The organism is Actinoplanes sp. NPDC051411, assembly GCF_040682075.1.
Classification (GTDB): Bacteria; Actinomycetota; Actinomycetes; order Mycobacteriales; family Micromonosporaceae; genus Actinoplanes.
Window position 1 is genome coordinate 1 of record NZ_JBFBAD010000013.1, and the last position, 57,671, is coordinate 57,671.

Below are 57,671 nucleotides of genomic sequence, written 5' to 3' on the forward strand. Positions count from 1 at the left end.
CTGCCGGGGGGGGTTCCGCCACTCGGTGGGGGGGTTGTGGGTGGGGGTGGCCGCCCCCCCCGCCTTTTTCCGGGGCACCCCCCTCCCCACGCCGGGGCCCCCCCCCCCCCCCCCCGAACGCGTTATGGCCCTGACATAACACGTAACCATCAGCTATCGATTCAGATCGACCCGACCACGCATCGCTGTCTTTACATACGTTGAACCACAGCCTCGCAATCCGAGGCGTTCCGGCTGAGCAAGCGGAGGTAAACGTAGTGCGCAAGGTGGTCGTAGGACTGCTCGGCGCCGCGATGGTGACCAGTGTCGGGATCATGCTCCCGGCCGCGGCCACCGCGGCACCGCCCGCCGATCCGGCACCGGCGGCCAACGCCGGCAAGAAAGCCGCACCGATCGACGATCTGCCCAACCCCCTCGAGGACAAGCGCCGCGCCCTGCGGACGGCGGCAGTGTCCGATGTGGTCAGCGGCAAGGCCAAGCCGGTCACGAAGAACGGCAGCACGGTGGTCAAGCTCGGGCGGGACCGCTCGCACGGCAAAGGCAAGGACCAGTACGTCGAGGTCGCCCGCGAACGCACCGACCGGATCTTCGTGATCCTGGCCGAGTTCGGCGACCAGCGCGACCCGGCCTACCCCGACGTCGACAGCGACCCGGACACACCCGGCCCGACGACATTCGACGGCCCGCTGCACAACAAGATCCCCCAGCCGGACCGGTCGAAGGACAACTCCACGGTGTGGCAGGCTGACTACAACGCCGCCCACTACCGCGACCTCTACTTCGGCACCAAGGGCGAGTCGCTCAAGACGTACATGCAGACGGAGTCGTCCGGCCGGTACAGCGTCGACGGCGAGGTCACCGACTGGGTCAAGGTGCCGTACAACGAGGCCCGCTACGGCCGGAACCTCTGCGGCAGCAACGTCTGCAACAACACGTGGGCGCTGATTCGCGACGCGGCCAACCAGTGGGTGGCCGACCAGAAGGCGGCCGGGCGCACCGACGCCCAGATCTCGGCCGACCTGAAGTCGTTCGACCAGTACGACCGCTACGACTTCGACGGCGACGGCAACTTCAACGAGCCGGACGGGTACATCGACCACTTCCAGATCGTCCACGCCGGCGGTGACGAAGCGGACGGCGACCCGCAGCAGGGCGAGGACGCGATCTGGAGCCACCGGTGGTACGCGTACCCCACCGACCAGGGCGTGACCGGTCCGTCCGGCAACCTGCTCGGCGGCAGCCAGGTCGGCGACAGCGGCATCTGGATCGGCGACTACACGATCCAGCCGGAAAACGGCGGCCTGAGCGTCTTCACCCACGAGTACACCCACGACCTGGGTCTGCCCGACGACTACGACACCAGCGGCCTCGGCGACAACAACAGCGAATACTGGACGCTGATGGCGCAGAGCCGCCTGAACGCGGCCGGTGAGCCTCTGGGCACCCGCCCCGGCGACATGGGCGCGTGGAACAAGCTGCAGCTGGGCTGGCTCAACTACCAGTCGGTCAAGGCCGGCCAGTCGAAGATCGTCAACCTCGGTCCCGAGGAGTACAACACCGCGAAGAAACAGGCAGTGGTGGTGACGCTTCCGCCCAAGGAAGTCACAACCCAGCTCGGGGCGCCCTTCGCGGGCACGAAGCAGTTCTTCTCCGGCAACGCCGACGGTCTGGACAACTCGCTGTCCCACGACATCGACCTGACCGGAAAGACCAGCGCGAGCGTCACGCTCAAGGGCCGCTACAACATCGAGCAGGACTTCGACTACCTCTACTTCGAGGCGTCGACCGACGGCGGCACGAACTGGGACCGGCTCGGCGGCACGCTCAACGGCGCGACCATCCCGAACGACCCGAGCGGCAAGCCGGCGCTGACCGGTGACTCGGGCGGCAACTGGGCCGACATCGCGGTGCCGCTCACCGCGTACGCCGGTAAGGCGATCAAGTTCCGGCTGCACTACGTCACCGACGGTGGCGTCTCGGCCGGCGGCTTCTTCGGCGACGAGCTGACCATCACCGCCGACGGCGCGACCGTGCTGGCCGACGGGGCCGAGGGCGCGACGACCTGGGCGATGGACGGGTTCTCGATCGTCGGGGCGAGCACGACCGCCGACTTCGCCAACTACTACATCGCGGGCAACCGCAGCTACACCGGTTACGACCGCTACCTCGAGACCGGGCCGTACAACTTCGGCTTCACCCCGGCCAAGCCCGACTTCGTGGAGCACTACAACTACCAGACCGGCTTGCTGATCTCGTACTGGGACACCTCGCAGGCCGACAACAACACCAACGTGCACCCGGGCGTCGGGCGCAACCTCTACGTCGACGCGCACCCGAAGCCGTTCAACAACGTCAACGGCGTGCCGTGGCGTTCGCGGGTGCAGATCTACGACGCGCCGTTCGGCCTCCGGCCGACCGATGGCATGCTGCTGCACGTCGAGGGCAAGCCCTCGCCGGTGTACCCGCAGCTGCCTTCGCCGATCTTCAACGACAAGGGCAAGTACTTCTACAGCGAGCTGCCGAACCAGGGCGTCAAGCTCCCCGCGGTCGGCGTCAAGATCGCGGTGCTCAACCAGAACGGCACCTCGATGACGGTCGGGGTCTTCTGATCCGTCACCTCTTCGGCGCCCGGGAAGTTCGCTTCCCGGGCGCCGTTGTGCGGAACCGGGCCTCGCGCGCGGACGTCGGAGGCGATATGCGGACCTTTCTTGCGATCTTGCTGCTGGCCGGGCTGACCGGGCTGGCCGGATGCGCGCAGCCGGCTGCTTCCCCGGCGCCTGCGCCTGTACCGACCCGGTCCAGCGGGCCGCCGGACATGCCGACCGACCGGATCAAACCCCCGGGCTTTGTGGTGGGCACGGTGACTGCCGGGGGTTCCGGTCCGTGCTACGAGCTGTCGACCGACGACGGTACGCGGTATGCCCTGCACGCCTCCGACGGCACCAAGCTGGTCAAGGGCGCCCGGATGCGGGTCACGATCAAGCCGGCGGTCGCCCGGATCTGGTGCGGTCCCGGCAAACTGGTCGAGATGACCGCCGCCGAGCCGCTGCGCTGAGCTGCGGCTGAGCTTCGCGCGCCCGACACGGCCATGATCACCGTAAGCGCCTAGGCTGGAGCGCATGGACGACTCGGGCGTGCTGGTGGAAGGACCCTGGACACACCGTTTCGTCGGGGCCAACGGCAGCCGCTTCCACGTCGTCGAGGCCGGCACCGGCCCGCTGGTGCTGTTCCTGCACGGCTTCCCCGAATTCTGGTGGGCGTGGCACGACGTGATGACCCGGGTCGCCGACGCCGGCTTCCGAGCGGTCGCGATCGACCTCCGGGGCTACGGCGCCAGCGACAAGCCACCGCGCGGCTACGACGGCTACACCATGGCGGCTGACGTCACCGGGCTGATCCGGGCCCTCGGCGAGCGCTCGGCGATGATCGTCGGCGCGGGTGCGGGCGGCATGGTCGGCTGGGCCGCCGCCGCGTTCCACCCCAAGATGGTCAGCCGGCTGGTCGTGCTCGGCGCGGCCCATCCGCTGCGACTGCGGGCGGCCCTGTTCGCCGATCCACGCGGCCAGTTCACCGCCTCGGCCACCGTCCTGAAGTTCCAGGTGCCGCGCTACGAGCACGTGCTGACGCGCGACGACGCCGCCCTGGTCGGCGAGCTGATGGCCAAGTGGAGCAGCCCGCGGTGGCGGGCCACACCCGAGTTCGCCGACTATTCGGCCCGCTGCCGGGAGGCGATGCAGATCCCGCAGGCGGCGTTCTGCGCGCTCGAGGCCTACCGCTGGGTGTTCCGCAGCGCGATGCGTCTGCAGGGCTACCGGTTCGTCAAGCTCATGCAGGTGCCGCTGGTGACGCCCACCCTGCAACTGCACGGCGAGCTCGACACGGCGACGCTGCCGCGGACGGCGCAGGGCTCCGGGCGTTACGTGATCGCGCCGTACGAGTGGCGGCTCATCCCCGGCGCCGGCCACTTCCTCCACCAGGAGGCGACCGACGTCGTCACCGGCGAGATCCTGCGCTGGCTGAAGACGCCATAATTCGTCCATGGGACTCTTTACGCTCGACGAGGCCCGCAGCGAGCTGACTCGGCTGCGCCCGGTGCTCGACGAGATCGTGACGTTGCGGGCCGACATGGTCGAACTGTCGGCGGCACTCGCCGTGCCCGGTGAGCGAAGCCCGCTGGGTGGCCTGCCCGAACGCAAGGCGGTCGAGGCCCGGCTCAACGAGCTGATGACCGAGATCCAGGAGACCGGGGCGGAACTCAAGGGTGTGGCGCCGCTGCTGGTCGACTTCCCGGCCGATCTCGACGGCCTGGCGGTGTACCTGTGCTGGCTGGAGGGCGAGACCGACATCAACTGGTATCACCGCAAGGACCTCGGCTTCGGCGCCCGACGGCGCCTCTCCTAGGCGAACCTCTCGGTCGTCACCGGAATCAGGCCCCGGCCCCGAAGTGTGCCGGTGAGCTCGTCGAGAACCGGCCCGACCGCGTCGTCGGCGCCGCTCGCCAGCAGCACGGTCACGTCGAGACCCCAGCCGAGGCCGCCGCCGACCCGGCGCAGCGTCCAACTGAAATGGTCGCCGCCGACCGTCCGGCGGCCCGTGAACTCGCCGTCCCGCGGATCCTTGGCGAAGAGCACCCGATAGAGCCGGTGCTCCCGGAACCCGTCCGGCACCTCAGCCGGCCGCAACCGCAGCGGAGGCGCGGAGGCGAACGGCTCGTAGTCGAGGAAGTGCGCCCGAAGCTCCCCCTCGGCCGCCAGATCCCCGATCACCGCCTCGGCCCCGGCCCGGTCGGTCGGCATCACCCGGGCCAGCAGCGCGGGATCGGTACGCATAGCCCGGCTGAACGACGACGCGCCACGCCAGCGGGGTTCGGCGGCCGTCCAGACCGCCCCGCGAAGACCCCGCGCCGAATGGTCCCGGTCGCGCACGAACTCCTCGATCAGGACGCCGTCCGGCACCAGGTAATAGTCGATGCCCGTCCCTCAGATCCGCTGCTCGCCCAGGTCGGAGACCTCGTGAACCGGCGCCCAGCCCTGATAGACGCCGAAGTCGAACTCCTCCAGGCCGAGCTGGCGGGCGATCGGGGCGCGGCCACCGGTGTATTCGACCCGCAGCCACGAATCGGACTCACCGAGCACGATGAACGGGGCGCCGCGCCACGTGCAGGTGGTGCGGACGTAGACCAGCTCGTCGTAGTCGTCCGGCCCGAGGACCCGCGCGTACCGCCCCGGCTTGACCTCCTCGAAGCCGGAAGCCGGCTCGGGCGAATAGATCCGCACGTCGTCGCCGTCGGGGGCCGCGTCGTATTCGCGGCCCTGCCAGCTCACCACGTAACCGTCGCGCATCACTGCTCACCCACCCGGCGCCAGGTCGGACCGTCGTTGTCGAAGATGGCGACCATGCGCTCGTTGCCGTCGGCGTCGAGACGCCACAGCTGCGCGCCGTGCGGCAGCCGCACACTGTCCACCTTGAACTCGGCGACGACATCGCGTCCCTCACCCGGGGCGAAACCGTTGCCCCGGAACGGCGGCCGCTCGATCACCCAGCCGTCCATCGCCTTCAGCGCCTGCTCATTCTGCCCGCCGTAGGGAATGCGGTAGAGGCTCGGCCGATAGGCCGGCCAGCGCAGGACGTACGCCTCCTTGGCGTCCGACAGATGCGGCGACGAGTCGTAGGTGAGGCCGAGCGCGCCGAACAACTCGCCCGGTGTGCGCAGGTGCTCGACCTCGGTCGCCCGGTGCACGAAACCGGCCACCCGGTCGTAGCCACGCTCCAGGTAGTAGTCGACCTGATCGGGCGGGATCGTCTTCTGCATGACCGTGGCGTGCTGCGCCTCATCGTTGACCGGCGCCGGCGCGGGAACCGGGTCGACCTCGCCGGACGCCTCGGGCTCGGCACCGAGACCGGCCTCGGTCGCCCAGTTGGCGAGCGCGATGACCTGCGGACCCGGGTACTTCGCGCCGACCGGGGAGCCCGGGTTGACGGCGAACGACCAGGCCGGGTCGGGCCAGTTGCGGATCAGCTCGTAGAACCGGACGCCGACCGTACGGGTCGGCTCCTCGAAGTGCTCGGAGAGCCGGTCACGGCTGGTGAACACGATCAGGAACTGCTCGCCGTCCATCTGCTCGGTGCGGAACGCGAACCCGGACTCGCCCGGCGCGCTGCCCGGGCGGGAGTGGTGCGCGACCGGAACCAGGACGGTGGCCAGCAGCAGAGTGGAGAGGAACCGGTCGGTGTTGCCGGCCTCGGCGGCGTCGTGAAGCTCCCGCTCGACGTCGTTGGCCGGGACGAACGGCTCGCCCGAGGGCGGCGGGGGCGGCGGGGCCGCGGCCGGTTGCCGGCTCGGCAGGGCCGGGGCGGCGGGCGCGGGCACCGGGGTGGCGCCGCGGGTCTCGAGCGGCTTGGCCTCGGGGAACCGGGCCGGACGATCGCTGCCGGCCGCACCGGGAATCACCGGCGGCACGACGCCGGGACGAGCGGGCGGGGCGATCGCGGCGGCCGAGTTCATCGGGGCGCTGGCCGGGCGGGCGGCGCGCTCGGCCGCGGTCTGGAAGGCCGGGAAGCTCGTCATGTCGGTCGGAGACGCCGACGGTGAGCCGGCCTGGCGCCGCGGCAGCGGGCTGCCGAAGCCGGCGACGGGTGCGGCCGGGCTCTGAGGCTGCTGGGCCGCCGCGGGCTGGCCCATCCCAGGCTGACCCAATCCAGGCTGGCCCCCCGGCTGACCCATTCCGGGCTGGCCCCCGGGCTGGCCCATTCCGGGCTGGCCCCCGGGCTGGCCCATTCCGGGCTGGGCCGTTGCCGGTTGGGTGGCGCGTGCCGCGGCCGGGGAGGCCGGGCCCTGCGGGAAGCCGGCGCCGGTGGCCGGCTCGGCCGCGGGCGGGGTGACGTTGCGGCGGGGCAGGTCACCGAGGCTCGACCGGGTGGCGGCCGGGGCCGACGGCGCCGCTCCCCGACTGGACCACCGAGGTTCGAACGGGGTCTCGTCGGGGTTGTGCGGGGCGAAGTTGTCCGGCACCGGGGGTGTCTGGGCCATCGGCGTACGCACCGGAAGCGGACCGCTCGGGTTCTGCAGAGCGCCGCGGGGGTCGCTCTCGCCGTCCCAGCCGCGACCTGAGGGGGCGGCGGCCGGACCGGAGGGACTCCGCGTGGGCAGGCCGCTGGTCGGGTTGACCGCGCCCGGGGTACGAATGGGCAGGCCGCCCGGGCCGACCTCGGGCTTGGCCGGGGCCGACGGCGGAATCGGAGGCGCGTAAGCGGCCGGGGGCTGTGCTCCGCTGGTCGGCCGGGCGGTGGGCTGACCATAGGCCGGAGGCTGTGCGCTCGGGGGCTGTGCGCTTGAAGGCTGTGCGCTCGGGGGCTGTGCGCTCGGAGGCGCGAAGGCACCGCCGAGGCGGGCACCCGGGGTCTGGCCATAGGGCGGCGGGGCCGCGGCGGGCTGGCCATAGGCGGGCGGGGTTGCCGCGCCCGGGTGGCTCGTGGGCGCCTGGCTGTAGGGTCCACTGCCCGGGTGGCTGGTGGGGGCGTCGGCGGGCCGGCCATAACCGCCGCCCTGCCCATAGGGAGAGGGCGCGAGTGCACCGCCGGGATGGCTCGTGGCGGGCTGGCCATAGCCGCCGTCCTGCCCATATGGGGAGGCCGCGCTGCCCGGATCACTCGTCGGCGCGGAAGCACCCGGACCGAATCCGCCCGCCGGCCCGGCCGGCTGACGGTAGGGCGACGCTGCTGTGCCGCCGGGTTGACTCGAGGGCGCCGCGGCGGGCTGGGCGTAGGCGGCTGGGCTGCCGGCGGCTGGGCTGCCGGCGGCTGGGCTGCCGGCGGCTGACGCGGGCGAGCCATAGGCCGCGGGGCTGCCGGCCGCTGCGCCCGGCTGACCGTAGCCCGGCGGCACGCCCGGCTGACCGTAGCCGGCCGGAACGCCCGGCTGGCCATAGCCCGCGGGCGCGGCGGGGCTTCCCGCCGCCTGGCCGTAGCCGGAGGGGCCGGGACTGACGGACTGGCCGTAGCCGGAAGGGCCAGGACTGACGGACTGGCCGTAGGCGGAAGCGGCGGCCGGGCTGCCCGGCTGGGCGGCCGGCGGGTGGGACGCGCCGCCCTGGCCACCGAACGCGGCCGCGGTCTGGCCGAACGCGGCCGCGGCACCCTGCCCGGGCGTGCGCCCGAACGCGGCCGCCACGCCGCTGACCCCGGGCTGCTGTCCCGGCTGGCCGTAGCCCGCCGGCGCCGCACCCGAGACGGGCTGGTTGGGCAGGCCCGCCCGGTCGTAACCCGCGGCCGCGGCCGCAGTTCCGGGTGCCTGACCGTAGACAGCACCCTGCGCGGGCGCCTCACCGGTCGCGGCGGCATTGTGCGCGACGGCCGCCGCGTGCAGGTCTTGGATCTTCGGCGGCTCGCGGCCCGGGCCCCGGGTCGGCAGCCTCAGGTCGCCGCGGGACAGCTGGGCGACGAACCAGGCCGGAAGATAGCCCTCGACCGGCAACCCCGGGTTGACGGCGAGCCACCACTCCAGGTTTGGCCAGGTTTCGGCCAGCTCGGCATAGGGAACACGGCGGGCCGAACCGGAATAGTCGGACAGGCAGGACTGAAGCGCCTGACTCGACGTGAAGGCGAGCACGTGTGTGCGCCCGCCGGTGCTCCAGGTGCCCCAGCCCAGCGGCTCCTGGCCGGCCAAGGCGTCGGCTGACACCGGCAGCAGTAGGTCAACGCTGGAGAGAACACGAAAGTACGACTCTTGGTCGTCCGTGCGTAGCGCATCGCGCATCGCAACCTCGGCGTCCGTAGCCGGTTCCCACTCGGACACGTCCACCTCTCCCCACCGCGCGACGAGGCCATCTCAACGCGTACAACCTACAAGGTCAGGCGGCGATCACAATGGGCGGCAGTGCGCTGACTGAGAAGTCGGGTAAAAGGCACCCTCTGCGCGGCTCCGAAGCAACTGGCACGCCCGTTTCGGTCGCTGGAAGCGATCATTCAGCCACCGATAGTAGTCTTGCCGGCCCGCCAGGCCATTACAACGATCGGGGGACCTCAACCCCGAAAGAACGGACTAAACGGAAACGGCCGGGACAGTCGTGATGACTGGTCCGGCCGTCTCGCCGTGAGCGTCCTTCACTGGAAGCGCTGAGCCGCCGCCTTCTCAGTGTTGACGTAGTCCTCCGTCGACTGGTCGACGGCCCGCTTGATGTTCTGCAGGATGTGGTTGAGGTCGGCCGACGCGTTGCGCCACTTGCTCTGACGCTGCGCGTATGACTCCTGGGCGGCACCGTTCCAGGTCGCGATCAGCGGCTTGGCGGCGCTCTCCAGCTCGTCGAGCTGCGACTGCATGCTGGTGATCGCCTTTTGGATGTCAGCGCTGGCCTGTTGCATCGCGCCGAAGTTGACGAGAAGCATTCCGTCGTTCGCCATGTGTCTTTTCCTCCCCGTGGTCGGCTCAGAGCGGCAGCGAGACGCCGCCACCGCCGGAGCCCGAAAGCCGGCTGGCCGCATCGCTGTCGGTCGAGTGGTAGCCGACACCGGAGACCCGGATCGACTCGGCGGTATCGCCCAGCGCCTGGTTGAGGCTCTTCAGGTCGGCCTGGTATTGCTGCTTGACCTGCTCGAACGCGGCCGCGCCGAGGCCCTTCCACTGGCTGTTGAGCGTCGAGAGCTCGTTCATCAGTGTGCTGAGCATCTGCTGCAGCGACTGATTGACGTGATCGAATTTGGCGGCGGTCTGCGCCATCACTTCGTGATCAGACTGCGTCTGGGACACCCCGGACGTCACCCCGCTTTCTCTTTCGGTCTTCGCCGTGCGTCATGATCCAAATTGGACGGGCCGGAACCCTTGACGTATCGGCGTGGGACACCCACGGTAACCCCTGCCCTCAACAGCCAGGGGGCGTTCCGCGGCCGCCCTTTTCGTTGCCGACCGTAGCCGTTGGCGAGACAGCAGCGATACCCCACATCGGGATCTGTGGATAACTCAGTTGTCCACAGGCACCCCCCTCGCCGAGCCCGGGGCCATACGATGGGCCGCGCACAAGGTTGAATGCGCTCCGCGCGGCGGGAAGCGGCAGGAAAAGGCGGTTGGTGGTGACGGCAAGCGTGGCGGGGGGCCGGGATTACCGCGAGCTGAGCGGCCCGGCCAGGCCATTACCAAAGGTCAACACGCGAGCGGTCCGACATGGACGGTTGTTCGGCGTGCGGGCCAGCCAGCTCGTCGGCACCCAGGTCGCCGCGGTGGCCCTGCTGGTCGGCGCGGTCGGCGGGGCGATCGGTCTCGCCGCGGGCGCCGTCGTGGCCCTGCTGGTCCTCGCCCTCACCTGGCTGCGCTGGCGCGGCCGCTGGATCTTCGAGTGGCTCGGCGTGATGTTGCGGTTCAGTCGCCGGCCGCGCACGTCGGCCACCGGCGCCGGTTCGCTGCTCGGTTTCGTCGCGCCGACCGCCCGGATCGAGCAGACCGAGCTGGCCGGCGACCCGGCCGCGGTGATCGTCGACGGCCTCGGCCTGGTCTCCGTGCTCGAGCTGGGCGACCCGGCCGGCCTGCTCGCCGAGGACACCCCGATGCTCCCCTCCCCCGCGAGCCTGCTGCCGGCGTCCGGCCCCGACCAGCCGCCGGTGCTGATCCAGCTGCTGCTGGCCGGCGCGCCCTCGCCCGCCGTGCGAGCCGGCGCGGGCACCCCGGCCAACTCCTATCGCCAGCTCACCGAGGGCCGTCTGCTCGGGCACAGCCGGGCGCTGCTCGCGATCCGCGTGCTGCGCACCGAGGGCTGGTCCGAGGAAGAGCTGCTCCGAGCCCTCACCGGGCTGGCCCGCAAGCTGGTCCGCCGCCTCTCCGCCGTGCCCGCCCGCCCGCTCGGCGAGGCCGCCGCGGTCCGGGTGCTGAGCGAGATCGCGCACGACGACGGGGCTGCTCCGGCCCACGAGTTCTGGCCCGGCATCAAAGTCGGCGGCCTCGCCCAGGCCACCTATCGCCTGCACCGCTGGCCCGACATGCAGGTCGAGACCGCCCGGCGCCTGGTGACGCGGATGCTCTCGCTGCCCGCCGCGGCCACCACGGTCTCGGTCACCGCCGGGCCTCGGGCGGCCCACGGCCCGACGCCGGTCGATCTCACGGTGCGCCTCGCGGCGCCCGATCCGGGCGCGCTCGCCGCCGCAGCCCAGGCGTTGCGCAAGGTGCTTTCACCCGAGCACGCTTCCGTACGCCGTCTGGACGGCGAACACCTCCTCGGGCTGGCCGCGACGTTGCCGCTCGGCGGGGCGCCGGCCACCGTCCCGGGGGTGCCGCTCGACGGGGTGCACCCGGCCGAGCAGGCCGAGGGCATGCACCTGCCGGTGAGTTCGGGCGGGCTGATGCTGGGCAGCAACCGGCACGGCAAGCCGGTGGTGATCCGGCTGTTCCGCCCTGAGCAGACGCGGGCGCTGCTGGTGGGCGGCGTGCGCGCGGCCCAGCTGATCGCCCTGCGCGCGATGGCGCTCGGCGCCCGCGTCGTCGTGCAGACCGCCCGCCCGCAGGCGTGGGAGCCGTTCGTCCGCGGCGCGGCCGTGCCCGGCGAGTCGATCGCCGTGGTGCCGCCGGGCCGCGCCTTCGAGATCGCCCCCGGCTCGGTCCTGCACCCCCTCCTGGTCGTCGTCGACGTCGGCCCGGTCGGCGCCGACAACCGCCCCGGCACCGGCTGGCAGGCGACGCTGGTGGTCCGCGACGAGTTCGGCCCGGCCGACGTCGACGTGGCCTCCCGAGCCGACCTGCTGGTCCTCCAGCCCCTGCGCCCGGCCGAGGCCACCCTGGTCGGCACCGCCCTGGGCCTGGGCGAGGTCGCCCAGTGGATGACCAAGATCCGTCCCGACATGGTCGGCGTCGTCAACCGCCGCGCCGTCCGCTGGGCCGCCCTCGCCCAGACCCCCATCGAGTCCCAGCTGATCGGTCCGCCCACCCGCTGAGCCGGGCGGCAGCCTCCCTGAGCAGCCTGTGGCGCGCCGGGCGGCCGGGCCGGGAGTTCGCGCGGGCCGGCCGGGGGGCTCGGCTGGCCTCGCGAGCTCGCCGGGGAGGGCTCGGGCTGGCCTCACGGGCCGGCCGGGGGGGTTCGGGCTGGCCGGGGGGATTTCTGAGCGATAGGGCTCGATTTCCCGCTTCTGGGCGCTTCCAGGCAACGACATCGACAAGATCGGCGAGTGTTGCGGACCCGGATGGCGTCGGCATGGCACGATTCCGGGCCATGGGCATTCTCATCCGACTGGTGATCACCGCGGTCTCGCTGTGGATATCGACGCTGGTCATCGACGGGATCCACCTCAACGCGGCGACCACGCTCGGCAAGGTCGGCACGCTGCTCGCGGTGGCGGTCATCTTCGGCATCATCAACGCCGTGCTGCGGCCGATCGTCAAGACGATCGGTTGCGGGCTGTACGTGCTGACGCTGGGCCTCATCGCACTGATCGTCAACGGCCTGCTGTTCCTGCTGGTCAGCTGGATCGCCGGCCAGGCCAGCCTGCCGTTCCACGTGGACAACTTCTGGCCGAGTGCCGTCCTGGGCGCGCTGCTGGTCGGCGTCGTCAGCTGGCTGCTCAACATGCTCGTCCCCGACGGCGGCGACGACTGACAGAAATGGCGGGATATCCGGTGGCGCCCGCCCAAGATCGTCGGTTGACTCGCGGGCGTGCTGGAACTGCGCCGTGCTGACGGCTACGAACTGAGCTCCGACCGTGCCCGCATCGACCTCCCCACGGTGCACCGCTGGCTGTCGACCGACGCCTACTGGGCGATGGGCCGGTCGGAGGAGCGGATGCGGGCCGCGGTCGAGGGCTCCGAGCCGTACGGCATCTACCTCGGCGGCGAGCAGGTGGCGGTGGCCCGCGTGGTCACCGACAACACGATCTTCGCCTACCTCTGTGACGTCTACGTCGACCGCGGGCACCGGGGGAAGGGTCTCGGCGGCTGGCTGATCGAGTCACTGCGCGACCACCTGGCCGGACGCGGTCTGACCCGGTTCCTGCTCGTGACCCGGGACGCCCAGCCGCTCTATGCCCGGTACGGCTTCGCCGAGGTCGACCCGGGCCGCTGGATGATGTGCGACCTGAGTCACACGCAACGACCAGAAGGCGCATCGGGCCTTACCGTGCAGCCATGAGCGAAGAGCGTCGCGGATATGTGTACGGGCTGGTGGCGTACGCGATCTGGGGTTTCTTCCCGATCTATTTCAAGCTGCTGAAACCGGCCGGTGCACTGGAGATTCTCGCCCACCGGGTGATCTGGTCGGTCGTCTTCGTCGCGCTGATGCTCACCGCGCTCCGGAGCTGGCGCGGGATACGGCTGATCGTGCGCAGGCCGGGCATCGTGCTGGCCGCGCTGCTGATCGCGGTCAACTGGGGCACCTACATCTACGGCGTCAACTCCGACCGGGTCGTCGAGACCGCGCTCGGCTACTTCATCACGCCGCTCGTCGTCGTGCTGCTCGGTGTGACCGTCCAGCGGGAACGACTGAGGATCTGGCAGTGGGTCGCGATCGGCGTCGGCACGGTCGCCGTGGTCGTGCTGACCGTCGACTACGGCCGCCTGCCCTACATCGCCCTGCTCCTGGCCGGCAGCTTCGGGTCGTACAGCCTGGTGAAGAAGCGTCTCGCGCTGCCGCCGGCCGAGGGTCTGTTCGTCGAGTCGTCGGTGATCGCGATCCCCGCGCTCGCCTATCTGATCGTGATCAACGCCGATCACACGGCCGAGTTCGGTCATGTCTCGGCCGGGCACACCGCCCTGATGATCTTCTCCGGCGTGGCGACCGCGATTCCGCTGCTGCTCTTCGCGGGCGCGGCCAACCGGGTACCGATGGTCGGCATCGGCATCCTGCAGTACGTGGCGCCGATCATTCAGCTGGCCTGCGGTGTGTTCATCTACCACGAGCCGATGCCGGCGGCGCGGCTGGCCGGGTTCGGCCTGGTCTGGATCGCGCTGATCGTCTTCACCGTGGATGCGATCGGGAAGGCCCGGCAAAAGGTGGCCGATCCGACGGCCGCCACCGTCGAACCGGCCACCGCGGCCCCGTAACCCGGAGTCAAAAGGTCAGGGGACGTCGTAGGCGAGCAGTGCCTTGCCGTCGTACTGCACCAGCTCGAGCCGGGAGAGGCTGCCCGCGGCGAAGTGGGTGACGGCTTCCATCGGGAAGTCGGTGCCCGGCGCGGCCTGCCAGGAGCCGACCTGCTCCTTCTCGTCGTCCGGGCCGTACGCGATCAGGCGGAACGTGTACGGCTTGGTCGCGCTCTCGCTGTACGAGCAGGTGAGGTTGATCAGGGTGCCGCCGGCCTTGCTGGTCATCCGCAGGGTGGCGGTGAGCGGCGAGGCTCCCGCGACCGGCATCATCGCCACCGCGGGGCCGGGTGGCGTCGCGGCGGGAGCCGACGGTCCGCGGGTCAGCACGAGCACCCCGACCGCGACGAGCGCGATCAGGAGCAGGGCCGCAGCGCTGCTCAGGACGCGTACGGTCAAGTTTTTGGCGGTCTTCCGCCGGGTGACCAGACGCCGGATCGGGTGGTGCTCCTCGCCTGCCGACAGGCTCGGGTCGACGAGTTTGGCGAATTCCGTGGCGTCGAGCCGGGAGAGCAGATCGGGCAGGGTCGAGATGTCGCGCACCGCTTCGCGGCAGAAGGAGCAGGTGGCCAGATGCCTCTCGTAGGCCACTCGCTCGGCCGGGGACAAGGCTCCGAGGACGTAAGCGCCGTCGTCGTGTTCGTGTTCGCACCGCATCCCCGTCACCACCCTCCGCCGAACTTGCGCGTGCAATGTGTCTTACGCAGCGAGGCGGCGGGAGGTTCAACGGAGTCTTAGGGCCCCTTGTCAGGCAGTGGCGGACTCTCCGGCCGACAGGGCTTCGGCGACGTTGCGGGCGGCGGCGGTCAGTTTCGCCCGGACGACTCGGGCGGAAGTGAGCATTTCGGCGGCCGGCATCGAGCAGGCGAGCACGAGGCGGCGCTCGATGTCGCGATCGGCGATCACCACCACCGCGGCACAGGCGATGCCCTGCTTGAACTGGCCCATCTCGAGCTGCATGCCGCGCCGCTCCCCGGCGGCCAGGTCGGCCTCGATGGCCTCGGCCGTGGTCAGCGTCGCCGGGGTGAACGCGCGCATGCCGTAGTCGCGCAGGTAGCGCGCCCGCTGATCGGGCGTGAGCGTCGCGAGCAGCGCCTTGCCGAGCGCGGTCGCGTGGCTGCCCTCGTCGAAGCCGGGGGCGATGTCGTCGGCGAACGGCGACCGGGCGCCCTCGGCCGATGCGGTGACCGCGATGCGGCCGCCGACGAACCGGCCGAGATAGTGGCTGTAGCCGGTGTCGACCGCGGCCCGCCGCAGCGCCTCGCCGACCGTCGGCGGTCCGCGGAAGGCGGAGACCAGCTCGCGATAGCGATCGGCGATCTCCAGTCCGACGATGTACGTGCCGTCCTCGCGGCGAATCACGTAGCCCTCGTAGGCCAGGGTGCGCACGAGGTGGTACGTCGTCGCCACGGTCAGCTCGCACCGCCGAGCTATCTGCTTCACGGTGAGTCCGCGCGGAGCCCGGCCGACTGACTCGAGCACGCGCAGGGCGCGTGACACGCTCCGGATCAGATCCGACGGTTCCGCCAGGGGGTCGCGCACAGCTACCTCCGACGCCAGGGACTTACACCATATGAATAATCTTCCTCGGACGGAATGCCAAAAAGGATGTGGATCACGATCGATTTACACCGGCCGTGTGGTTGTCGGCACTCCGTGCGTCTGGATGCATCCTGCAGGGCATAGGCTTCGGGCGATGTCGGACGTCGTTGAAACCGTTGCCACCAGCAGAAATCCGGTTCGGGTCGCCGCCGGCGCGCTGACCACCACGGTCGCGGTCTCGGTGCCGGTGTTTCTCGTGGGCGGGCTGGCCGTCCAGATCAGCGACGAGCTTCGGCTTTCACCGGCCGGGCTGGGTCTGGCGGTCTCGGCGTACTTCGGGGCAAGCGCGCTTGCCTCGGTGCCCGCCGGGGCCCTGGTCGAACGGTTCGGGGCGGTCCGCGTCTCGCGCGCCGGCATCCTGCTCGCGGCGGCGTCGCTGGTGATGATCGCGGTCGCCGCGCGTGCACTGTGGAGTCTCGTCGCGATCCTGGTGCTCGGGGCGGCGGCCAACGCGATGGGCCAACTGTCGAGCAACGTCGCGCTCTCCCAGTACGTACCGGCCCGGCGGCAGGGGCTGTCGTTCGGCGTGAAGCAGGCGGCGATCCCGGTGTGCACGCTGCTGGCCGGCGTCGCGGTGCCGACCGTCGCGCTGACGCTGGGCTGGCGCTGGGCGTTCGTGCTGGCCGGAGTGCTCGCGGCCGGCGCCGTGCTGCTGGTGCCCGCGGGCGGCCGGAAAAGCCATCCGGAGAAGGGCCGCGCCACCGGCGCCCTCGTCGTCATCGCGATCGGCGCGACCCTGGCCGCCGGCTCGGCCAACGCGCTCGGCACGTTCCTGGTCGACTCGGCGGTAGCAAGGGGTATCGCGCCCGGAGCGGCCGGCCTGTCACTCACCCTCGGTAGCGCGGTCTGCGTCGCGGCTCGTGTTCTCACCGGGTGGCGGGCCGACAAGCACCCGGGCGGACAACTCGGCGTCGTCGCCGCGCTGCTCGCCTGCGGGGCGGCCGGGCTCCTCCTGCTCGCCACGCCCGGCCTGGTGCCACTGATCGTCGGCGTGGTGCTCGGCTTCGGGCTCGGCTGGAGCTGGGCCGGCCTGGTCAACTTCGCCGTGGTTCGGATGCATCCGCAGGCGCCGGCCGCCGCCACCTCGATCACCCAGACCGGAATCTATGCCGGCGGATGCGTCGGCCCGCTCGGCCTGGGCGCCCTGGCCACGGCCGCTGGCTATCCGGCGATGTGGATCGTCGCGGCGATGGCGATGCTGGGCGCGGCCGCTCTGATGCTCCTGGGAAGCCGGCTGCTCAGCTCGTCCGATCCGCTCAGCTCGTCCGATCCGCTCAGCTCGTCCGATCCGCGATGAAGTCGCAGAGCGCCTCCATCGCGCGCTTCGGCTCCCCGGCCGGCAGCGGCGCCAGCTGGGCCCGCGCCTCCTCGGCATAGGTGCGCACGGTCTCGCGCGCCCGCTTCATCGCCGCCGACTCACGCAGCAGCGTCAGCGCCTCGGCGTGCAGGCCGTCGTCGGTGATCGGCCCGGCCGCCAGCAGCTCCCGCAGCCGCACCGCCGAGGCGTCGGTGTCGTCGCCGGCCAGCGCATAGAGCACCGGCAGCGTCGGCACGCCCTCGCGCAGGTCGGTGCCCGGGGTCTTGCCCGACTGGACACTCTCCGACGCGATGTCGAGCAGGTCGTCGGAGAGCTGGAACGCGATGCCCATCGTCTCGCCATAGCCCGCGAGCGCCTCGACCACCTCGCGCGGCGCCCCCGAGAAAAGCCCGCCGAACCGCGCCGACGTCGCGATCAGCGATCCGGTCTTCTCGGTGATGACGTGCAGATAGTGCTCGATCGGGTCGGTGTCGCGCGGCCCGACGGTCTCGGCGATCTGCCCGTGCACGAGCCGCGCGAAGGTGCGCGCCTGCAGACGCACGGCCTCCGGGCCGAGCGATGCCGCGATGTCGGCCGCCCGGGCGAACAGGTAGTCGCCGACCAGGATCGCCACCGAGTTGCCCCAGCGCGAATTGGCGCTCGGCGCACCCCGCCGGACCGTCGCCTCATCCATGACGTCGTCGTGGTAGAGCGTCGCCAGGTGGGTCAGCTCGACGACGTTGGCGGCCGCGACGATCTCGGGCGCGGCCGGGTCACCGAACTGCGCCCCGAGGGCCACGAGCAGCGGCCGGAACCGTTTGCCGCCCGCATCGACGAGATGCCGCGCGGCCTCGGCCACCAACGGATCGGCGCTGGCCACATTTGCCCGCAGCGCCTCCTCCACGGCGGCCAGCGTCGCCGACACCGACGCGTCGACCGCGGGGTCGATGTCGAGGCCGAGCGACGAAAGCGTCATGTCACCGGTGCTCACCACGCTCTTCACGATGCCACATGGGCGGGACAGTTTTGGTACCAGGGCCCTCGGTAGCAAGATCAAAGTCAAATGCCGACAAACGTACGGGCGGGGCTTCGTCCCGTTTCGTCAGTGCGAGCCGGGTGCGGCGAGGGCCCTCTGCGCCCGTTCCGGGCGGGCCCGGTGGTACATGCCGGACATGTCCCGTGCGCTTGGTCTCTTCTGTTCCACGACCGCTACGCAGCGCCATCGACATAGAAAATGATCACTGTTCGTAGCGAAGTTCGTCTAACTCTCTGATCACATCCGGACACCCGGTTTCGGAAACGGAGAAGCCCCGGCCGCGAACGGCCGGGGCTTCTCGCGCAAGAGCTAGCGGACGAACGAAGCGGCGTTCTGAGTCAGGTCGAGCAGCGGGCCCGGGGCGACGCCCAGCCCCACGGTCACGATCACGCCGACGGTCAGGGCCGCCGTTGTGAGGAAGCCCGGGATCGACACGGTCGGGGTGGACTCGCCGGGCTCGGAGAGCCACAGCATCACGACGACCCGCAGGTACGGGAAGGCGATCAGCATGCTGGAGATCACACCGAAGATGACGAGCCAGGTCTGCCCGCCCTCCCAGGCCGCGCCGAAGACCGCGAACTTGCTGGTGAAGCCGCTGGTCAGTGGGATACCGGCGAAGGCCAGCAGGATGAACGTGAAGACCGCGGCGAACAGCGGGCTCTTCTTGCCCAGGCCGGCCCACCGCGAGAGGTGGGTGGCCTCGCCCTCGGCGTCGCGCACCAGCGTGACGATGGCGAACGCCGCGAGGACCGAGAAGCCGTACGCGACCAGGTAGAACATCGTGCTGCTCAGGCCCTCTTTGTTGAGCGCCAGCGCACCGACCAGCAGGTAGCCGGCGTTGGTGATCGAGGAGTAGGCGAGCAGGCGCTTCATGTCGGTCTGGGTGACCGCCAGGACGGCGCCGACCAGCATCGTCAACACCGCGATCACGCCCAGCACCGGCTGGAAGTCCCAGCGCACGCCGTCGAACGCGACGTACAGGATTCGGAGCAGGGCACCGAACGCGGCCGTCTTGGTGCAGGCCGCCATCAGAGCCGTGATCGGAGTCGGGGCACCCTGGTAGACGTCCGGGGTCCAGACGTGGAACGGGGCCAGCGCGCTCTTGAAGAGCAGGCCGATCGCGACCATGGCCAGACCGGCGTACAGCAGCACCTGGCTGCGCTGCGGGTCGGCGACCGCGGCGTGCACCTGGGAGAGCTGGACCCCGCCCGCGAAGCCGTAGATCAGGGCGGCGCCGAACAGGAAGAACGCCGACGCGTACGAGCCGAGCAGGAAGTATTTGAGTGCCGCCTCCTGGCTGAGCAGGCGACGCCGGCGGGCGAGCGCGCACAGCAGGTAGAGCGGCAGCGAGAAGACCTCGAGCGCGACGAACATGGTCAGCAGGTCGTTGGCCGCCACGAACAGCAGCATGCCGCCGAGCGCGAACATGGTCAGCGGGTAGACCTCGGTGCCACCCGGCTGGTCGCCGGCCTGCTGTAGGTCCTTCTGCGAGCCGACGGTCAGCGCGGCCTGCGCGACGAACGGGCCGCCGCGCTCGAGCTTGCGCTCGCCGATCAGCATGACCGAGACGGCGCCCAGCACGAGCAGGGCACCCTGCAGGAACAGCGTCGGGCCGTCCACCGCGACCGCGCCGCCGATCGTGAGCTTGTGCGTGTTGTGCTCGGCGATCACCACGACGAACGAGGCGGCGATCGCGAGCAGCGACAGGGTCAGCTGGAAGGCGTGGCGCATCCGGCGGGGCGTCAGGGCCTCCACGAGTACGCCGACGCACGCCACCCCGAAGAGGATCAACATGGGCGCGAGTGCGCCGTAGTCGATCGCGGGAAGGTGAAGGTCCTGCATGGCTAGCGAGCCACCTTTCCGTTCGCGACTGCCGACGGGCCCGGGTCGGTCGTGCCGACATCGTGCATGGTCGCCTGGACCGCCGGGTTGATCACATCAGTGACCGGCTTGGGATAGAAGCCGAGCAGCAGCAGCAGCAGGATCAGTGGCGCGACCACGACCTTCTCCCGCAGCGTGATGTCCCGGCTCATGGCCGGCACCTCGGCCAGGGCCGGGTTCGGCGTGCCCTGGGTGGTCCGCTGGACCATCCACAGCACGTACGCGGCGGCCAGGATGATGCCGGCGGTCGCGATGACGGCGTACACCGAGTGCACCGTGAACGTGCCGATCAGCACCAGGAACTCGCTGATGAACGGCGCCGTGCCGGGCAGCGCGAGCGACGCGAGACCGGCGAACAACAGCACGCCGGCCATGACCGGCATCGCCTTGCCGGCACCGCCGAAGTCGCTCACCAGGTTGGAGCCGCGGCGGGCCACCAGCATGCCGACCACGATGAACAGCAGGCCGGTCGCCAGGCCGTGGTTGACCATGTAGAGGACCGAGCCGGTGCCGCCCTGCGTGGTGAAGGCGAAGATGCCGATGCCGATGAAGCCGAAGTGCGCGATCGACGTGTACGACACCAGGCGCTTCAGGTCGTTCTGGCCGATCGCCAGCAGAGCCGCGTAGAGGATGCCGATCACCGCGAGCACCAGGGCGGCCGGCGCGAACCAGCGCGACGCCTCGGGGAACAGCGGCAGGCAGTACCGCAGGATGCCGAAGGTGCCGACCTTGTCCATCACGCCGACCAGCAGAGCCGCGGCCCCGGCGGGAGCGGCGCCACCGGCATCCGGCAGCCAGGTGTGGAACGGGAAGAACGGCGCCTTGATCGCGAACGCCACGAAGAAGCCGAGGAACAGCCAGCGAGCGGTGTTCTGGTCGATCTGCGAGGCCGAGGCGAGCAGGTGGTTGAAGTCGAACGTGTGGCCGCCGACCACCCACAGCCCGATCACGGCGGCCAGCATGAACAGGCCGCCGACCAGGCTGTAGAGGAAGAACTTCACCGCGGCGTACTGGCGGCGCTGGCCACCGAACGAACCGATGATGAAGTACATCGGGATGAGCATGACCTCGAAGAACACGTAGAACAGGAAGATGTCGGCGGCCGAGAAGACGCCGATCATCGTGAACTCGAAGGCCAGCAGCAGCGCGAAGTAGGTCGGGGCCGAACGGTTCGACTGGTCCACGTCGTGCCAGGACGCCAGGATGACGACCGGCATCAGGATCGCGATCAGCATCAGCATGACCAGCGCGATGCCGTCGGCGGCGAACGTGAACCGGGCGTCCCAGGTCGGGATCCAGGCGTACGACTCGCGGAACTGGAACCGGTCGCCACCGATCTTGAAGGCGATCCACATGACGATGCTCAACACCAGCACGGCCAGCGACCAGACGAGCGCGACCCGTTTGGCGAGCTCACCCTTGCTGCGTGGGATCGCCGCCACCACGATCGCGCCCACCAGCGGCAGGAGCGTCAGGATGGAAAGGAACGGAAAGTTGTTCACGCCAACCACCCAAGCTGGATCGCGAGGAAGGCGCCGACCACGAGCACGGCGCCGGTGAGCATCGAGAGGGCGTACGAGCGGACGAAGCCCGTCTGCAGACGGCGGATCCGGCCGGAGCTGCCTCCGACGCCGGCGGCGATGCCGTTGACCAGGCCGTCGATGCCCTTGTTGTCGAGGTAGACCAGCGCCCGGGTCAGGTAGATGCCGGGCCGCTCGAACACCGCCTCGTTGAACGCGTCGGTGTAGAGGTTGCGCCGGGCCGCGGTGACCGCGACGCCCGCCGGCTGCGGTTCGAGCGCCGTGCCCTTGCGGAACATGGCCCAGGCGATGAGCGCGCCGATGACTGCGAACGCGACCCCGAGGATGCTGATCACCGTGGTCGGCATGACCGCGTCGTGCTCGGCCGCGTCGCCGGTGACCGGCGTGAGCCAGTCCTGGAAGCCGCCGAAGTGGAGCAGGCCACCGGCCACGATCGAGCCGAGCGCCAGCAGCACCAGCGGGACCGTCATGATCGCCGGCGACTCGTGCGGGTGCTTGTTGTCCTCGGTGTAACGCTCCGGACCGTGGAAGGTCAGGACGAACAACCGGGTCATGTAGAAGGCGGTCAGCCCGGCACCGATCAGCGCGGCCCAGCCGAACAGCCAGGACGTCCAGTCGCCGCGCTCGAACGCCGCCTCGATGATCGGGTCCTTGGAGAAGAAGCCGGACAGCGGCGGGATACCGATGATCGCGAGCCAGCCCATCATGAAGGTGAGCCAGGTCCACCTCATGTATTTGCGCAGGCCGCCGAACCGCCGGATGTCGACCTGGTCGTTCATGGCGTGCATGACCGAACCGGCGCCGAGGAACATGTTGGCCTTGAAGAAGCCGTGCGCCAGCAGGTGGATGATCGCCAGCGCGTACGCCCCGCCGCCGAGCCCGACGCCGAGGAACATGTAGCCGATCTGGCTGACCGTCGACCAGGCCAGGACCCGCTTGATGTCGTCCTTGGCCGCGCCGATGATGCAGCCCATCAGCAGCGTGAGCGCGCCGACGCTGACCACGATCGTCTGCAGGCTGTGGTTGGCCGAGAAGATGTGGTTGGAGCGGGCGATCAGGTAGACGCCCGCGGTCACCATCGTCGCGGCGTGGATGAGGGCCGAGACCGGGGTCGGGCCCTCCATCGCGTCCGGCAGCCAGGCCTGCAGCGGGAACTGGCCGGACTTACCGGCCGCGCCGAGCAGCAGCAGGATGCCGAGGATCAGCACGGTCGCCGAGGAGAGCGAGCCGACCCCGTTGAAGACGTCCGAGTATTGCGTGCTGCCGAGCTTGGCGAACATCAGGAAGATGCCGATGGCCAGGCCGGCGTCGCCGACCCGGTTCATCAGGAACGCCTTCTTGCCGGCCGTCGCCGCCGACGGGCGGTAGACGTAGAAGGAGATCAGCAGGTACGACGCGAGACCCACGCCTTCCCAGCCGAAGTACAGCATCACGTAGTTGTTGCCGAGAACCAGCAGCAACATCGCCGCGACGAAGAGGTTGAAGTAGGCGAAGAACTTGCGGCGTCCCGGGTCGTGCGCCATGTAGCCGACGGCGTACAGGTGGATCAACGAGCCGACGCCCGTGATCAGCAGGACGAAGACGCCGGACAGCGGGTCGAACAGCATGCCGAAGTCGACATGCAGCCCACCGACCGCGATGAATTTCCACATGCTCAGTTCGGCCGAGCGGTGACTGGCGTCCAGTCCGCGCAGGCTGAAGAAGAAGATCAGCCCGAGCACGAACGAGGCGGCCACGGAGAGGACACCGAGCCAGTGTCCCCACTTGTCAGCCCGCTTGCCGAGGAGCAGCAGAATCGCGGCGCTGGCCAGCGGAATGGCCACCAACAGCCAAATTCCGCTCAGCGCCCCCGTCGCGTGGGCGAACTCCACTGTCTGTTCCACGTGAAGGCCCCTTTAGTACTTGAGGAGGTTCGCGTCGTCGACGCTCGCCGAGCGTCGCGTACGGAAGATCGACATGATGATGGCGAGGCCCACCACGACCTCGGCTGCCGCGACGACCATCACGAAGAACGAGATGATCTGGCCGTCCAGGCTGCCGTTGATGCGGCTGAAGGTGACAAAGGCCAGGTTCGCGGCGTTCAGCATCAGCTCGATGCACATGAACAGCACGATCGCGTTGCGGCGGACCAGCACCCCGGCCGCGCCGATGGTGAACAGAATGGCCGCCAGGACCAGGTAGTAGTCGGGTGTCATTTCTTCTCGGTTCCCTTCGGAGCCGCCTCAGAGGCGCTGAGCTCACGCACCGGCAGGATGGGCGAGATGCTGCGCTCGGAGCCGTTGCCGTCCGGCAGCTTGGCCGGCGCGGCGACCGACATCGTGTTGGCGTAGACGCCGGGGCCGGGCTTGGCGCCCGGGTAGTTTCCGGGCCGGAAGCGCTCGGTCATCCGGGTCACCTGGTCGGCGATCTCGCCCTTGGCCCGCTCGACGTGGGCCATGATCATCGCGCCGACCGCCGCCGTGATGAGCAGGGCCGAGGTGACCTCGAAGGCGAAGACGTACTTGGTGAACAGGAGCGCGGCCAGGCCCTGCACATTGCCGCCGTGCACCCCGTTCGCCTGGGCGAGCCCGGTCCAGGCCTCGTGGCCCAGCGAGCGGGCAAGGCCGGTCCCGACCAGGATCGCGAAGCCGACGCCGAGGACGATCGCGGCGACCCGCTGCCCGCGGAGCGTCTCGATCAGCGAGTCCGACGCGTCCCGGCCGACCAGCATCAGCACGAACAGGAACAGCATCATGATCGCGCCGGTGTAGACGATGATCTGCACCGCGCCGAGGAACGGGGCCGAGTTGACCACGTAGAGGAAGCCCAGGCAGAGCATCGTCAGCACGAGCCAGAGCGCGGAGTGCACGGCGTTGCGGGCGAAGACCATGCCCAGCGCGCCGATCACCGCGATCGAGCCGAGGATCCAGAAGGCGAACTGTTCGCCGGTGCCGATGTGGGTCATCGGGCGACCTCCTTGGGCTGATCGCCCGCGTCGGCCCGGCGGGCGGTGCCGGCCGTCTCAGCCCGGTCGGCGTGCCGCTCCGGGTCGGCGGCGTCGTGGGTGCCGGCCTCGGACCACGGCGCGCGCTCGGCCCCGACCGAGGTTCCCGGGTTGGTGAGCGCGCCGATGTAGTAGTCCTTGTCGGTGTCGCCCAGCCGCATCGGGTGCGGAGGCTGCTCCATGCCGGGCAGCAGCGGCGCCAGGAGCTCCTTCTTGGTGAAGATGAGGTCCTGGCGGCTGTCGCGGGCCAGTTCGTATTCGTTGCTCATGGTCAGCGAGCGGGTCGGACAGGCCTCGATGCACAGTCCGCAGAAGATGCACCGCGCGTAGTTGATCTGGTAGATGCTCGCGTAACGCTCACCGGGCGAGAATCGCTCCTCGTCGGTGTTGTCGCCGCCCTCGACGTAGATCGCGTCGGCCGGGCAGGCCCAGGCGCACAGCTCGCAGCCGATGCACTTCTCCAGCCCGTCCGGGTGGCGGTTGAGGATGTGCCGACCGTGGTAGCGCGGCGCCGGGGTCGGCGGCGTGAACGGGTAGTCGGTGGTGATGACCTTGCGGAACATGTGCGCGAAGGTGACCCCGAAACCCTTGAAGGATCCGGTGAACGTGCCCACGTCACACCTCCTTTTCGCTGTCGACGCCGACCGTGGCGGGGGCCCGCTCGGCCACCGCGCGGCGGGCCCGCGGGCTCGGGGGTACCTGGAGATCGATCGGCGGCACCGGGAAACTGCCCGGTGGCCGGCTGGCCACCTGTTCCTCGACCGAGAGCTGGCGTGGCTTGCGGGCGGCCGGCCAGAGCATGGCGATCAGCAGCACCACGACGACGATGCCGCCGACGGAGAGCCACTTGGTGCGGTCCGAGAACTCGTTGTTGGCAAGCTTCACGTACGACAGGAAGAGGATCCACACCAGGTTGACCGGGATGAGGACCTTCCAGCCGAACCGCATGAACTGGTCGTAGCGCATCCGGGGGAGCGTGGCCCGCAGCCAGATGAAGCCGAACAGCAGGATCAGCACCTTGGCGAAGAACCAGATCAGGCCGAACCAGCCGGTGTTAGCGCCGTGCCAGATCGCGGTGATCGGCCAGGGCGCCCGCCAGCCGCCGAGGAACAGCGTGGTGGCGAAGGCCGAGACGGTGATCATGTTGATGTATTCGGCGAGGAAGAACATCGCGAACTTGAACGACGAGTATTCGGTGTGGAAGCCACCGACCAGCTCGGACTCGGCCTCGGGGAGGTCGAACGGGGCCCGGTTGGTCTCGCCGACCGCCGAGATGCAGTAGATGACGAAGCTCGGGAGCAGCAGAACCGCGTACCAGGCCGGGGCGTGCCAGGTGACGCCCGCGAAGTGGAACGGGTTGCCCTGCGCCTGCGCCTCGACGATCTGCGAGGTGCTCATCGTGCCCGCGGTCATGAAGACCGCCACGATCGACAGGCCCATCGCGACCTCGTACGAGATCATCTGCGCGCTCGACCGCAGACCACCCAGCAGCGGGTAGGTCGAGCCGGACGCCCAGCCGGCCAGCACCACGCCGTAGACGCTCAGCGAGGAACAGGCCAGCAGCACCAGCACCGAGACCGGCACGTCGGTGAGCTGCAGCGCCGTGTGGTAGTGCCCGAAGCTGACCACCCCGCCGAACGGGATCACCGAGAAGGCGGTGAAGGCGGTCGTACACGAGATCACCGGCGCGATGAAGTAGATCACCTTGTCGGCGGTCTTCGGGATGATCTCCTCTTTGAACGGCAGCTTCAGGCCGTCGGTGAGGCTCTGGAACCAGCCCTTCGGACCGACCTGGTTGGGGCCCGGCCGGACCGCCATCCGGGCCACGACCTTGCGCTCGTAGTTGATCGTGAACAGGGTCAGCAGCAGCAGGATCACGAAGACCGCGACCAGCTTGATGAGCGTGACCCACCAGTAGTCGTTCTCAAATGTCTGCAGCGTGGGGTCGAGAGCCCCAGCCACGATCATCTGCTGGTTCATGCGTTTGCCCCCTGGGCGAGGATCGGGCCGGACTTGCCGGCCGTCAGCCGGACGACCGCACCCGAGGTGACGCCGAGACTGCGGCGCAGCGTCGACCCCGGCGAGTTGGTGGGAAGCCACACCACCTGCGGGGGCAGGTCGGTGATCGCGGCCGGCAGGGTGATGCCGCCCCGGTCGGTGCTGACCGTGACCGCTTCGCCGTCGGCGACACCCAGCGACTCGGCGAGGTCCTTGCCGATGCGCACCAGCGGAGGCCGGGCCGTGCCGGCCAGCACCGCGTCGCCGTCGAGCAGCGAACCCTCGTCGACCAGGTGGTGCCAGGTGGCGAGAACGGCCTCGCCGGCACCCGGCTTCGGCAGCGCGCCGGCGGTGACGCTCGGCGTGGAGACGCGGCCCGAGTTGCTGGCCGGCATCGCGCCGAGCTCGCGGCGGATGGCCATCACGTCGCCGGTGCCCAGCGTCACTTCCATGAGAGCGGCGACCGCCTCGAGGGCGCGGCCGTCGGTCATCGCCGAGGTCGGCAGCACGACGTCGAAGGACCGCAGCCGGCCCTCCCAGTCCATGAACGTGCCCGACTTCTCGGCCGCCGGGGCGATCGGCAGCACGACGTCGGCCCGCCGGGTCACCGCGCTGGCGCGCAGCTCCAGGCTGAGCACGAAGCCCACGTTGTCGAGCGCCTGCTCGGCCTGCCGCGGGTCGGCCAGGTCGGCCGGGTCGACACCGGCGACCACCAGGCCGCCGAGCGTGCGGTCGGCCGCCGCCCGGACGATCGCGTCGGTGCTGCGGCCGGCCGCGCTGGGCAGCGTGCCCGTCTCGACCCCCCAGGCCAGCGAGATCTCGGCCCGGGCGGCCGGGTCGGAGACCGGACGGCCGCCGGGAAGCAGGTTGGGCAGGCAGCCCGCGTCGACCGCGCCGCGGTCGCCGGCCCGGCGGGGCACCCACGCGAGGCGGGCGCCGGTGCGGGCGGCCAGGGCGGCGGCGGCCGAGAGACCACCGGGCACCTCGGCCAGACGCTCGCCGACGATCAGCAGCGAGCCGGGGGCGCTGAGCGCGGCGGCCACCACCGGGTCACCGGCCAGCAGCCCGGCCTCGTCGCCGGGCGCGGCCGCGACCAGGGTCGCGTTGAGCTTGCCGAAGCCCCGGGTGAGGAACGGCGCGACGGCGGTGACCTTCAGCTTCTTGTTGCGGTTGCCCTTGCGCAGGCGGAGGAAGAGGATCGGGCACTCCTCCTCGGGCTCGAGCCCGACGACGACCGCGCTGGGCGCGTTTTCCACATCGTCGTAGGTGACGTCGGAGACCCCGGCCACGTTGGACGCGAGGAAGTCGGTCTCCTCGGCGCTCAGCGGACGGGCCCGGAAGTCGATGTCGTTGGTGCCGAGCGCGACCCGGGCGAACTTCGCGTACGCGTACGCGTCCTCAACCGTGAGCCGACCGCCGGTGAGCACTCCGACGCCGCCGGCGGCCTTGGCCGCCTTGAGGCCCTCGGCCGCCGCGAGCAGTGCCTCGCTCCAGGAGGCCTCGCGCAGCTCGCCGGTGACCGCGTCGCGGACCTGCGGGTTGAGGATGCGGTCGTCGGCGGTGGTGTAGCGGAAGCCCCACCGGCCCTTGTCGCAGTTCCACTCCTCGTTGACCGCCGCGTCGTCGCCGGCCAGGCGGCGCAGGACCTTGCCGCGGCGGTGGTCGGCCCGCATCGAGCAGCCGGCCGCGCAGTGCTCGCACGCGGTCGGCGACGACACGAGGTCGAACGGCCGGGCGCGGAAGCGGTATTGCTCGCCGGTGAGCGCGCCCACCGGGCAGATCTGGATCGTGTTGCCGGAGAAGTACGAGTTGAAGGCGACGTCGCCCTCGCCGTCACCGGCCTGCCCGTCACCGGTGCCGCGACCGCCGAAGAAGTCGTCCCGGTAGACGTTGATCTGCTCGCCCGACGACCGGTCCATCAGGTCGATGAACTTGTCGCCCGCGATCTCCTCGGAGAACCGGGTGCAGCGCTGGCACAGGATGCAGCGCTCGCGGTCGAGCAGCACCTGGCTGGAGATGTGGATCGGCTTCTCGTATTCGCGCTTGTGCTCGTGGAAGCGGGAGTCGACCCGGCCGTTGGACATCGCCTGGTTCTGCAGCGGGCACTCGCCGCCCTTGTCGCAGGTCGGGCAGTCGAGCGGGTGGTTGGCCAGCAGCAGCTCCATCACACCGTGCTGGGCCTTGTCGGCCACCTCGGAGGTGCGCTGCGTGTGGACGACCATGCCCTCGGCAACCGCCTGCGTGCACGAGGCGACCGGCTTGCGCTGGCCCTCGATCTCGACCAGGCACTGGCGGCAGGCGCCGGCCGGGGCGAGAAGAGGGTGGTCGCAGAACCGCGGGATCGCGATGCCCATCCGCTCGGCGACCCGGATGACCAGCTCGCCCTTCTCGGCGACGACCTCGACCCCGTCGATCGTGAGCGTGACAGTATCTGTCCGCTTGGCTACGTCGGTCATTGTTAATGCGCTCCAACCAGGGCCTTGGCGGACAGCCGCGGAGCGGTCCGGCCCTCGATGTAGTCCAGGTAGTCCTGGCGGAAGAACTTCAGCGTCGAGATGACCGGGGTGGCCGCGCCGTCACCCAGGCCGCAGAACGACCGGCCGAAGATGTTGTCCGCGGTGTCCTGCAGGGTGTCGAGGTCGGCGTAGGTGCCCTCGCCGGAGAGGATCCGGCGGTACGTCCGGACCATCCAGTAGTTGCCCTCGCGGCACGGGGTGCACTTGCCGCACGACTCGTGGTGGTAGAACTCGAGCCACCGCCAGGTCGCGTAGACCGGGCAGTCCTGGTCGCTGAAGATCTGCATGGCCGTGGTGCCGAGGATCGAGCCGGCCGCCGCGACACCTTCGAAGTCCATCGGGGTGTCGATGTGCTCGGCGGTCAGCAGCGGGGTCGACGAGCCGCCCGGCGTCCAGAACTTCAGGTTGTGGCCGGGCGTCATGCCGCCCGCCAGCTCGATCAGCTCGCGGAGCGTGATGCCGAGGCCGCACTCGTATTGCCCCGGGTTGACGATCCGGCCGGAGAGCGAATAGATCATCGGGCCGGACGACTTCTCGGTGCCCATGCTCTTCCACCAGTCGGCGCCGCCGAGCACGATGTAGGGCACGCTGGCGATGGTGCCGACGTTGTTGACCACGGTCGGGCTCGCGTACAGGCCGGCGATGGCCGGGAAGGGCGGGCGCAGCCGGGGCTGGCCGCGGAAGCCCTCCAGCGAGTCGAGCAGCGCGGTCTCCTCGCCACAGATGTACGCCCCGGCGCCGCTGTGCACGACCAGGTCGAGGTCGAACCCGGTGCCGAGGATGTTCCGGCCCAGGTAGCCCTTGGCGTACGCCTCCTTGACCGCGTTACGCAGCCGGCGGGCCGCGTGCACGGCCTCGCCCCGGATGTAGATGAAGGCCCGGTTGGAGCGGATCGCGTACGACGCGATGATCGCGCCCTCGATCAGCGAATGCGGGTCGTACGTCATCAGGGGCAGGTCCTTGCAGGTGCCCGGCTCGCCCTCGTCCGCGTTGATGACCAAATAATGTGGCTTGGCTGGTTTCAAACCGCCATCGGGCTCCTGCGGGATGAAGCCCCACTTGAGACCGGTCGGGAAGCCGGCGCCACCGCGTCCGCGCAGACCCGAGTCCTTGATCAGCTGGATCAGGTCGTCCGGGTGGACGTCGAGCGCCTTGCGCAGCGCGGCGTATCCGTCGAGCCGCTCGTAGACCCCGATCTGCCAGGCGTCCGGCGACAGCCAGCGCTTGGTGAGGACCGGCGTCAGTTTCTCGAGCACCTCGCGCCGTGGCTGAGTCACTTCTTCTCCTCATTGCCGCGTCGGTCGTTGGTCCAGCCCGGGCTGCTCTCCGTGGCCGGCTGGCCGGCGTCGGCCTTCTCGTCGACGATGCCGGCACCACGGTCGGTGTCGCCGGCCGGCTTGCCGTCACCCGCCGGCTGGTTCTGGGCCACTCCCGCCGCCTCGGCCGGGTTGGTCGGCGCCGGGGACGCCGCCTGCGAGTCACCGGTCTTGTCCGGGGTGCTCATGGTCGGGTTGCGCTGCTCGGCCGTCCGGGTCTGCGGGTTCTTGACCTCACCGTCCACCGTCGCCTTGCCGGCGTTGCTCGAGGCCTGTTCGGCCGCGCCCGGGCTGTCGGGGGCCCGCCGCTCCTCGACCTTGCCGGCAACCGTGCCGGCCGCCGCCTTGACCGCGCCCGCCGCCGCCTTGACGGCGGTCGTGACCCGCCCCGGCTGCTGAGCCTGCTCCTCGCGGGGCGAGGGCTTGGTCTTGTTGATCGGGGTGTCCGGGTTGAAGTTCGCCACCGCGACGCCGGCCTGCTGGGCGAGCGTCACGCCGCGCAGGGTCGGCGCCCCGGCCGGGCCGTCGCCGACCGCGCCGTCCCGCTCGTCGGCGAAGCCGGCCAGCTGGTGCTGCATGTCGCGGAGCGAGCAGAGGCGGGCACCGCGGGTCAGGGCCGGCCGTTCACCCTTGCGCAGCTGTTCGACCAGGTCGATCGCCGAGTCCGGAGTGGCCTGGTCGACCGCGAAGTCGTAGTTGACCGTGACCACCGGGGCGTAGTCGCAGGCCGCCAGGCACTCGGCGTGCTCCAGCGTGATCTTGCCGTCGCCGGTGGTCTCGTCGTGACCGACTCCGAGGTGCTCGGAGATCTGGTCGTAGACGTCCTGGCCGCCCATCATGTTGCACAGCGTGTTGGTGCAGACGCTGACCAGGTATTCACCGGTGGGGCGGCGCTTGTACATCGTGTAGAAGGTCGCGACCGCGCCGACCTGGGCCTTGGTGATGCCCAGGACCTCGGCGCAGAACGCCACACCGTTGGGGCTGACGTGGCCCTCCTCGGTCTGCACCAGGTGCAGCAGCGGGAGCAGCGCCGAGCGGCCGCGGCCCTCGGGGTAGCGCGCGATGATCTCGAGCGCGGCCGGGAGCAGTTTCTCGGCCAGCGGCGCCGCCGCTACGGAGAAATCGATCGTCGTGTCGGACATTTAGCGGTCACACCCACCCATCACGGGGTCCAGCGAAGCGCCGCCGGCGATCACGTCGGCCAGTAGCGCACCTTCCGCCATCGCGGGGATGGCCTGCAGGTTGACGAAGCTCGGATCCCGCAGGTGCACGCGGTAGGGATGCGTGCCGCCGTCCGAGACGGCGTGGACGCCGAGCTCGCCGCGCGGGTGCTCGATGCCCACGTAGACCTGGCCGGGCGGGACCCGGAAGCCCTCGGTCACCAGCTTGAAGTGGTGGATCAGCGACTCCATCGACTGGCCCATGATCTTGGCGACGTGCTCGAGCGAGTTGCCCATGCCGTCGAGGCCGACCGCGAGCTGCGCCGGCCAGGCGATCTTCTTGTCGGCGACGAAGATGGGGCCCGGCTTCAGCCGGTCGAGCGCCTGCTCGACGATCTTCAGCGACTCGCGGATCTCGGCCATGCGCACCAGGTAGCGGCCCCAGACGTCGGCCGTGTCGGCGGTCGGTACGTCGAACTCGTAGTCCTCGTAACCGCAGTACGGCATCGTCTTGCGCAGGTCCCACGGCAGGCCGGCGGCGCGGAGCACCGGGCCGGTGATGCCGAGGGCCAGGCAGCCGGTCACGTCGAGCACGGCGACACCCTGCGTGCGCTCGTGCCAGATGACCTGCCCGCTGAGCAGTGCCTCGTATTCCTTGAGCTTCTTCGGCAGGTATTTCAGGAGGTCGCGGATCTTCTTGATCGCCGACTCCGGAATGTCCTGGGCGACGCCGCCCGGCCGGATGTAGGCGTGGTTCATCCGCAGCCCGGACGTCTCCTCGAAGACGTCCAGGATGTATTCCCGCTCGCGGAAACCGTACAGCATCATCGAGATCGCGCCGATCTCCATGCCGGTGGTGGCCAGCCAGACCAGGTGCGACGAGATCCGGTTGAGCTCCATGAACAGCACCCGGATCGTGCGCGCCCGCTCGGTGATCTGATCCTCGATGCCGAGCAGCTTTTCCACCGCGAGGCAGTAGCCGGCCTCGTTGAAGATCGGCGCCAGGTAGTCGGCCCGGGTCACGAACGTCGTGCCCTGGGTCCAGTTGCGGTATTCGAGGTTCTTCTCGATGCCGGTGTGCAGGTAACCGACGACCGGACGGCACTGGGTGACGGTCTCGCCCTCGAGCTCGAGCACGAGCCGGAGCACACCGTGGGTCGACGGGTGCTGCGGGCCCATGTTGACAACGATCTTCTCGTTGCTGAGCGGGTCGATGTTGTTGGTGATCGTGTCCCAGTCGCCGCCGGTGACGGTGAAGACGCGACCCTCGGTGGTCTCTCGTTCGCCTGCGTAAGTCACTGGTAGACCCTCCGCTGGTCAGGGGGCGGAATTTCGGCGCCCTTGTATTCGACGGGCACGCCGCCGAGCGGGTAGTCCTTGCGCTGCGGGTGGCCCTCCCAGTCGTCCGGCATGAGGATCCGGGTCAGGTTGGGGTGGCCGTCGAAGACGACGCCGAACATGTCGTACGTCTCCCGCTCCTGCCAGTCGGCAGTGGGGTAGATGCTGGTCACGCTCGGCAGGCTGGTTCCCTCGGCGACGGCCGCCTCGAGGCGGATCCGCCGGCGGTAGGTCATGGAAGTCAGCTGGTAGGAGACGTGGAACCGGCGCGCGTCGCTGTTGAGGTAGTCGACCGCGTCGACCGAGGAGCACAGCTCGAACCGCAGGGCCTCGTCGTCCCGCATGATCTGGCACACCTCGGCGATCTTGGCCGGCGCGATGTGCAGGGTGAGCTCGCCCCGGTCGACGACGACCTTCTCGATCGCGTCGGCGAAGCCCGGGTAGGCCTCCTCCAGCGCGTCGGTCACCTCGTCGAAGTAGCTTCCGTACGGCTTCTCGGTGCCGACCAGCTCGGGCCGCCGGCGGACCAGGCCGCCGAAGCCGGAGACGTCGCCGGTGCCGCTGATGCCGAACATGCCCTTCTGCGGGCTGGGCGGCACCTGGGCGGGCGCGTCGATGTCGGCGCCGACCGGGTCGGCGTTGACCGGTACGCCCCCGTTCCCAAATTTCGGAGGATCAGTTGGCTCGATGCTCACTTTATTTACCGTCCTCCCGCAGGTGGGGCTGCAGCTTCATCCAGTTCTCGATGCGCAGCTGTTCCTCGCGGCCTTCCCGCACCGCCTGCTCCCACTGGGCGCGGCGGACCTTGTCGACCCGGTACGACGAGGGCATGGCGCCCGGCGCGACGATCGGCAGCTTGCCCTCGGCCCGGCGGGCCTCCAGCATCTTGCGGCCGTTGGGTCCGAGCGGCTGGGCCATGACCTTCTCGCGCATCTTGAGGATGGCGTCGATCAGCATCTCGGGCCGCGGCGGGCAGCCGGGCAGGTAGATGTCGACCGGCACGATGTGGTCCACGCCCTGAACGATCGCGTAGTTGTTGAACATGCCGCCGGACGATGCACAGACGCCCATCGAAATGACGGAGCGCGGCTCGGGCATCTGGTCGTAGATCTGCCGGACGACCGGAGCCATCTTCTGGCTCACCCGGCCCGCGACGATCATGAGGTCGGCCTGGCGGGGCGACGCCCGGAAGACCTCCATGCCCCATCGGCCGAGGTCGTAGTGCGGACCGCCGGAGGCCATCATCTCGATGGCGCAGCAGGCGAGGCCGAACGTGGCACCCCAGAACGACGACTTGCGCGCCCAGTTGGACAGCTTCTCCACACTGGTCAGCAGGATTCCGGCCGGGAGTTTCTCTTCAATGCCCATGGCGTATCAGTCCCAGTTGAGTCCGCCGCGTCGCCACACGTACGTGTAGGCGATGAAGACGGTGACGATGAACAGGACCATTTCGACGAACCCGAACTTGCCGAGCGCCCCGAAGGACACGGCCCACGGGTACAGGAAGATGGTCTCGATGTCGAAGACGATGAAGAGCATCGCGGTCAGGTAGAACTTCACCGGGAACCGGCCGCCACCGATCGGCTGCGGGGCGGGCTCGATGCCGCACTCGTACGCGTCGAGTTTGGCGCGGTTGTACCGCTTCGGTCCGACGATCGGCGCGATCCCGACCGAGAACAACGCGAAGAGCGCGCCGAGGATCAGCAACCCGACGATCGGGACGTAGGGATTGATCGTCATGTTCTCTCCTGAGGGACTGTTAGCCCGTTCACACTATTAATCCGATTCGGGGCGGCGGCCACCGGGGTCCCTGACCTGCTCATACCGCGGGTGCCACCTTCGTCAGGCCATTGATGATGCGATCCATGGCGTCTCCGCCCCGCGGATCGGTCAGGTTGGCCAGCAGCTTGAGAACGAACCGCATGAGCGTCGGATGCGGCATGCCGTGTTTGGTGGCGATCCGCATGATCTGCGGGTTGCCGATCAACTTCACGAACATCCCGCCGAGCCGGTAGTAGCCGCCGAATCGCACGCTGAGCTCGGTGGGGTACGCGCGCAGGGCCCGCTCGCGGTCGGCGCCGGCCGGGCGGGCGAGCGCCTGCACGGCCACCTCGGCCGCCAGCTCGCCCGACTCCATCGCGTACGCGATGCCCTCGCCGTTCATCGGGTTGACCATGCCGCCGGAGTCGCCGACCATCATCATGCCCCGGGTGTAGTGCGGCACCCGGTTGAAGCCCATCGGAAGAGCGGCCCCGAGAATCGGGCCGTCCGCATTGGTCTCGTCGCGCAGGCCCCAGTCGGCGGGCGTGCCGGCCAGCCAGTCGTTGAGCATCGCGCGGTAGTTGGTCTTGCCGAACGCGCTGGACGAGTTGAGGATGCCGAGGCCCACATTGACCCGGCCGTCACCCAGCCCGAAAATCCAGCCGTAGCCCGGCAGCAGCCGCTCGCGGTCCTGCGCGCTGCGCAGCTCCAGCCAGGACTCGAGGTAGTCGTCATCGGCCCGGACCGGGGAGTGGAAGTAGCGCCGGACGGCCACGCCGATCGGGCGGTCGTCGCGTTTGGTCAGGCCCATGGCCAGCGGAAGCTTGCCGGAGACCCCGTCCGCGGCGATCACCAGCGGGGCGCGGAACTCGACCGTCTCCTTGCCCGGGCCGACCTTGGCTTCGACGCCGATCGCGTGGCCGTCGGCGTCCAGGACGGGGCCGGTCACGTTGACCGAGGTGCGCAGGAGCGCGCCGGCCTCGACCGCGCGCTTGGCCAGCATGTCGTCGAAGTCGAGACGGGTGCGGACCAGGCCGTAGTTGGGGAAGCTGGCCAGGTCGGGCCAGTCGAGCTCGAGGCGGACGCCGCCGCCGATCACCCGCAGACCTTTGTTCTGCAACCAGCCCGCTTTTTCTGAGGTGTCGACGCCCATCCGCACCAGCTGGCGGACCGCGCGCGGGGTCAGGCCGTCACCGCACACCTTCTCGCGGGGGAACTCGGTCTTCTCCAGCAGCAACACCCGTAGGCCGTGCCGCGCCATGTGATAGGCCGCGGCGGAACCACCGGGTCCCGCTCCGACGACGATCACATCCGCCTCGTCGGCGATCGGGCCGAGTCGTCGCTCGTCCTGCACGGCACACCTCCGTCTCGCGCCCGCTCGTGAAACGGTTCACAAGCGTGCCCAGATCGGAGTCTAGGACGGCCATCGAAACTCGTTCGGGTTAGGCGACCCTAACTGTTCCGCGCCGGTGAATTACCCGATCCGGTCTCTGTCAAGGCCCGCTCTGCTACATCGCGGGCATCTCCATCCAGATATTCCCGAAACGTACCGCCCATTGCCCGGTCAAGGGCGACGATCAGCTCATCTACCAGATCCTGGGCCAGCTCCGGGTCCTCGGCCGCCACCAAGCGGATGCGGGTGGCCAGCTCCATGCTGCGGCGCTCCCCCGCCTCCTGCTCGTCGATCGCGACGTCGATATCGGTGTCCTCAAGATTGCCGAAGGTCGTCATCAACCGAGCAAAACAGGCGTATGCGGACCTTGTGGCCAGAATGACCGTTTTACACCCGGGTGGCCCGGTGCAGTGCCACGATGCCCCCGGTCAGGTTGCGCCAGCCGACCCGGTCCCACGGACCGGAATTCGCGACGCGCTCGGCCAAACCCGCCTGGTCCGGCCAGGCGCGGATCGATTCCGCGAGATAGACGTACGCCTCGGGATTGCTCGACACGGTGCGGGCCACCGCCGGCAGCGACCGCATCAGGTATTCGAGATAGACAGTGCGGAACGGCCCGTAGACCGGGCGACTGAACTCACACACCACCAGGCGTCCGCCCGGCCGTGTCACCCGGCCCAGTTCCCGCAGCGCGGCCTCGGTGTCCTGCACGTTACGCAGCGCGAACGAGATCGTCACCGCGTCGAACGTGGCATCGGCGAACGGCAGCTTCAGCGCGTCACCGGCCAGCAGCGGCACCGTGCGCCCCGCCCCGCGTCCGGCCACCAGCATGCCGACCGACAGGTCGGCGCCGACCGCGAACGCGCCCGAACGCTCCAGCTCCTCGGTCGAGACCCCGGTGCCGGCCCCCACGTCGAGCACCCGCTCCCCCGGCCGCAGCCCGAGCGCGGCCCGGGTCGCCCGCCGCCAGCCCCGGTCCTGGCCGAACGAGAGAACGGTGTTGGTCAGGTCATACCGCTTGGCCACGCCGTCGAACATCTCGGCGACCTCATGCGGCTGCTTGTCCAGGTCTGCGCGCGTCACGGAGACAACTCTGCCACTGGGCGCACAGACAGAACGGGCGGGATGGTTTCCCATCCCGCCCGCATCCTTGTGCGTTATATATACGACCGCGAGCGGTCGGGTCCGCGACCGTCATCGCGGGCCCAAGCCGTGCGCCCGTATGACCGTCAGGAAGTTCCTCAGGTGTTACGCAGGCAACGTAACCAGCGGGAACGGGACGGCATAGAGGTAGACGAGGCTCGTTACGAAGGAGCAATCGGCCCCTCACTGATTCGACGATCCCCACCTGGCCGAACGGTCAGGTGTACCCCTCCGAAGGAGGGGTCAGGAGACCTCGACGAGCGGCAATTCGCGCCCGGCGCCGCCGCCCGGCATCGCGATCGACGAGAAATGCGAGACCACGCGCTCGTCGGTCGGGTCGTCGGCCGGCGTGTGGTGCACGGCCAGGTGCCGGTAGAGGGTGTCGCGCTGGGCCGGGACGCGGTCGGCGGTGCGGATCATCGAGATCAGCTCGTGCAGGTTGGACCGGTGCCGGGCGCCGGCCGAGGAGATGACGTTCTCCTCGAGCATGATCGAGCCGAGGTCGTCGACGCCGATGTGCAGCGACAGCTGACCGGCCTCCTTGCCCGTGGTCAGCCACGACGCCTGCAGGTGGGCGACGTTGTCGAAGAACAGCCGGGACACCGCGATGAACCGCAGGTATTCCATGGTCGTGGCCTGGGTGCGGCCCTTGAGGTGGTTGTTCTCCGGCTGGTAGGTCCACGGGATGAACGCCCGGAAACCCCCGACCTCATGGGAGCTCTCGACCGCGTCGTCGCGGTAGCCGTTGGCGACCGCGAGGTCCTGGCAGTCGCGGATCATCCGGATGTGCTCGATGCGCTCCGCGTTCGTCTCGCCGGTCCCCATCATCATGGTGGCGGTCGAGGACAGGCCGTTGCGGTGCGCGATCGTCATCACCTCGATCCAGCGGGCGCCGCTCTCCTTCAACGGGGCGATCGCCTTGCGCGGCCGGTCGGGCAGCATCTCGGCGCCCGCCCCGGCGATCGAGTAGAGGCCGGCCTTCTTGATGCGGACGATCGACTCCTCGATCGAGACGCCCGAGACCTTCGACATGTGCAGGATCTCGCTCGGGCCGATCGAGTGGATCGCCAGCTGGGGGTAGGCCTCGCTGACGGTGGAGAACAGCTCCTCGTAGTACTCCACGCCGTAGTCGGGGTGGTGGCCACCCTGCAGCATGACCTGGGTCGCACCGAGGTCGACCGCCTCGCCGCACCGGCGCAGGATCTCCTCCATCGGGTGCGACCAGCCCTCGCCGTGCTTGGGCGCGCGGAAGAACGCGCAGAACTTGCACGCGGTGACGCACACGTTGGTGTAGTTGATGTTGCGGTCGATCAGGTAGGTGACGACGCCGTCCGGGTAGCGCCGGCGCCGCACGGCGTCGGCCGCCTCGCCGAGCTCGTGGAACGGCGCATCCGTATAGAGCAGCAGCGCCTCCTCCGGCGTGATGCGACCGCCGTCGGCGGCGCGCTGCAGGATGGTCGAGATCTCCGGGTTCGCCGTCACGTCACGAAGACTACGTCCCGCGTACGACCCGCGTCAGCGGTGCGGGTCACCGCCCGGCCGGCCCGGTAATCTCGACGGGTTACGCAGGGGGTGGGCGTGGTATTCGTACAGGGCGGCTGGGTGCCGGGCACCGATCGGCCGGGGCGGCTCGCGCTCTGGGCCGAGCGGCCGGCGACCGATTCGCCGGCTTCACCGAGTCGGGCCAGGCAGCTCCCGCACCCGTTCGCCGAGCCGGCCGAGTCACTGGCCGAGCTGCTGGGCGAGGCGGTCGATCAGGCCACTTTCGAGACGCTGACACTTCATCTGCCGGGAACCTCCAAGGGGCCGGTGCCCTCGCCCGAGACGGGCGGCGAGGCGCCGTCCCGCGGCGTACGGCTGAAAGAGTGGGCCGTCCCGGCCCTGCTCATGCCCGGTGACGCGGCCCTGGCCGCCCTGGCCCAGCTCGCCGAGCCCGACCCGGACGGGTTCTGGCAGCCCGCCGCCTCCCTGCGTTATCTCGGGGTGCTCGCCACCCACGCCTACGACCTGGCCCTCCGCGGCCGCATGCTGCCCCAGCTGGTGATCGAGGGCGGTGTGCCCGCCGCACGCTGGCGTCCGGTGATCACCGGGGCCGACGCCGCCGCCTACCGCGACTTCGCCGCCGCGCTGCCGCCGGTGGTCCGGGCGACCGGGGCCGGGACCGGCCGCACCCTGCGTGACGCCCTCGACGCCCTGATCGACGGCGCCGCCCGCGCGCTGCTGCCCGAGCGCATCCTGCACGGGCACCGCACCGGCCCGCGCGGCCCGCTGCCCGACCGGTGGATCGCCGCCCTGACCGACCCCGATCCGAGCCTGCCCGGGGCCAAGCCGGACGAGGTCCGCTCGCTCGCCGAGGCGATGAGCGACTGGCTGCGCGCGGCCCACGAGGCGAACGGGCCGATCCGGGTCAGCTTCCGGCTGAGCGAGCCGGGACCGGAGACCGACGAGTGGGGTCTCGAGTTCGCGCTGCAGTCGGCCGAGGATCCGAGCCTCTATCTGCCGGCGGCCGAGATGTGGGAGGGCGGGCGCTTCCCCGGGTTGCCGCAGCGGCCCGACGAGACGCTGCTGGCCGGTCTGGGCCGGGCGGTCCGGCTGTTCCCGCTGCTGCACCTCTCCCTTCTCGATCAGCAGCCCGACCGGATGACGCTGGACACCGGCGAGGCGCACGAGTTCCTGCGCCAGGCGGCGCCCCTGCTGCAGGCGGCCGGCTTCGGTGTGCAGTTGCCCACCTGGGCCGGGCGCAAGGCGGTCGGGCTCAAGCTCACCACCCGGTCCAAGACGCCTTCGTCCCGGGCGGCCGCGAGTTCCGGTTTCGGGCTCGAGCAGCTGGTCGACTTCCGGATCGACCTGGTGATCGGCGACGGCGTCGTGTCCGCCGAGGAGCTGGCCGAGCTGGCCCGGGCCAAGGTGCCGCTGGTGCGGGTGCGCGGGCAGTGGGTCGAGCTCGACGATCGGCAGCTCAAAGCCGCGCTGAAGGCGGTCGACCGCCGGCGCGACGGGTCGGTCACCGCGGGCGAGGTGCTGCAGCAGGTGATCGACGGCGGCGACGAGGATCTGCCGCTGGTCGAGGTGGACGCGGACGGCGAGCTGGGTGATCTGCTCAGCGGGCAGGCGGCCGAGCGGCTGACCCCGCTGGCCACGCCGGCCGGGTTTCTCGGCACGCTGCGGCCCTATCAGGAGCGCGGGCTGTCGTGGTTGCACTTCCTGGCCCGGCTGGGGCTGGGCGGCATCCTCGCCGACGACATGGGTCTCGGGAAGACGGCGCAGACGCTTTCGCTGCTCCTGGCCGAGCGCGCGGTCTCCGACGACGTGCCGCCGACCTTACTCATCTGTCCTATGTCTCTGGTGAGCAACTGGCAGAAGGAGGCAGCGCGATTCACGCCCGGTTTGCGGGTGTACGTCCATCACGGCGTCACGCGCCGCCGCGATGACATCTCCGACGATGTGGACCTGGTCATCACCACATACGGCACCGCGACGCGCGATCTGTCGGTCTTGCGGGAGGTCGGCTGGGGCCGGGTGGTCTGCGACGAAGCCCAGGCGATCAAGAACAGTGGCACCCGCCAGGCCCAGGCGGTGCGGGCGATCCCGGCCCGCACCCGGCTGGCCCTGACCGGCACCCCGGTCGAAAACCACCTGGCCGAGCTGTGGTCCATCATGGACTTCTGCAACCCGGGCCTGCTCGGGCCGGCCAAACGTTTCCGCCGCCGATTCCAGGAGCCGATCGAGGTCCGCCAGGATGCCGACGCGGCCGCGGCGCTGAAACGCGCGACCGGGCCGTTCGTGCTGCGCCGGCTCAAGACCGACAAGACGATCATCTCGGACCTGCCGGAGAAGAACGAGATGAAGGTGTGGTGCACGCTCACCGGCGAGCAGGCCACCCTCTATCAGGCGGTCGTCGAGGACATGATGGACGCGATCGACGGCAGCGAGGGCATCCAGCGCCGGGGCAACGTGCTGGCCGCGATGACCAAGCTCAAGCAGGTCTGCAACCACCCGGTCCACCTGCTCAAGGACGGCTCCCGGCTGCCCGGCCGCTCCGGCAAGCTGGCCCGGCTCGAGGAGCTGGCGGCCGAGATCATCGAGGACGCCGACAAGGCCCTGGTCTTCACCCAGTACGCCGAGTGGGGCTCACTGCTGCAGCCCTACCTCGCCGCGCACCTCGACCGCCCGGTGCTCTGGCTCCACGGTGGACTGTCGAAGGCCCGGCGGGACGAGATGGTCGAGCGCTTCCAGACCGACGACGAGCCGATGCTGTTCCTGCTGTCGCTGAAGGCGGCCGGCACCGGCCTCAACCTGACCGCGGCCAACCACGTCATCCACTTCGACCGCTGGTGGAACCCGGCGGTCGAGGACCAGGCAACCGACCGGGCGTTCCGCATTGGGCAGTCGCGCGACGTGCAGGTCCGCAAGTTCATCTGCACCGGCACGCTCGAGGAGAAGATCGACGCGATGATCGAGCGGAAGAAGGCGCTGGCCTCCTCGGTCGTCGGCACCGGCGAGGACTGGATCACCGACCTCGACACCGACCAGCTGCGCGACCTGTTCGCGCTCGACCCGGCGGCGGTGCGCTGAGATGCCTCGCGACTTCTCGGACTACGGCAAGCCGATCGAGGTCGACGGCGGCCTCGCGGTGCGCGCCAAACGCGGTCAGATCGGTTCGCAGTGGTGGTCCCGGAAGTTCGTCGACGTGCTCGAACAGGTCTGCGACGGCGGCCGCCTCGCGCGGGGGCGGACCTACGCCCGCAAGGGCCAGGTGCTCGACTTCACCCTCCGGCCCGGGCGGGTCACCGGCCGGGTGCAGGGGTCACGCCCCCAGCCGTACGCGGTGACGATCGACATCTCGGCCTTCGACGAAGCACAGTGGGCCACGGTCACGTCGGCGCTCGGAGCCCAGGCCCTGTACCGGGCGGCGCTCCTGGCCGGCACGATGCCGCACGAGATCGTCGAGCTTTTCGACGACCACGAGCTGCCGTTGTTCCCGGATCAGCTCGACATCCGGTGCAACTGCCCGGACTGGGGCGTCCCCTGCAAGCACGGTTCGGCCGTGCTCTACGTGCTGGCCGAGGCATTCGACGACGACCCGTTCCTGGTGCTGGCCTGGCGCGGACGCGACCGCGAGCAGCTGCTGGACGCGTTGCGGGGCACCCCGGAGCCGCTGCCCGAGATCGACCCACTGGCGGTCGACGAGGAGCCGCTGGACACCCGCCTGGCCGACTTCTATACCCCGGCGCTGAGCCTGAGCCGCCTGCGGGAACGACCGTCCCGCATCACGACGCCGCCCGAGTTGCTGCTGCGCGCCCTCGACCCGCCGCCGGTCAAGATCCGCCACATCCCGCTGGTCGACCTGCTACGGCCGGCGTACCGGTCGCTCGGCGCGCCGGACGACTCCCGATAACTCATCGGCAAGCACTTGCCTGATAGGAAACCGTCGAGGTAGTTTCTTTTCAGGCAAGTACTTGAGCGAAGGGGGAGAGATCGTGAACGCCTCGATGGACCCGGCGGACGCCGCCCGCGACCTGCAGACCGCCGCGGCTGGGCGGCGAGCACTGGCCGACGCGACTCGGCGGCCGCTCTGGATCTACCCGACCCTGTTCGTCTACACGGTGACCCTGTTCGCCCTCGAGGACTTCGTGCCGAAGGTCGGGTTCGGCGTGGCCCTCGCGATCGCGTTTCTCTACGCACTGGGCCAATGGGCGCCGGGCCTGCGACTGCGGGTCCGTTCCCGGTTCGGCCTGCGGGTCTCGGCCGCGACCGATGTCGTTCCCCGGCACACCCGGATCGCCCTCCGGGCGGCCATGCTGATCGTCGTGATCGGCAGTCTGCTGCTCCTCGACAACGACCATCCGCTCGCCGGCGTCGGCGCACCGGCGTGGGCCGTCCGCCACACCATTACGGTCTACGGCGTGGCGTTCGCGATCTTGATGATGCCGTTCACCTGGCTGGTCGACCGGGTCACCCGGCACTACCTGATGCGAGGCATGCGGTGAGCCCGCGGCGCCGGGCGCTGCCGGGCAACTCGGATCTCGACCCCCTGCTGCTCGACCCGACCCGGCTCGGCATCGTGTCGCTGCTGGCCGGTGCCGACTGGTGCGAGTTCGGCTTCGTCCGCGACACCGCCGAGCTGACCGATCCGGCACTGTCCAAGCAGGTCACGACCCTGTCCGGGTCCGGCTACGTCGAGGTTCGAAAGGGCTACGTGGGCAAGACCCCGCGCACGTGGCTGCGGGCCACCGGCGACGGCCGGGTGCGGCTGGATCGCCACCTGGCCGCCCTGCAGGGCATCGTGGATGCCGCCCGCGCGGCCGGTGCCGCCCACCAACCGGAGGGCGCACCGGCCGACGGATGACGTCAGCCCTGGCGCCACTTCTGGTTGGCGGTGCCGGCGCAGTCCCAGAGCTGGAGCTTGGCGCCGGCGTTCGCGTTGACGTCCTTGATGTCCAGGCACCGGTTGGACTGGGGGTTGACCAGGTCACCGGCCGCGCTCAGCACCCACTGCTGCGCGCCCGTCCCGTTGCAGGTGTAGAGCTGGACGACCGCCCCGTTCGCCGTCGAGCCGGCCGCGACGTCCATGCACTTGCCGTTCTGGCTCAGCAGCGCCCCGCCGCTGAAGGTCCACTTCTGGGCGCTGCTGTTGTTGCAGTCCCACATCTGCAGCTGGGCGCCGTCGACGAAGTTCGAGCTCGGCACGTCGACGCACCGGTTGTTGAGGCTGCTGATCAGCGACGTCCCGGAGGCCGGCGGCGGCGTCGTGGTGCCTCCGCCGCCGGTGAACGGCGAGAGCGTGATGCCGGCCGAGCGCGGGTCGCCGTCGTTGACGATCGACGCGAAGTCGGACACGTCGTCGAAGGGGAACGCGTACGCCCGCCCGTCCGCCATGTTGGCGTGGATCGTCTTGGCGTAGACGTTGGTCGGGTTGTTCTTGTAGAAGTCGGCCGCGTTGCCGTCCGGCTGGGTGTCGACGGTGCCGAGCGTGCCGCGGTTGAGGCCGGCGCAGAGCGTACGGGAAATCGGCCCGACCACCTGGTCGTTGGGGGCCGGCAGGTCGCCCGCGCAGCCGAAGACGCTGGCCGACGACGGCTTGTTGAACGACGCCACCTGGGCGCCGGACGAGTTGGTGAAGACCATCGTGTTGCCCGAGGTGTGCCCGAAGTATCTGGTGTTGGGCTGGTCGCTGAACGGCACCACGGTCAGCGTCTTCGAGCCGTACGCGTTCCACGCCGAGTTGATGTACGAGTCGAGGAACGTGTTGCTCGTCTTGCCGGGCGAGAGCACGCGCAGCACCGTTCCGTCCGACGGGCGGGTGTAGACCAGGCTGGACCAGCCGGCCGTCCCCTTAATCGTGTTGATCACGTTGGTGCGGCCGTTGGCGACCGGGTCGCCGGTGCGCTTGGTGACGCCGGCCGAGTTGGTCACGGTGACCGCGTGCGGGATCGCGAACATGTCGACCTGCGAGCTGTTCAGCCACAGCCCGGAGTCGTTGTAGGTGAACTCGCTCCAGTCGAACAGGATGTTCTGGTTGGCGTCGCCCGTGGCCCAGGGTGCGGGCTGCACCAGGCCGTCCGGGGTGAGGAAGAACTTGAGCTTCTCGCCGAGCGAGAAGTAGACCCGGCCGGAGAAGTTGCGCGGGAAGCGGATGGTCGTGTTGCCGCCGTTGCCCGGCCCGGCGATCGAGACGTCGGGCGCGGGCGACGGGGGAATCTGGCCGCCGCTCCACGCGGTGAAGGTGCCGGCCTGGTTGACGTAGCCGAGGCGGCCGCTGGAGAGCTGGGTGCCGATCACGTAGAGGTAGACCGCGTCGGCGCGGCCGGTGTTGTTGGTGAAGGTAACCGGGAGGATGTCGGGGCCGACGGCCTGGGCGGCCGGCGGGGCGACGGCCGCGGCGACCGGGATGGTCAGGGCCAGGGCCGCGAGTGCGCGGAGGACGGTACGCACGGAACACCTCTTCTCGAGTTGAGAGCGCTCTCACGCACACTCGAATCTGTTAACTACGTGTGTCAATAGATGCGGGCCGATGTCGAACGTCCGCAGGGCAAGGCAGGGACATTCGGGCATAGGGTCGGATCATGAGTGACATGAGCTACCGCCGGCTGGGCGCCTCCGGCCTGGTCGTCTCCGTCGTGGGCCTGGGCTGCAACAACTTCGGCCGCAAGCTGGACGCCGACGGCACGCGTGAGGTCGTCGACGCCGCGTTCGACGCCGGGATCACGCTGTTCGACACCGCCGACGTCTACGGCACCCCGCACGGCGCCTCCGAGGAGGTGCTGGGCGCCGCACTCAAGGGCCGCCGGGACGAGATCGTGCTCGCCACCAAGTTCGGCATGGACATGGAGGGCATCAACGGCAACGACTTCGACGCGCGCGGCTCGCGGCGCTACATCGTGCGGGCGGCCGAGGCCTCGCTGCGGCGTCTCGAGACCGATTACATCGACCTTTACCAGATGCACCGGCCCGACGAGGGCACCCCGATCGACGAGACCCTGGCCGCCCTCGACGACCTGGTGCGTTCGGGCAAGGTTCGTTACCTGGGAAACTCCAACTTCGGCGGGTGGCAGATCGCGGACGCCCACTGGACGGCGAGCGCCGGCAGCCTGACCCCGTTCATCAGCGCGCAGAACCAGTACAGCCTGCTGCACCGCGAGGTCGAGGACGAGGTCGTGCCGGCCTGCGAGCACTTCGGACTCGGTTTCCTGCCGTTCTTCCCGCTCGACAGCGGCCTGCTGAGCGGCAAATACCGGCGCGGCGAGCGCCCGGCCGCCGGCACCCGCCTGTCGCAGGAGCGCTACCAGCGCTGGCTGGACGACGCCGACTGGGACACCATCGAGGCGCTCACCGCGTTCGGCGCCGAGCGCGGCCACAGCCTGCTCGATGTCGCGATCGCGGGTCTCGCCGCGCGCCCGGCGGTCGCCAGCGTGATCGCGGGCGCGACGAGCGCCGAGCAGATCCAGGCCAACGCGGCGGCCGGAGCCTGGCCGCTGAGCGCCGACGACGTCGCGGCGCTCGACAGCCTGTTGAACTGACCACAGCAGACAGTGGGCGGCCCGGGGTTTTTGCCCCAGGCCGCCCACTTTTTTGCATCCACTGACGCCGATACCCGTGACAAATGGCCCTTGCGCATTTGCATACAACGATCAATGCTCCGGCGTGGATCAACGGGGGGAAACGGGGGTTCCTCCCGGTCGTCGTATGCGAGGAGCACTACATGCCATTTCCGGCAAGAGGGGTGCTTACGGCATCTCTCGTTTCCCTCGGGGTGCTGACCGCCGCCGCCTATCCGGCGGCGGCGCTCGCGGCACCCCCCGTAGTCAAGCTGCCGGCCACCGCCGGCCAGCCGGCTCGCGGCGTCATCGTGATGCTGCGCAACCAGCACAAGGAACTCTCGTTCACGCGTAGTGCGAACTCGCCCCGCGCTCAGGCCGACAAGAAGGACCAGGCACCGGTCATCACCCGGGCCAAGTCCGCCGGCATGCGCGACGTCCGCGGCTTCACCAGCGTCAATGCGATCGCCGCGACCGCGACAACCGCGCAGATCTCGGCCCTGACCGCCGACCCGACGGTCGCCGCGGTCTACCCCGACCTGCCGATCAGCAAGGCACCGACCGGATCCGACGCGACCGCGCCGGTCAAGGGGGCCGAGCAGTCGAGTGTGGCCTCCCCGATCTGCCCGTCCGACCCGTCCAAGCCGCTGCTCGAACCCGAGGCGCTGCAGACGACCGACACCGCGTTCAGCAACCCGGCGACGCCGCAGGCCCAGTCGCTCGCCACCGGCAAGGGTGTCAAGGTGGCGTTCCTCGCCGACGGCCTCGACATCAACAACCCGGACTTCATCCGGGCCGACGGCAGCCACGTCTTCGTCGACTACAAGGACTTCTCGAGCGAGGGCCCGGACGCTCCGAGCTCGGCCGCCGAGGCATTCGGCGACGCCAGCTCGATCGCGGCCCAGGGTCTGCACTCGTACGACCTGGCCGACTTCGTCAACCCGGCGCACCCGCTGCCCGCGGGCTGCACGATCACCGTACGGGGTATCGCCCCCGGCGCGAGCCTGGTCGGACTGAAGGTCTTCGGCAACTCGAACACCGCTCCGACCTCGCGCTTCATCCAGGCGCTCGACTACGCGGTGAACGACGCCAACGTCGACGTCATCAACGAGTCGTTCGGTGGCAACCCGTTCCCCGACCTGGGCAACGACCCGATCTCGCTGGCCGACGACGCGGCCGTGGACGCGGGCGTGACGGTCGTGGCGAGCACCGGTGACGCCGGCACGACCGGCACCATCGGCTCGCCGGCCAGCGACGCCAAGGTGATCGGTGTCGCGGCGACCACAACGTTCCAGTCGTACGCCCAGACCGGTTCCTCCGGCTTCCCGTTCTCCAACGGGACCTGGGCCGACGGCAACATCTCCGGCCTGAGCTCGGGCGGCGTGACCTCGCACGGGCGGGTGCCCGACCTGGCCGCCCCCGGCGATCTCGGATGGGCGCTCTGCACCCCGAACACCGCGATCTACGAGGACTGCGTCGACTACAAGGGCGCGCCGGCCTCGATCCAGAACTTCGGAGGCACCAGCCAGTCCTCGCCGTTCACCGCCGGTGCCGCGGCCCTGGTCATCCAGGCCTACGAGAGCACCCACCACGGTGTCCGTCCGGCCCCGGCCCTGGTCAAGCGGCTGCTCACCAGCACCGCGACCGACCTCGGCCACCCGGCCTACGAGCAGGGCGCCGGACAGCTCAACACGCTGGCCGCGGTCAAGGCGGCGCTGAGCTGGAAGGACAGCAACGGCTCGCCGAAGGCGCAGGGCTCCTCGCTGGTCGTCGACAAGACCCAGCTGGTCACCGACGGGCAGCCGGGCAGCACCACGACCTCCAAGCTGACGATCACCAACGTCAGCCCCAACACCCAGCGGATCAACCTGTCGACCCGGACGCTCGGCGGCGCGTCGAGCACCCAGTCCGGCACCGTCACCCTGAACACGGCGACGGCACCGGCCTACATCGACCAGGTCGGCATCCCGCGGAGCTACGTGTCGCAGAAGTTCAAGGTGGGCCTGGGCGCCGACCGGCTCGACGTCTCGATCGCGGGTGCCTCCGCCCCGGGCGCGTCGCGCATCATCCTGATCGACCCGCAGGGCACCTACCAGGCGTACTCGATCCCGCAGGGTGCCGGCAACTTCTCGGACATCGACGTTCACTACCCGGCCTTCGGCACCTGGACGGCGTACTTCGCCGTCCCGAAGTCGTCGGGCTTCAACGGGCCGCTCAAGTGGCAGGCGACCACGTCGAACTTCACCGGCTTCGGCTCGGTGTCGCCGTCGTCGCTGTCGCTGGCGCCGGGTGCGACCGGCACCGTGAAGGTCACCACCAGGCTGCCGAAGAACCCGGGCGACGTGAGCGCCTCGGTGCAGCTGAAGACGCCGCTCGGCCAGACCACCTCGGTGCCGCTGACCGCCCGCACGGTGATCCCGACCACCGCCGCCAGCAACACCTTCAGCGGTGTCCTGACCGGCGGTAACGGCCGCTCGGGCGCCGGCGGGTACGCCCAGGCGAACTCGTACTACCTGGATGTCCCGTCCGGCAAGAAGGACCTGGGCATCAGCGTCAGCGTGGCCGACCCGGGTGTGACGTACTTCGGGGTGCTCACCTCGCCCGACGGCCAGGTGTACTCCTACCAGAGCAACCTCTACGCCGACGCCACCGGCCAGGGCGTGAACGACAAGGCGCTGCAGATCTACCGGCGTAACCCGCAGGCGGGCCGCTGGCTGCTGTCGCTCAACTTCACCAACCCGCAGAGCGGTCTCGAGGTCGCCCAGCCGTTCACCGGCAAGCTGACCTTCAACACCGTCAAGGTCAGCGCCTCGCTGCCCAGCGGCTCGACGCTGAAGGCCGGCAAGGCGGTCACGGTTCCGGTCAAGGTGACCAACACCGGTGCCGCCCCGCTGACCTACTTCGCCGACGCCCGCCTCACCACGATCGGCGACCTGCCGCTGGTCGAGCTGAGCGGCGCCGCCACCACCACGCTGCCGGTTCCGGCCGGCGTCCTGCCGCAGTGGCTGGTGCCTTCGGAGAGCAAGGAGCTCACGGTTCAGTCCGCGGCGACCCAGCCGGTCAACCTGGACCTCTTCTACTCCTCGGGCGAGCCGGAGCTCTACTCCTCGGCTCAGGGCAACGGCGCGGTCGTCCGCGTCCAGGCGCCGCAGGTGTCGCCGGGCCTCTGGGCCGCCGACATCGGCCAGACCGGCCCGTTCGACGGCCCGGCTCCGGCCGGCACGGTCTCGACCGCCGCGGTGGCCCGGGGTCAGCTCTTCGACCCCGCGGTGACCTCGTCGACCGGTGACTTCTGGCAGCTCGGGGTCGGCTCGGGCGACGACGCCGCGCTGGCCGCGCTCGAAGCCAACGCCAAGGCCGGCAAGTACGTGGCCCAGGCCACGGGCAAGCAGGCCGCCGGCTCCACGACGGCCGCCGCCGACGCGACCGGCCCGGTGATTCTCAAGCCGGGTCAGAGCGCGACGATCACGGTGACGATCACGCCGGGTGCCGCCAAGGGCTCGACCGTGAAGGGCCACCTCTACGTCGACACGATCAGCCAGGTGACGCTGGGTGGCGACGAGCTGATCGACCTGCCGTACAGCTACAAGGTCGGCTAGCGATCTGTTGAGCGCAACAAGCGGGGGACGGCGAATCGCCGTCCCCCGCTTGCCATTTCCCCCAGAGCAAGGTCCGCAGGAGGGTATGGCCTGCGGAAATGAAGATCAAACTTCGGCGAAAACCGGACCTTCGGGCGGAAGGGGCGGAACCTCACCACGGGCGGCGGCATGGCGCGCAAACTCCCGAAGCCCCGCAATCTGCCGCTCGCCGAGCGAGAAGTCGAGGGCCCGGAAATAGTTGGCGAGCGTGGCCGCGTCGAACGGCTCCCACCGCGCGGCCGCCGCGGCCGCCTCGTCGAGCTCACCCAGGCACAGCTCGACCGACCGCTGGAACGCCTCGTGCACGTCCTTGACCGCGCCCGGATTCGCGGCCGCGAAGTCCTTGCGGACCGCCCAGACCGCGAACACCATCGGCAGCCCGGTCCACTCGCGCCAGGCCTGGCCCAGGTCGATCACGTCGAGCCCGTTCTTGGGGGCCTCGTAGAGCGCGCGCAGCGCCGGGTCGCCGATCAGCACGCCGGCGTCGGCCTCCAGCAGCATCTGGGTCAGCTCGGGCGGACACCGGAAATACTCCGGCTCGGCGCCGTACTTCTCGGCCAGCAGCATCTGGGCCAGCAGCACGCCCGTACGCGATGTCGAGCCGAGCGCCACCGGCCGCTTGTCCAGCGAGGCCAGCGGCTTGGTCGAGATCAGGTTGACCGAGAGCACCGGCCCGTCGCTGCCCACCGCCAGGTCGGGCAGCAGGAGCAGCTCGTCGGCGTGGCGCAGGTATTCGACCAGCGAGATCGGGCCGATGTCGAGGTCGCCCGCGACCAGCGCGTTGTTGAGCCGGTCGGGGGTGTCCTTCTGCAGCTCGAAGTCGAGAAGAGCGCCGGAGCGCATCAGGCCCCAGTAGATCGGAAGACAGTTGAGGAATTGGATGTGCCCGACCCGGGGCCGACGGACGCTGTCGCTCATCCTTCGACGCTAGCCCCCGCCCGCCCGGTTTCCCCGAGGACCGGGGCGAGGGGTGGGGCAAGTCGCACCGCGGAACGGACCATCGGAAGACAGGCGAGCGCGGCCAGCAGCCCGGCCGCCCCGCACGCGGCGACCAGCAGACGGGGCCCGAAGTGGTCGACCAGCGGCCCGGCGACCATGAAACCGAGCATGTTGGCGGTCTGGGCGACGGCGTTCATCACCCCGTACGCCTGTCCGCGCGCGCCCGGCACGACCCGTTCGGCCAGGATCACCGCGCACATCACGTTGAGTACGCCGTTGCAGGTGCCGCCGGCGATCCAGAGCGGGAACAGCCAGCCGGCGTTGTCGACCGAACCGGCGATCACGATGGGCAGGCACAGCGCGGCCATCAGGGCGACCGCGACCGGGCCGGTGAAGTAGCGCTTGGGCACCCGGGAGACGAGCGCCGAGCCGATCAGCGCGCCGGCCGTCCACGCGGCGACGAGCAGGCCCCACACGGTGGCCGAGCCGCCGAGCGTGTCGCGGACGAAGAAGATCTCGAAGACGTTGATCGCGCTGACGCCGGCGATCACCACGAAGAGGGCCACGAACAGGGTGGTCAGGGTGCGGTCGTCGCGGAGCCGCCAGGGCACGACCGGCGAGGACGCCGAAGGGTGCGGGCGGCGACGCGTACGGATCAAGAGGGCCGCCGCGACCAGCGCGAGATAGCTGACCGCATCGAGCAGCAGCGCCGGGCGCGGCCCGGCCGTTCCGATCAGCAGGCCCGCCAGGGCCGGGCCGGCCAGCGCTCCGATGCTGCTCGCGACCTGTCCGAGGCCGCTCGCCCGGGGCAGGTCCTCGGGCCGCACCATCGCCGGGGTGAGCGCGGCGAGCGTCGGCTGGGTGACCGCCAGACCACAGGCGAGCAGCGCGACCAGGCCGATCATCGCGATCGGCCGCGAGGTGAAGGCGAGCACCGCGGCGACCACGGCCTGCAGCAGCCCGGCCACCACCAGCAGCGTGCGGCTGTCGGCCCGATCGGCGAGCCGGCCGGCGAGCGGGGCCAGCACCGCGACCGGCAGCGCGGCGGCGATGAGCAGGCCGGAGACCGCGATCCCGGCGTGACCGCGCTGCTGGAGCACGAGGGCGAGCGAGGTCGCGGCCAGAAAGTCGCCGCACGTGGAGACTCCGCGGGACCCGGCGGCCAGATACACATCACGCCAAGATGTGAAGGACATACTTCGAAGTTATTCCTTCACATCTCGAGAACTCAAGGGGTCGGGAATGCCAAGTAGTTGACCCTGACCTCCCGGGCCCCGTCGGGCGGAGAGGCCCGGCGAGCCCGCATCTGATAGGGCTCGACCAGTTCGCGCACCTTCTCGTTGAGACCGCGCAGCTCCTCGACGGTCAGGAGCAGCGTGTTGCCCATGATCGCGCTGGCCTCCTGCCACTCGACCGGCTCCTGCTGGTGCCGGTCGAGCCACTCCTCCAGCCGGCGCGCGTCGCGGTCGAGATAGAGGTTGACCAGCGCACGCTCGGCCGCCAACGTCTCCGGCTCCTGATCCGTGCCCGCGATCTGCACGTGCGTGCTCGTGCTGCGCCAGACCCGCTCCCGCCCGTCGCCCCGGCTCGGCGCCTGCTCGACCAGGCCGTACTTCGCGAGTTCGCGAAGGTGATAGCTGGTCGCGCTGGGCGTGAGCCCGACCAGCTGGGCGCACTCGGTCGCGGTCACCACCTCGCCGGTGGAGTTCAGATGTTCCACGATCTCGATCCGCGCGGGATGCGCGAGCGCCCGCATCACCCGCGGGTCGCTGATCCGGTTGCTCTCGGCCACGCCTCCATTGTCAGCGCCGGGAAAATCGGTGGACAGCGGGTGTCCGGCGCGTAACGTGGATGGCCGCTTGACGGCCGTGGTGAGCATGCACCGCAGCGGGCGTCCCGGACCGCACCCACCCCGCCTGCCCCGAGGATGATCCGTGCCCGCAAATGACCTGGACACCGAGCTAGCCGCCGAACGACACCACCTCACCGAGTCCCGGGCCGCGCTCGGGCGCATGCGGGGCCGCGCCGAGGCCCTGTTCAGCACCGGCGACAAGGTCGCCGGCGACGCCTACACCGCCGAGCAACTCGGCCGCCACATGGCCCGCCGGGTGGCCGAACTGGCCGACGACCCCACCACACCGCTGTTCTTCGGCCGCCTCGACATCGACGACGCCGCCTACCACGTCGGGCGGCGGCACGTCACCGACGACCTGGGCGAGCCGATGGTGCTCGACTGGCGGGCGCCGCTCTCCCGCTCCTTCTATCGGGCCAGCGTGCGCGACCCGCAGGGCGTCTCGACCCGGCGCCGGTTCGGTTTCGTGCGCGGCGAACTGACCAGCTTCGAAGACGAGCACCTCGACCAGGGCGAGGAACTGGGCACCAGGAGCCGCATCCTGACCGCCGAGATCGAGCGGCCCCGCGTCGGGCCGATGCGCGACATCGTGGCGACCATCCAGCCCGAGCAGGACGAGCTCGTCCGGGCCGAGCTGGAGGATTCGATCTGCGTGCAGGGCGCGCCCGGTACCGGCAAGACCGCGGTCGGCCTGCACCGCGCGGCCTTCCTGCTCTATCTGCACCGGGAACGGCTCCGGCGGTCGGGCGTGCTGATCGTCGGCCCCAACACCGCCTTCCTGGCCTACATCTCGGCCGTGCTGCCCGCCCTCGGCGAGGTCGAGGTGCAGCAGTCGACAGTGGACGCCCTCATCGGCCGGGTGCCGGTCCGGGCGGTCGACTCGCCGGCGGCGACGGCGGTCAAACATGACGTACGCATGGCCGAGGTGCTCCGCAAGGCCCTGTGGTCCCGCCTCCGCAAACCGGTCGACCCGATCATGGTTTCCGACGGTTCGTACCGCTGGCGCATCGACACCGAACCGCTGCGCCGCATCGTCGACGAGGCCCGCCGCGAAGGCCTGCCCTACGCCGCCGGCCGCGACCGGGTGCGGGCCCGCGTGGTCGCCCTGCTCCAGCGCCAGTCCGAATACCGCACCGGCAACTCCCCGACCGAGGGCTGGCTGCGCAAGATGTCCAAGATCGCGCCGGTCGCCGGATTCCTCGACCACTCGTGGCCCGCGGTCACCCCCGAGTCCCTGGTCGTCGACCTGCTCGTCGACCCGTCCGCGGCGGCCGGCGCGCTCACCGACGACGAGATCGAGGCGATCCGCTGGCCTAAGGCCCCCAAGTCGGTGAAGTCGGCCAAGTTCTCGGTCGCCGACCTGGTGCTGATCGACGAGGCGGCCGGCCTGATCGAGCGCGAGACCAGCTTCGGCCACGTGGTGGTCGACGAGGCCCAGGACCTCTCGCCCATGCAGGCCCGCGCGATCGGCCGGCGCAGCGAACACGGCTCGATCACCCTGCTCGGCGACCTCGCCCAGGGCACCGCGCCGTGGGCCGCCGCCGACTGGCGGGACACGCTCGGCCACCTCGGCAAACCGGACGCGCCGGTGGTGCCGCTGACGATCGGCTTCCGGGTGCCGGCCGCGGTCGTCGAGCTGGCCAACCGGCTGCTCCCGGCGCTCGGCGTCGACGTGCCGGAGGCGGTCTCGCTGCGCAGCGACGGCGACCTGGCTCTGATCCCGGTCGACTCCTCGCAACTGGACGCAGAGACGCTGGCCGAGGTGACGCGGGCGCTCGACCACGAGGGCTCGGTCGCGGTGATCGCCGCCGACACCGCGGTCGACCGGTTGCGCGGTCACCTCACGGCGGCCGGCATCGACAACGCGACCCCGGACGACGTCGACACCGAGGCCCGGGTCATGGTCGTCCCGGCGACGGTGGTCAAGGGCCTGGAATACGACCACGTGATCGTGCACGAGCCGGCCGACATCGTGGCCGCCGAGGCGCGCGGACTCAACCGGCTCTATGTCGTGCTCACGCGAGCCGTCTCCCGGCTGTCGGTCATCCACGCCAAACCGTTGCCGGGGCCGTTGTCCTGAGTGCTGAAGTGGGTCCAGGCCCACCCGGCGCGGGGCTCAGCGGGATATCCTGCCCGTGCCCCCGCGCCGAGGCTGGATCCATGATGTTGCTCCGAGGTTTCTACCGATCCGTCCTCCTGGCCGGCCTCACCGTTCTGCTCCCCGCGATCTGCGTCCTGGTCGCCTGGGGCGGCACCTGGTTCGCCTTCCGCTGGACCGACGACCTCCACGCCCCACTGATCCTGCGGCTGCTGGCCCGCCTCGGCCAACTCCTGGCGTGGCCGTCTGGCTCGCCTCGGCGATCTGGATCGTCCACGCGCTGACCAGCAAGGCGTTCGCCCGGGCGGCCCGCCGGCTCGCCGAGCGCTGGTTCGGCCTCACGCTGGAGGCGAAATACCGCCCGGTTCCCCCGGTCACGCGCATGTCGACCGGTTTCTGGTGGGACGGGAGGAAATATCACAAGTCCGAGCGCGAGGCGCGCCGCAATGCCCGGTCCCAGGTCCGCGTCCACGACGCCCAGGTCTACTGGGACGGCCTCTGGACGCTGGTCGCCGGGGTCACGGTGCTGCCGATCGCGGCTTCGCCCCTGCTCGCGCTGATCGGCGGGATCACGCTGATCGCGACACCGGGCCTCCTTCCGTACGCCGTAGCCCTGCTCGTCGCCGCCCTGGCCGCCGCGCCGTTCGCGTGGCGGATCCTGCGCCCGCTGGCGGTCCGTCTGCTCGGGCCGGTCCCGAGTTCCGGCCTGGGCAAGCGGGTGCGGGAGCTGGAGCAGATCCGGGCCGACCTCACCGAGACCCAGGCGGCCGAGCTGGAACGCATCGAGCGCGGCCTGCACGACGGCGCGCAGGCCCGGCTGGTCGCGCTCGGCATGACGATGCAGGCGGCCGAGCGCCTGGTCGACAACGATCCCGACGCGGCCAAGGCGCTACTGGCCGAGGCCCGCAAGTCGTCGGTCGCCGCCCTGACCGAACTGCGCTCGCTCGTCCGCGGCATCAACCCGCCGGTGCTGGTCGAGCGCGGCCTGATCGACGCCATACACGCGCTGGCCCTCGACGCCACGGTCGAGGTTTCGGTCGAGGGCTCGCTGCCCGGCCGGGCCGAGCGGCCGGTCGAGTCGGCGGTCTACTTCGCCGTCGCCGAACTGCTGGCCAACGTGGCCAAGCACGCCCGCGCTTCGTACGTGACAGTCGATCTCGGCTATGCCGACCGCGTGCTGATCGCGACCGTGACCGACGACGGCACCGGCGGGGCTTCGGCCGGCGCCGGTTCCGGCCTGGCCGGCCTGGAGCGCCGGGCCCGGGCGTTCGGCGGCACACTGACCATCGACAGCCCGGCCGGCGGGCCGACGCGGATCACGGTGGCGGTGCCATGCGAATTGTCATAGCGGAAGACCTGTTCCTCCTGCGCGACGGCCTGGTGCGGCTGATGCAGGCGTACGGGCACGAGGTCGTGGCCGCGGTCGACAACGGCCCGGCGACGCTGACCGCGCTGGTCAAGGAGCGACCCGACGTGGCGGTCGTCGACGTGCGCCTCCCCCCGACCCAGTCCGACGAGGGCCTGCAGGCCGCGCTGGCCGCCCGGCGCGAGATCCCCGGCCTGCCCGTGCTGATCCTCTCGCAGCACGTGGAACAGCTCTACGCCCGCGAACTGCTGGCCGACGGCAACGGCGGCCTCGGCTATCAGCTCAAGGACCGCGTGCTCGACGCCGACCAGTTCATGGACACCGTGCGCCGGGTCGCCGACGGCGGGATGGCCCTCGACCCGGCGGTGGTGGCCAAGCTGCTGAGGCGCCCGAAACGAGCCGATCCGCTGTCCACATTGACCGAACGCGAGCGGTCGGTGCTCGCCCTGATGGCCGAGGGCCTGTCCAACACCGCGATCGCCGGCCAGCTGTTCCTGAGCGAGGGCGCGATCAGCAAATACACCACCACCATCTTCGCCAAGCTCGACCTCGCCGCCGACGACGACATCAACCGCCGCGTCCGGGCCGTCCTCACCTACCTCGACGCGACAACACCGTCCGACCAGTAGTAGTGGGTCATTTGGTCGGCGCGGTGATGCTGACCGGCGCGTTGAAGTCGTAGAAGTCGATCGTTGACTGCATGTAGTCGGGCACGTGCACGACGATGCGCTGAATGAGATCGTCGGCGATCCAGATGTCGACCGTTGCCGACCGGTGGACGCTGTCGAGGTCGAACCAGGCCAGTTCGGCTTCCGGCAGAGCGGTGAGCGCGGCCCGCGAGACGTCGGTCAGGTCCAGGCGGTAGTGCGTGGCCTTGCTGCCGCGGATCTCGGTCGTACCCAGTCTTTTGACGTTGGCATCCTGCAGCGCCGCCCGGATCACGTGCTCGGTCGACTCGGCGAACGGCGCCAGCCGGCTCTGCGGGGTGAGTTTCTGTTTTCCGCTGTTCTCCGTACGCCCCTGCTCGGTCTTGTTCTCCCAGGCATAGCCGCCGACGACGGTCAGCTCGTCGGTGCCGATGCTGTCCTGGGACACGAGTTTGAGGTCGTCACCGCTGAATTCGGCCCGGGTGGTGCTGTGACCACCGCCGGCGTCGACCGACTCGTCCACAGTGCGCAGTGATGTGACTTCGCCGGTGCGGGTGGCAGCGGTCAGCACAGCCGCCGAAGCGCTGCCGGGCCGGGTGGCGAGCACTCCGGCCGTGGCGGCCGCGGCCAGCGTCACCGCTACGGCCCCGGTCAGAACCGCGGACCGCCAGGTCAAGCCGCGGCGGGCAGCCGGCCGCGAAGGGAGCGGGGGTGAGATCGTCTGTGTCATCGCCTTCTCCAGGATGAGGTCGTAGCGGAGCGAGCCGGGCGCGGGTGCCGCGTCCGGCCGGGCGGGATCCAGCCGACTGAGTCGCGCCAGGTCGGCGTCGTCACGAGCGGTCATCGGCCCTGCTCCGTTCGGTCGAGTCGTCATCCAGTACGTGTCTTCCGGCGGGCGGATCTCGCCGCTCGAGTTCGCGGGCGAGCCGGCGACGCGCCTTGTAGAGGCGGGAGGAGACGGTGGCCGCGCTGATACCCAGCACCGTCGCGATCTCGGCGACGTCGAGGTCGTCCCAGGCGCGCAGCAGTAGCAGCTCCCGGTCGCCGGCGGAGAGCGCGGCGAGCGCCCGCCACAAGG

At 70.2% G+C, this 57,671-nt stretch carries 51 protein-coding genes (1 of these 51 running past the window's edge); 19 read left to right on the forward strand and 32 right to left on the reverse strand.

What is annotated here, in order from left to right:
* The first annotated feature begins 257 nt into the window (after positions 1-257).
* The 4 genes from AB0M88_RS09635 (at position 258) to AB0M88_RS09650 (ending at position 4,401) form a co-directional block, all read left to right on the forward strand.
* Positions 258-2,609 carry an immune inhibitor A domain-containing protein gene (locus AB0M88_RS09635; protein ID WP_364098084.1) on the forward strand — a complete coding sequence of 784 codons (2,352 nt, stop codon included), beginning with the start codon at positions 258-260 and terminating at the stop codon, positions 2,607-2,609.
* An 86-nt stretch (positions 2,610-2,695) separates the two neighbouring features.
* Complete coding sequence (locus AB0M88_RS09640) at positions 2,696-3,055, forward strand: hypothetical protein (protein ID WP_364098087.1); 360 nt, start codon at positions 2,696-2,698, stop codon at positions 3,053-3,055.
* 64 nt (positions 3,056-3,119) lie between these two features.
* A complete protein-coding gene (locus tag AB0M88_RS09645) occupies positions 3,120-4,031 on the forward strand; it encodes an alpha/beta hydrolase (protein ID WP_364098090.1) in 912 nt (303 codons plus the stop codon).
* 7 nt (positions 4,032-4,038) lie between these two features.
* On the forward strand, positions 4,039-4,401 hold the full coding sequence (locus tag AB0M88_RS09650) for a DUF2203 domain-containing protein (protein WP_364098093.1): 363 nt from the start codon (positions 4,039-4,041) through the stop codon (positions 4,399-4,401).
* Here the strand turns inward: AB0M88_RS09650 and AB0M88_RS09655 are convergent.
* The 5 genes from AB0M88_RS09655 to AB0M88_RS09675 all read right to left on the reverse strand — a co-directional run bounded on the left by AB0M88_RS09655 (position 4,398) and on the right by AB0M88_RS09675 (position 9,745).
* Positions 4,398-4,955 carry a hypothetical protein gene (locus AB0M88_RS09655; protein ID WP_364098096.1) on the reverse strand — a complete coding sequence of 186 codons (558 nt, stop codon included), beginning with the start codon at positions 4,953-4,955 and terminating at the stop codon, positions 4,398-4,400. The genes AB0M88_RS09650 and AB0M88_RS09655 overlap by 4 nt on opposite strands.
* Positions 4,956-4,979: 24 nt before the next feature.
* Positions 4,980-5,345 carry a hypothetical protein gene (locus AB0M88_RS09660; protein ID WP_364098099.1) on the reverse strand — a complete coding sequence of 122 codons (366 nt, stop codon included), beginning with the start codon at positions 5,343-5,345 and terminating at the stop codon, positions 4,980-4,982.
* A complete protein-coding gene (locus AB0M88_RS09665) occupies positions 5,342-8,794 on the reverse strand; it encodes an SseB family protein (protein ID WP_364098102.1) in 3,453 nt (1,150 codons plus the stop codon). The genes AB0M88_RS09660 and AB0M88_RS09665 overlap by 4 nt, the downstream gene beginning before the upstream one ends.
* A 308-nt stretch (positions 8,795-9,102) precedes the next feature.
* Positions 9,103-9,399: a WXG100 family type VII secretion target gene (locus AB0M88_RS09670; RefSeq protein WP_364098105.1), complete on the reverse strand. Its 297-nt coding sequence runs from the start codon at positions 9,397-9,399 to the stop codon at positions 9,103-9,105.
* Between the two features lie 25 nt (positions 9,400-9,424).
* A complete protein-coding gene (locus AB0M88_RS09675) occupies positions 9,425-9,745 on the reverse strand; it encodes a WXG100 family type VII secretion target (RefSeq protein WP_364098413.1) in 321 nt (106 codons plus the stop codon).
* Between the two features lie 428 nt (positions 9,746-10,173).
* Between AB0M88_RS09675 and eccE the strand changes: the two genes are divergently transcribed.
* From eccE to rarD, 4 genes are all read left to right on the forward strand, one after another.
* On the forward strand, positions 10,174-11,913 hold the full coding sequence (gene eccE, locus AB0M88_RS09680; protein WP_364098108.1) for a type VII secretion protein EccE: 1,740 nt from the start codon (positions 10,174-10,176) through the stop codon (positions 11,911-11,913).
* 275 nt (positions 11,914-12,188) lie between these two features.
* On the forward strand, positions 12,189-12,572 hold the full coding sequence (locus AB0M88_RS09685; RefSeq protein WP_364098111.1) for a phage holin family protein: 384 nt from the start codon (positions 12,189-12,191) through the stop codon (positions 12,570-12,572).
* 57 nt (positions 12,573-12,629) lie between these two features.
* Complete coding sequence (locus tag AB0M88_RS09690) at positions 12,630-13,100, forward strand: GNAT family N-acetyltransferase (RefSeq protein ID WP_364098114.1); 471 nt, start codon at positions 12,630-12,632, stop codon at positions 13,098-13,100.
* Positions 13,097-14,011, forward strand: coding sequence for an EamA family transporter RarD (gene rarD, locus AB0M88_RS09695; protein ID WP_364098117.1), 915 nt, complete (start codon positions 13,097-13,099; stop codon positions 14,009-14,011). Before AB0M88_RS09690 ends, rarD begins: the two co-directional genes overlap by 4 nt.
* Positions 14,012-14,026: 15 nt before the next feature.
* Here rarD and AB0M88_RS09700 read toward each other — a convergent pair whose 3' ends face one another.
* On the reverse strand, positions 14,027-14,707 hold the full coding sequence (locus AB0M88_RS09700; protein ID WP_364098120.1) for a zf-HC2 domain-containing protein: 681 nt from the start codon (positions 14,705-14,707) through the stop codon (positions 14,027-14,029).
* Between the two features lie 90 nt (positions 14,708-14,797).
* Entirely contained in the window at positions 14,798-15,592 is a 795-nt protein-coding gene (locus AB0M88_RS09705) for an IclR family transcriptional regulator C-terminal domain-containing protein (protein ID WP_364098123.1), read from the reverse strand.
* Between the two features lie 154 nt (positions 15,593-15,746).
* Between AB0M88_RS09705 and AB0M88_RS09710 the strand changes: the two genes are divergently transcribed.
* Complete coding sequence (locus tag AB0M88_RS09710) at positions 15,747-16,949, forward strand: MFS transporter (RefSeq protein WP_364098127.1); 1,203 nt, start codon at positions 15,747-15,749, stop codon at positions 16,947-16,949.
* Here AB0M88_RS09710 and AB0M88_RS09715 read toward each other — a convergent pair.
* The 19 genes from AB0M88_RS09715 to mqnC form a co-directional block, all read right to left on the reverse strand.
* Complete coding sequence (locus tag AB0M88_RS09715) at positions 16,927-17,925, reverse strand: polyprenyl synthetase family protein (protein WP_364098416.1); 999 nt, start codon at positions 17,923-17,925, stop codon at positions 16,927-16,929. The genes AB0M88_RS09710 and AB0M88_RS09715 overlap by 23 nt on opposite strands.
* Before the next feature lie 369 nt (positions 17,926-18,294).
* The gene (gene nuoN, locus AB0M88_RS09720; protein ID WP_364098130.1) at positions 18,295-19,827 is read right to left on the reverse strand and encodes an NADH-quinone oxidoreductase subunit NuoN; all 1,533 of its coding nucleotides are present in this window, start codon (positions 19,825-19,827) and stop codon (positions 18,295-18,297) included.
* A 2-nt stretch (positions 19,828-19,829) separates the two neighbouring features.
* Positions 19,830-21,368: an NADH-quinone oxidoreductase subunit M gene (locus tag AB0M88_RS09725; RefSeq protein ID WP_364098133.1), complete on the reverse strand. Its 1,539-nt coding sequence runs from the start codon at positions 21,366-21,368 to the stop codon at positions 19,830-19,832.
* Positions 21,365-23,290: an NADH-quinone oxidoreductase subunit L gene (gene nuoL, locus AB0M88_RS09730; protein ID WP_364098136.1), complete on the reverse strand. Its 1,926-nt coding sequence runs from the start codon at positions 23,288-23,290 to the stop codon at positions 21,365-21,367. Before nuoL ends, AB0M88_RS09725 begins: the two co-directional genes overlap by 4 nt.
* Positions 23,291-23,302: 12 nt before the next feature.
* Positions 23,303-23,602, reverse strand: coding sequence for an NADH-quinone oxidoreductase subunit NuoK (gene nuoK / locus AB0M88_RS09735; protein ID WP_364098139.1), 300 nt, complete (start codon positions 23,600-23,602; stop codon positions 23,303-23,305).
* The gene (locus AB0M88_RS09740; RefSeq protein WP_364098142.1) at positions 23,599-24,351 is read right to left on the reverse strand and encodes an NADH-quinone oxidoreductase subunit J; all 753 of its coding nucleotides are present in this window, start codon (positions 24,349-24,351) and stop codon (positions 23,599-23,601) included. Before AB0M88_RS09740 ends, nuoK begins: the two co-directional genes overlap by 4 nt.
* Complete coding sequence (gene nuoI / locus AB0M88_RS09745) at positions 24,348-25,004, reverse strand: NADH-quinone oxidoreductase subunit NuoI (RefSeq protein WP_364098145.1); 657 nt, start codon at positions 25,002-25,004, stop codon at positions 24,348-24,350. Before nuoI ends, AB0M88_RS09740 begins: the two co-directional genes overlap by 4 nt.
* A gap of 1 nt (position 25,005) precedes the next feature.
* A complete protein-coding gene (nuoH, locus tag AB0M88_RS09750) occupies positions 25,006-26,355 on the reverse strand; it encodes an NADH-quinone oxidoreductase subunit NuoH (protein WP_364098418.1) in 1,350 nt (449 codons plus the stop codon).
* Positions 26,356-26,366: 11 nt separating this feature from the next.
* Positions 26,367-28,844, reverse strand: coding sequence for an NADH-quinone oxidoreductase subunit G (locus AB0M88_RS09755; protein ID WP_364098148.1), 2,478 nt, complete (start codon positions 28,842-28,844; stop codon positions 26,367-26,369).
* A gap of 2 nt (positions 28,845-28,846) precedes the next feature.
* Positions 28,847-30,181: an NADH-quinone oxidoreductase subunit NuoF gene (gene nuoF, locus AB0M88_RS09760; RefSeq protein ID WP_364098151.1), complete on the reverse strand. Its 1,335-nt coding sequence runs from the start codon at positions 30,179-30,181 to the stop codon at positions 28,847-28,849.
* Positions 30,178-31,362 carry an NADH-quinone oxidoreductase subunit NuoE gene (gene nuoE, locus AB0M88_RS09765; RefSeq protein ID WP_364098154.1) on the reverse strand — a complete coding sequence of 395 codons (1,185 nt, stop codon included), beginning with the start codon at positions 31,360-31,362 and terminating at the stop codon, positions 30,178-30,180. Before nuoE ends, nuoF begins: the two co-directional genes overlap by 4 nt.
* Positions 31,363-32,679, reverse strand: coding sequence for an NADH-quinone oxidoreductase subunit D (locus tag AB0M88_RS09770; protein ID WP_364098157.1), 1,317 nt, complete (start codon positions 32,677-32,679; stop codon positions 31,363-31,365). It lies immediately after the preceding gene.
* Positions 32,676-33,407, reverse strand: a complete 732-nt coding sequence (locus tag AB0M88_RS09775; RefSeq protein WP_364098421.1) for an NADH-quinone oxidoreductase subunit C — start codon at positions 33,405-33,407, stop codon at positions 32,676-32,678. Before AB0M88_RS09775 ends, AB0M88_RS09770 begins: the two co-directional genes overlap by 4 nt.
* 7 nt (positions 33,408-33,414) lie before the next feature.
* Positions 33,415-34,086: an NADH-quinone oxidoreductase subunit B family protein gene (locus AB0M88_RS09780; RefSeq protein ID WP_364098160.1), complete on the reverse strand. Its 672-nt coding sequence runs from the start codon at positions 34,084-34,086 to the stop codon at positions 33,415-33,417.
* A gap of 6 nt (positions 34,087-34,092) precedes the next feature.
* The gene (locus tag AB0M88_RS09785; RefSeq protein ID WP_364098163.1) at positions 34,093-34,458 is read right to left on the reverse strand and encodes an NADH-quinone oxidoreductase subunit A; all 366 of its coding nucleotides are present in this window, start codon (positions 34,456-34,458) and stop codon (positions 34,093-34,095) included.
* Between the two features lie 79 nt (positions 34,459-34,537).
* Complete coding sequence (locus AB0M88_RS09790) at positions 34,538-35,833, reverse strand: geranylgeranyl reductase family protein (RefSeq protein ID WP_364098166.1); 1,296 nt, start codon at positions 35,831-35,833, stop codon at positions 34,538-34,540.
* A gap of 98 nt (positions 35,834-35,931) precedes the next feature.
* Entirely contained in the window at positions 35,932-36,210 is a 279-nt protein-coding gene (locus AB0M88_RS09795; RefSeq protein WP_364098169.1) for a hypothetical protein, read from the reverse strand.
* 49 nt (positions 36,211-36,259) lie between these two features.
* Complete coding sequence (locus AB0M88_RS09800; protein WP_364098172.1) at positions 36,260-36,955, reverse strand: demethylmenaquinone methyltransferase; 696 nt, start codon at positions 36,953-36,955, stop codon at positions 36,260-36,262.
* A 303-nt stretch (positions 36,956-37,258) separates the two neighbouring features.
* On the reverse strand, positions 37,259-38,497 hold the full coding sequence (gene mqnC / locus AB0M88_RS09805; RefSeq protein WP_364098175.1) for a cyclic dehypoxanthinyl futalosine synthase: 1,239 nt from the start codon (positions 38,495-38,497) through the stop codon (positions 37,259-37,261).
* Positions 38,498-38,593: 96 nt separating this feature from the next.
* Here mqnC and AB0M88_RS09810 point away from each other — a divergent pair, with 96 nt between their 5' ends.
* The 4 genes from AB0M88_RS09810 (at position 38,594) to AB0M88_RS09825 (ending at position 43,364) form a co-directional block, all read left to right on the forward strand.
* Positions 38,594-41,590: a DEAD/DEAH box helicase gene (locus AB0M88_RS09810; RefSeq protein WP_364098178.1), complete on the forward strand. Its 2,997-nt coding sequence runs from the start codon at positions 38,594-38,596 to the stop codon at positions 41,588-41,590.
* 1 nt (position 41,591) lies between these two features.
* Complete coding sequence (locus AB0M88_RS09815; protein WP_364098181.1) at positions 41,592-42,413, forward strand: SWIM zinc finger family protein; 822 nt, start codon at positions 41,592-41,594, stop codon at positions 42,411-42,413.
* Positions 42,414-42,495: 82 nt separating this feature from the next.
* Positions 42,496-43,005, forward strand: coding sequence for a hypothetical protein (locus AB0M88_RS09820; protein ID WP_364098184.1), 510 nt, complete (start codon positions 42,496-42,498; stop codon positions 43,003-43,005).
* Positions 43,002-43,364 (forward strand): transcriptional regulator, encoded by a 363-nt coding sequence (locus AB0M88_RS09825; protein ID WP_364098186.1) that lies wholly within the window; start codon positions 43,002-43,004, stop codon positions 43,362-43,364. Before AB0M88_RS09820 ends, AB0M88_RS09825 begins: the two co-directional genes overlap by 4 nt.
* Before the next feature lie 2 nt (positions 43,365-43,366).
* On the opposite strand, the gene AB0M88_RS09830 is transcribed toward AB0M88_RS09825, so the two are convergent.
* Positions 43,367-44,950, reverse strand: a complete 1,584-nt coding sequence (locus tag AB0M88_RS09830; protein ID WP_364098189.1) for a beta-1,3-glucanase family protein — start codon at positions 44,948-44,950, stop codon at positions 43,367-43,369.
* Positions 44,951-45,081: 131 nt separating this feature from the next.
* On the opposite strand from AB0M88_RS09830, the gene AB0M88_RS09835 reads away from it, so the two are divergent.
* Positions 45,082-46,035 carry an aldo/keto reductase gene (locus AB0M88_RS09835; protein ID WP_364098192.1) on the forward strand — a complete coding sequence of 318 codons (954 nt, stop codon included), beginning with the start codon at positions 45,082-45,084 and terminating at the stop codon, positions 46,033-46,035.
* Positions 46,036-46,238: 203 nt separating this feature from the next.
* On the forward strand, positions 46,239-49,652 hold the full coding sequence (locus AB0M88_RS09840; RefSeq protein WP_364098195.1) for a S8 family serine peptidase: 3,414 nt from the start codon (positions 46,239-46,241) through the stop codon (positions 49,650-49,652).
* A gap of 105 nt (positions 49,653-49,757) precedes the next feature.
* Here AB0M88_RS09840 and AB0M88_RS09845 read toward each other — a convergent pair whose 3' ends face one another.
* From AB0M88_RS09845 to AB0M88_RS09855, 3 genes are read right to left on the reverse strand one after another with little or no spacing between them, the layout of a single operon-like run.
* Positions 49,758-50,609, reverse strand: a complete 852-nt coding sequence (locus tag AB0M88_RS09845) for a menaquinone biosynthesis protein (RefSeq protein WP_364098198.1) — start codon at positions 50,607-50,609, stop codon at positions 49,758-49,760.
* Positions 50,606-51,826 carry an MFS transporter gene (locus AB0M88_RS09850; protein ID WP_364098201.1) on the reverse strand — a complete coding sequence of 407 codons (1,221 nt, stop codon included), beginning with the start codon at positions 51,824-51,826 and terminating at the stop codon, positions 50,606-50,608. The genes AB0M88_RS09845 and AB0M88_RS09850 overlap by 4 nt, the downstream gene beginning before the upstream one ends.
* 32 nt (positions 51,827-51,858) lie before the next feature.
* Complete coding sequence (locus AB0M88_RS09855; protein WP_364098204.1) at positions 51,859-52,422, reverse strand: helix-turn-helix domain-containing protein; 564 nt, start codon at positions 52,420-52,422, stop codon at positions 51,859-51,861.
* 142 nt (positions 52,423-52,564) lie between these two features.
* On the opposite strand from AB0M88_RS09855, the gene AB0M88_RS09860 reads away from it, so the two are divergent.
* From AB0M88_RS09860 to AB0M88_RS09875, 4 genes are all read left to right on the forward strand, one after another.
* Positions 52,565-54,562 carry an AAA family ATPase gene (locus tag AB0M88_RS09860; RefSeq protein ID WP_364098207.1) on the forward strand — a complete coding sequence of 666 codons (1,998 nt, stop codon included), beginning with the start codon at positions 52,565-52,567 and terminating at the stop codon, positions 54,560-54,562.
* Positions 54,563-54,642: 80 nt separating this feature from the next.
* On the forward strand, positions 54,643-54,864 hold the full coding sequence (locus AB0M88_RS09865) for a hypothetical protein (protein ID WP_364098210.1): 222 nt from the start codon (positions 54,643-54,645) through the stop codon (positions 54,862-54,864).
* The gene (locus AB0M88_RS09870; protein WP_364098213.1) at positions 54,819-55,928 is read left to right on the forward strand and encodes a histidine kinase; all 1,110 of its coding nucleotides are present in this window, start codon (positions 54,819-54,821) and stop codon (positions 55,926-55,928) included. The genes AB0M88_RS09865 and AB0M88_RS09870 overlap by 46 nt, the downstream gene beginning before the upstream one ends.
* Positions 55,913-56,575 (forward strand): response regulator transcription factor, encoded by a 663-nt coding sequence (locus AB0M88_RS09875; RefSeq protein WP_364098216.1) that lies wholly within the window; start codon positions 55,913-55,915, stop codon positions 56,573-56,575. Before AB0M88_RS09870 ends, AB0M88_RS09875 begins: the two co-directional genes overlap by 16 nt.
* A gap of 7 nt (positions 56,576-56,582) precedes the next feature.
* Here AB0M88_RS09875 and AB0M88_RS09880 read toward each other — a convergent pair whose 3' ends face one another.
* Together AB0M88_RS09880 and AB0M88_RS09885 are read right to left on the reverse strand one after the other, a co-directional pair.
* A complete protein-coding gene (locus tag AB0M88_RS09880; RefSeq protein WP_364098219.1) occupies positions 56,583-57,437 on the reverse strand; it encodes a hypothetical protein in 855 nt (284 codons plus the stop codon).
* A protein-coding gene (locus AB0M88_RS09885) for a sigma-70 family RNA polymerase sigma factor (protein WP_364098222.1) crosses the window boundary here: on the reverse strand, positions 57,424-57,671 show its 3' portion. Its footprint extends 304 nt past the window's final position; the window shows 248 of its 552 coding nt (coding positions 305-552); the start codon falls outside the window, past its right edge; it ends in the stop codon at positions 57,424-57,426. Before AB0M88_RS09885 ends, AB0M88_RS09880 begins: the two co-directional genes overlap by 14 nt.

Coding starts and splice junctions, on each gene's coding strand:
- AB0M88_RS09835 (WP_364098192.1), top strand. CDS start 45,082: ATGAGTGACATGAGCTACCGCCGGCTGGGCGCCTCCGGCCTGGTCGTC.
- AB0M88_RS09815 (WP_364098181.1), top strand. CDS start 41,592: ATGCCTCGCGACTTCTCGGACTACGGCAAGCCGATCGAGGTCGACGGC.
- AB0M88_RS09645 (WP_364098090.1), top strand. CDS start 3,120: ATGGACGACTCGGGCGTGCTGGTGGAAGGACCCTGGACACACCGTTTC.
- AB0M88_RS09845 (WP_364098198.1), bottom strand. CDS start 50,609: ATGAGCGACAGCGTCCGTCGGCCCCGGGTCGGGCACATCCAATTCCTC.
- AB0M88_RS09710 (WP_364098127.1), top strand. CDS start 15,747: ATGTCGGACGTCGTTGAAACCGTTGCCACCAGCAGAAATCCGGTTCGG.
- AB0M88_RS09740 (WP_364098142.1), bottom strand. CDS start 24,351: ATGACCCACATCGGCACCGGCGAACAGTTCGCCTTCTGGATCCTCGGC.
- AB0M88_RS09715 (WP_364098416.1), bottom strand. CDS start 17,925: ATGACGCTTTCGTCGCTCGGCCTCGACATCGACCCCGCGGTCGACGCG.
- AB0M88_RS09700 (WP_364098120.1), bottom strand. CDS start 14,707: ATGCGGTGCGAACACGAACACGACGACGGCGCTTACGTCCTCGGAGCC.
- rarD (WP_364098117.1), top strand. CDS start 13,097: ATGAGCGAAGAGCGTCGCGGATATGTGTACGGGCTGGTGGCGTACGCG.
- AB0M88_RS09780 (WP_364098160.1), bottom strand. CDS start 34,086: ATGGGCATTGAAGAGAAACTCCCGGCCGGAATCCTGCTGACCAGTGTG.
- AB0M88_RS09640 (WP_364098087.1), top strand. CDS start 2,696: ATGCGGACCTTTCTTGCGATCTTGCTGCTGGCCGGGCTGACCGGGCTG.
- AB0M88_RS09795 (WP_364098169.1), bottom strand. CDS start 36,210: ATGACGACCTTCGGCAATCTTGAGGACACCGATATCGACGTCGCGATC.
- AB0M88_RS09685 (WP_364098111.1), top strand. CDS start 12,189: ATGGGCATTCTCATCCGACTGGTGATCACCGCGGTCTCGCTGTGGATA.
- AB0M88_RS09865 (WP_364098210.1), top strand. CDS start 54,643: ATGATGTTGCTCCGAGGTTTCTACCGATCCGTCCTCCTGGCCGGCCTC.
- AB0M88_RS09875 (WP_364098216.1), top strand. CDS start 55,913: ATGCGAATTGTCATAGCGGAAGACCTGTTCCTCCTGCGCGACGGCCTG.
- AB0M88_RS09850 (WP_364098201.1), bottom strand. CDS start 51,826: ATGTCCTTCACATCTTGGCGTGATGTGTATCTGGCCGCCGGGTCCCGC.
- nuoK (WP_364098139.1), bottom strand. CDS start 23,602: ATGACACCCGACTACTACCTGGTCCTGGCGGCCATTCTGTTCACCATC.
- AB0M88_RS09755 (WP_364098148.1), bottom strand. CDS start 28,844: ATGACCGACGTAGCCAAGCGGACAGATACTGTCACGCTCACGATCGAC.
- nuoE (WP_364098154.1), bottom strand. CDS start 31,362: ATGTCCGACACGACGATCGATTTCTCCGTAGCGGCGGCGCCGCTGGCC.
- AB0M88_RS09785 (WP_364098163.1), bottom strand. CDS start 34,458: ATGACGATCAATCCCTACGTCCCGATCGTCGGGTTGCTGATCCTCGGC.
- AB0M88_RS09880 (WP_364098219.1), bottom strand. CDS start 57,437: ATGACCGCTCGTGACGACGCCGACCTGGCGCGACTCAGTCGGCTGGAT.
- AB0M88_RS09670 (WP_364098105.1), bottom strand. CDS start 9,399: ATGGCGAACGACGGAATGCTTCTCGTCAACTTCGGCGCGATGCAACAG.
- nuoN (WP_364098130.1), bottom strand. CDS start 19,827: ATGCAGGACCTTCACCTTCCCGCGATCGACTACGGCGCACTCGCGCCC.
- AB0M88_RS09650 (WP_364098093.1), top strand. CDS start 4,039: ATGGGACTCTTTACGCTCGACGAGGCCCGCAGCGAGCTGACTCGGCTG.